This is a genomic window from Anaerosporobacter mobilis DSM 15930 (assembly GCF_900142955.1).
Lineage (GTDB): Bacteria > Bacillota > Clostridia > Lachnospirales > Lachnospiraceae > Anaerosporobacter > Anaerosporobacter mobilis.
The window spans coordinates 1-57671 of record NZ_FRCP01000012.1 but is presented as its reverse complement, the minus strand read 5'-3'; the positions used below and the strand labels follow the sequence as shown (position 1 = coordinate 57671).

General features: G+C 34.9%; 48 protein-coding genes (1 of these 48 running past the window's edge). 13 read left to right on the top strand and 35 right to left on the bottom strand.

What is annotated here, in order from left to right:
- Positions 1 to 653: the 5' portion of a GNAT family N-acetyltransferase gene (locus BUB90_RS23095; RefSeq protein WP_242952532.1), read on the bottom strand. 337 nt of this gene lie to the left of the window's left edge; the window shows 653 of its 990 coding nt (coding positions 1–653); its start codon is at positions 651 to 653; the stop codon falls past the left edge of the window.
- Positions 654 to 867: 214 nt separating this feature from the next.
- On the opposite strand from BUB90_RS23095, the gene BUB90_RS11920 reads away from it, so the two are divergent.
- Both BUB90_RS11920 and BUB90_RS11915 read left to right on the top strand, forming a co-directional pair.
- On the top strand, positions 868 to 1176 hold the full coding sequence (locus BUB90_RS11920) for a hypothetical protein (RefSeq protein WP_073287987.1): 309 nt from the start codon (positions 868 to 870) through the stop codon (positions 1174 to 1176).
- Positions 1177 to 1266: 90 nt separating this feature from the next.
- Positions 1267 to 1809: a C39 family peptidase gene (locus tag BUB90_RS11915; RefSeq protein WP_073287985.1), complete on the top strand. Its 543-nt coding sequence runs from the start codon at positions 1267 to 1269 to the stop codon at positions 1807 to 1809.
- Between the two features lie 143 nt (positions 1810 to 1952).
- On the opposite strand, the gene BUB90_RS11910 is transcribed toward BUB90_RS11915, so the two are convergent.
- Positions 1953 to 2897 (bottom strand): TIGR03943 family putative permease subunit, encoded by a 945-nt coding sequence (locus tag BUB90_RS11910; protein ID WP_073287982.1) that lies wholly within the window; start codon positions 2895 to 2897, stop codon positions 1953 to 1955.
- Positions 2898 to 3140: 243 nt separating this feature from the next.
- Entirely contained in the window at positions 3141 to 4385 is a 1245-nt protein-coding gene (locus tag BUB90_RS11905; RefSeq protein WP_073287980.1) for a CobW family GTP-binding protein, read from the bottom strand.
- Between the two features lie 225 nt (positions 4386 to 4610).
- Here BUB90_RS11905 and BUB90_RS11900 point away from each other — a divergent pair, with 225 nt between their 5' ends.
- Positions 4611 to 5282 carry a TIGR01906 family membrane protein gene (locus BUB90_RS11900; protein WP_073287978.1) on the top strand — a complete coding sequence of 224 codons (672 nt, stop codon included), beginning with the start codon at positions 4611 to 4613 and terminating at the stop codon, positions 5280 to 5282.
- A 152-nt stretch (positions 5283 to 5434) separates the two neighbouring features.
- On the opposite strand, the gene pnpS is transcribed toward BUB90_RS11900, so the two are convergent.
- From pnpS to BUB90_RS11865, 7 genes are all read right to left on the bottom strand, one after another.
- Complete coding sequence (gene pnpS, locus BUB90_RS11895; protein WP_073287976.1) at positions 5435 to 7162, bottom strand: two-component system histidine kinase PnpS; 1728 nt, start codon at positions 7160 to 7162, stop codon at positions 5435 to 5437.
- Between the two features lie 73 nt (positions 7163 to 7235).
- Positions 7236 to 7946 (bottom strand): response regulator transcription factor, encoded by a 711-nt coding sequence (locus BUB90_RS11890; RefSeq protein ID WP_073287974.1) that lies wholly within the window; start codon positions 7944 to 7946, stop codon positions 7236 to 7238.
- A 59-nt stretch (positions 7947 to 8005) separates the two neighbouring features.
- Entirely contained in the window at positions 8006 to 8659 is a 654-nt protein-coding gene (gene phoU, locus BUB90_RS11885; protein WP_073287972.1) for a phosphate signaling complex protein PhoU, read from the bottom strand.
- A 40-nt stretch (positions 8660 to 8699) separates the two neighbouring features.
- Positions 8700 to 9458 (bottom strand): phosphate ABC transporter ATP-binding protein PstB, encoded by a 759-nt coding sequence (pstB, locus tag BUB90_RS11880; protein ID WP_073287970.1) that lies wholly within the window; start codon positions 9456 to 9458, stop codon positions 8700 to 8702.
- Positions 9459 to 9498: 40 nt separating this feature from the next.
- Positions 9499 to 10656 carry a phosphate ABC transporter permease PstA gene (pstA, locus tag BUB90_RS11875; protein WP_073288241.1) on the bottom strand — a complete coding sequence of 386 codons (1158 nt, stop codon included), beginning with the start codon at positions 10654 to 10656 and terminating at the stop codon, positions 9499 to 9501.
- Positions 10657 to 10725: 69 nt separating this feature from the next.
- On the bottom strand, positions 10726 to 11604 hold the full coding sequence (pstC, locus tag BUB90_RS11870; protein ID WP_073287968.1) for a phosphate ABC transporter permease subunit PstC: 879 nt from the start codon (positions 11602 to 11604) through the stop codon (positions 10726 to 10728).
- A gap of 1 nt (position 11605) precedes the next feature.
- A complete protein-coding gene (locus tag BUB90_RS11865; RefSeq protein ID WP_073287966.1) occupies positions 11606 to 12529 on the bottom strand; it encodes a phosphate ABC transporter substrate-binding protein in 924 nt (307 codons plus the stop codon).
- Positions 12530 to 12934: 405 nt separating this feature from the next.
- Between BUB90_RS11865 and BUB90_RS11860 the strand changes: the two genes are divergently transcribed.
- Entirely contained in the window at positions 12935 to 13414 is a 480-nt protein-coding gene (locus tag BUB90_RS11860; protein ID WP_073287964.1) for a deoxycytidylate deaminase, read from the top strand.
- Between the two features lie 121 nt (positions 13415 to 13535).
- On the opposite strand, the gene BUB90_RS11855 is transcribed toward BUB90_RS11860, so the two are convergent.
- From BUB90_RS11855 to BUB90_RS11830, 6 genes are all read right to left on the bottom strand, one after another.
- Positions 13536 to 14258 (bottom strand): peptidoglycan recognition protein family protein, encoded by a 723-nt coding sequence (locus tag BUB90_RS11855; RefSeq protein WP_073287962.1) that lies wholly within the window; start codon positions 14256 to 14258, stop codon positions 13536 to 13538.
- Positions 14259 to 14566: 308 nt separating this feature from the next.
- Positions 14567 to 16021 carry an IMP dehydrogenase gene (guaB, locus tag BUB90_RS11850; RefSeq protein ID WP_073287960.1) on the bottom strand — a complete coding sequence of 485 codons (1455 nt, stop codon included), beginning with the start codon at positions 16019 to 16021 and terminating at the stop codon, positions 14567 to 14569.
- A gap of 344 nt (positions 16022 to 16365) precedes the next feature.
- Positions 16366 to 16869, bottom strand: a complete 504-nt coding sequence (locus tag BUB90_RS11845) for a DUF6106 family protein (protein WP_073287958.1) — start codon at positions 16867 to 16869, stop codon at positions 16366 to 16368.
- 259 nt (positions 16870 to 17128) lie between these two features.
- Complete coding sequence (gene groL, locus BUB90_RS11840; protein WP_073287956.1) at positions 17129 to 18754, bottom strand: chaperonin GroEL; 1626 nt, start codon at positions 18752 to 18754, stop codon at positions 17129 to 17131.
- A gap of 70 nt (positions 18755 to 18824) precedes the next feature.
- Positions 18825 to 19112, bottom strand: coding sequence for a co-chaperone GroES (locus BUB90_RS11835; RefSeq protein WP_073287954.1), 288 nt, complete (start codon positions 19110 to 19112; stop codon positions 18825 to 18827).
- A 232-nt stretch (positions 19113 to 19344) separates the two neighbouring features.
- Positions 19345 to 20217, bottom strand: coding sequence for a DNA-3-methyladenine glycosylase family protein (locus BUB90_RS11830; RefSeq protein ID WP_073287952.1), 873 nt, complete (start codon positions 20215 to 20217; stop codon positions 19345 to 19347).
- Positions 20218 to 20355: 138 nt separating this feature from the next.
- On the opposite strand from BUB90_RS11830, the gene BUB90_RS11825 reads away from it, so the two are divergent.
- A complete protein-coding gene (locus BUB90_RS11825) occupies positions 20356 to 21075 on the top strand; it encodes a DUF6062 family protein (RefSeq protein WP_073287950.1) in 720 nt (239 codons plus the stop codon).
- 87 nt (positions 21076 to 21162) lie between these two features.
- Here BUB90_RS11825 and BUB90_RS11820 read toward each other — a convergent pair whose 3' ends face one another.
- From BUB90_RS11820 to BUB90_RS11800, 5 genes are all read right to left on the bottom strand, one after another.
- Positions 21163 to 22011 (bottom strand): DUF2225 domain-containing protein, encoded by an 849-nt coding sequence (locus BUB90_RS11820; protein WP_073287948.1) that lies wholly within the window; start codon positions 22009 to 22011, stop codon positions 21163 to 21165.
- A gap of 12 nt (positions 22012 to 22023) precedes the next feature.
- Positions 22024 to 23700 carry a glutamine--tRNA ligase/YqeY domain fusion protein gene (locus tag BUB90_RS11815; RefSeq protein ID WP_073287946.1) on the bottom strand — a complete coding sequence of 559 codons (1677 nt, stop codon included), beginning with the start codon at positions 23698 to 23700 and terminating at the stop codon, positions 22024 to 22026.
- A gap of 328 nt (positions 23701 to 24028) precedes the next feature.
- The gene (locus BUB90_RS11810) at positions 24029 to 24871 is read right to left on the bottom strand and encodes a cell wall hydrolase (RefSeq protein WP_073287944.1); all 843 of its coding nucleotides are present in this window, start codon (positions 24869 to 24871) and stop codon (positions 24029 to 24031) included.
- Positions 24872 to 25362: 491 nt separating this feature from the next.
- Positions 25363 to 26319, bottom strand: a complete 957-nt coding sequence (locus BUB90_RS11805; protein WP_073287942.1) for a D-2-hydroxyacid dehydrogenase — start codon at positions 26317 to 26319, stop codon at positions 25363 to 25365.
- Positions 26320 to 26543: 224 nt separating this feature from the next.
- Complete coding sequence (locus BUB90_RS11800; protein ID WP_073287940.1) at positions 26544 to 26858, bottom strand: hypothetical protein; 315 nt, start codon at positions 26856 to 26858, stop codon at positions 26544 to 26546.
- A gap of 441 nt (positions 26859 to 27299) precedes the next feature.
- On the opposite strand from BUB90_RS11800, the gene BUB90_RS23515 reads away from it, so the two are divergent.
- Positions 27300 to 27455 carry a hypothetical protein gene (locus tag BUB90_RS23515; protein WP_170865485.1) on the top strand — a complete coding sequence of 52 codons (156 nt, stop codon included), beginning with the start codon at positions 27300 to 27302 and terminating at the stop codon, positions 27453 to 27455.
- Positions 27456 to 27559: 104 nt separating this feature from the next.
- Here BUB90_RS23515 and BUB90_RS11795 read toward each other — a convergent pair whose 3' ends face one another.
- A complete protein-coding gene (locus BUB90_RS11795; protein ID WP_073287938.1) occupies positions 27560 to 29254 on the bottom strand; it encodes a S8 family peptidase in 1695 nt (564 codons plus the stop codon).
- Positions 29255 to 29396: 142 nt separating this feature from the next.
- Positions 29397 to 31082, bottom strand: coding sequence for a S8 family peptidase (locus BUB90_RS11790; RefSeq protein WP_084139220.1), 1686 nt, complete (start codon positions 31080 to 31082; stop codon positions 29397 to 29399).
- A 201-nt stretch (positions 31083 to 31283) separates the two neighbouring features.
- Between BUB90_RS11790 and BUB90_RS11785 the strand changes: the two genes are divergently transcribed.
- Together BUB90_RS11785 and BUB90_RS11780 are read left to right on the top strand one after the other, a co-directional pair.
- Positions 31284 to 31655, top strand: coding sequence for a GntR family transcriptional regulator (locus BUB90_RS11785; protein WP_073287936.1), 372 nt, complete (start codon positions 31284 to 31286; stop codon positions 31653 to 31655).
- Positions 31656 to 31658: 3 nt separating this feature from the next.
- Positions 31659 to 33047: a DUF5808 domain-containing protein gene (locus BUB90_RS11780; RefSeq protein ID WP_073287934.1), complete on the top strand. Its 1389-nt coding sequence runs from the start codon at positions 31659 to 31661 to the stop codon at positions 33045 to 33047.
- A gap of 95 nt (positions 33048 to 33142) precedes the next feature.
- On the opposite strand, the gene BUB90_RS11775 is transcribed toward BUB90_RS11780, so the two are convergent.
- From BUB90_RS11775 to BUB90_RS11750, 6 genes are all read right to left on the bottom strand, one after another.
- Positions 33143 to 34588, bottom strand: coding sequence for a methyl-accepting chemotaxis protein (locus BUB90_RS11775; protein WP_073287932.1), 1446 nt, complete (start codon positions 34586 to 34588; stop codon positions 33143 to 33145).
- Positions 34589 to 34831: 243 nt separating this feature from the next.
- Complete coding sequence (locus tag BUB90_RS11770) at positions 34832 to 36874, bottom strand: methyl-accepting chemotaxis protein (RefSeq protein ID WP_170865484.1); 2043 nt, start codon at positions 36872 to 36874, stop codon at positions 34832 to 34834.
- 29 nt (positions 36875 to 36903) lie between these two features.
- On the bottom strand, positions 36904 to 38073 hold the full coding sequence (locus BUB90_RS11765; protein ID WP_073287928.1) for a glycoside hydrolase family 88 protein: 1170 nt from the start codon (positions 38071 to 38073) through the stop codon (positions 36904 to 36906).
- A gap of 305 nt (positions 38074 to 38378) precedes the next feature.
- Positions 38379 to 39215, bottom strand: coding sequence for a carbohydrate ABC transporter permease (locus BUB90_RS11760; protein ID WP_073287925.1), 837 nt, complete (start codon positions 39213 to 39215; stop codon positions 38379 to 38381).
- A 27-nt stretch (positions 39216 to 39242) separates the two neighbouring features.
- Positions 39243 to 40175, bottom strand: a complete 933-nt coding sequence (locus tag BUB90_RS11755; RefSeq protein WP_242952538.1) for a carbohydrate ABC transporter permease — start codon at positions 40173 to 40175, stop codon at positions 39243 to 39245.
- 478 nt (positions 40176 to 40653) lie between these two features.
- Entirely contained in the window at positions 40654 to 42006 is a 1353-nt protein-coding gene (locus BUB90_RS11750; RefSeq protein ID WP_073287922.1) for an extracellular solute-binding protein, read from the bottom strand.
- Between the two features lie 302 nt (positions 42007 to 42308).
- Here BUB90_RS11750 and BUB90_RS11745 point away from each other — a divergent pair, with 302 nt between their 5' ends.
- Genes BUB90_RS11745 through BUB90_RS11735 form a run of 3 tightly spaced genes read left to right on the top strand, consistent with a single transcriptional unit; the run spans position 42309 to position 47613 of the window.
- Positions 42309 to 44096, top strand: a complete 1788-nt coding sequence (locus BUB90_RS11745) for a sensor histidine kinase (RefSeq protein ID WP_073287920.1) — start codon at positions 42309 to 42311, stop codon at positions 44094 to 44096.
- 47 nt (positions 44097 to 44143) lie between these two features.
- Positions 44144 to 45760 carry a response regulator gene (locus BUB90_RS11740; RefSeq protein ID WP_073287918.1) on the top strand — a complete coding sequence of 539 codons (1617 nt, stop codon included), beginning with the start codon at positions 44144 to 44146 and terminating at the stop codon, positions 45758 to 45760.
- A gap of 17 nt (positions 45761 to 45777) precedes the next feature.
- Positions 45778 to 47613 carry a heparinase II/III domain-containing protein gene (locus BUB90_RS11735; RefSeq protein ID WP_073287916.1) on the top strand — a complete coding sequence of 612 codons (1836 nt, stop codon included), beginning with the start codon at positions 45778 to 45780 and terminating at the stop codon, positions 47611 to 47613.
- Between the two features lie 125 nt (positions 47614 to 47738).
- Here the strand turns inward: BUB90_RS11735 and ptsP are convergent, their stop codons facing one another.
- The 6 genes from ptsP to BUB90_RS11705 form a co-directional block, all read right to left on the bottom strand.
- A complete protein-coding gene (gene ptsP / locus BUB90_RS11730; protein WP_073287913.1) occupies positions 47739 to 49442 on the bottom strand; it encodes a phosphoenolpyruvate--protein phosphotransferase in 1704 nt (567 codons plus the stop codon).
- A 47-nt stretch (positions 49443 to 49489) separates the two neighbouring features.
- Positions 49490 to 49753, bottom strand: coding sequence for an HPr family phosphocarrier protein (locus BUB90_RS11725; protein WP_073287911.1), 264 nt, complete (start codon positions 49751 to 49753; stop codon positions 49490 to 49492).
- A gap of 142 nt (positions 49754 to 49895) precedes the next feature.
- On the bottom strand, positions 49896 to 51788 hold the full coding sequence (locus tag BUB90_RS11720) for a PTS fructose transporter subunit IIABC (RefSeq protein ID WP_073287909.1): 1893 nt from the start codon (positions 51786 to 51788) through the stop codon (positions 49896 to 49898).
- 91 nt (positions 51789 to 51879) lie between these two features.
- Complete coding sequence (pfkB, locus tag BUB90_RS11715) at positions 51880 to 52782, bottom strand: 1-phosphofructokinase (protein WP_073287907.1); 903 nt, start codon at positions 52780 to 52782, stop codon at positions 51880 to 51882.
- Positions 52779 to 53528 carry a DeoR/GlpR family DNA-binding transcription regulator gene (locus BUB90_RS11710; RefSeq protein ID WP_073287905.1) on the bottom strand — a complete coding sequence of 250 codons (750 nt, stop codon included), beginning with the start codon at positions 53526 to 53528 and terminating at the stop codon, positions 52779 to 52781. Before BUB90_RS11710 ends, pfkB begins: the two co-directional genes overlap by 4 nt.
- A 231-nt stretch (positions 53529 to 53759) precedes the next feature.
- Positions 53760 to 55106 (bottom strand): MATE family efflux transporter, encoded by a 1347-nt coding sequence (locus BUB90_RS11705; protein WP_073287903.1) that lies wholly within the window; start codon positions 55104 to 55106, stop codon positions 53760 to 53762.
- A 296-nt stretch (positions 55107 to 55402) separates the two neighbouring features.
- On the opposite strand from BUB90_RS11705, the gene brnQ reads away from it, so the two are divergent.
- Both brnQ and rbr read left to right on the top strand, forming a co-directional pair.
- Positions 55403 to 56716, top strand: a complete 1314-nt coding sequence (gene brnQ / locus BUB90_RS11700) for a branched-chain amino acid transport system II carrier protein (RefSeq protein ID WP_073287901.1) — start codon at positions 55403 to 55405, stop codon at positions 56714 to 56716.
- Between the two features lie 231 nt (positions 56717 to 56947).
- A complete protein-coding gene (gene rbr, locus BUB90_RS11695; RefSeq protein ID WP_073287899.1) occupies positions 56948 to 57568 on the top strand; it encodes a rubrerythrin in 621 nt (206 codons plus the stop codon).
- Positions 57569 to 57671 lie beyond the last annotated feature (103 nt).

The following is a 57671-nucleotide window of genomic DNA, read 5'->3' as shown; positions in this document are numbered from 1 at the left end:
AACACACTGATGGGACCAAAGCCAATTACCTCATGAACTCCTGCTTGATCATCAACAATCTTACCTTTACAATACACAATACTGCCAATAACTTTCCCTTTATATTCAGCAACATAATGTAATTCTGGCAAATAGGTCTCTTTTCTTCTTAATTCATGTAAGATAAAATGCTCATTACAACCAGGATTGTATACGTTCCAGAATGCCTCTCTAGTTAATTCTTCCGTTTGTTCAAAATCTCTTTCGTTTTCAAGGCGTATTATAACCTCTTCTAGGTTCTCTATCTGCCTTTTATTTGTCTTTCTATGATTGTTATCAAATCCGAATTGTTTCAGTAACTTGTTATCTATATCTACACTACATAAAATATTTTCATAAGTATATTGGTTGAATTTTAGGATATACCATAAAAAAACTTCTTCAGCTGCAAGTTCCGCAGTAACAAGGAAAGTTACGATTTCAAGACTATTTTCCTCCCTTTCTTTGGTTACTGCTATACCACACAATTCTGGATTATATAATCCAAAAATCTGTGATTTTTCTTTTGTTTGCTTTAATTCCTGTCCATGTTCTATGCAATAATTATTTGCCTCAATTAATAATTGCTCTATTGATGGTTGCTCCATTGTTTGTATTAACTGTATCTCTAACAAAATTATCCCTCCTTACACTCTATCCATGAATACTGACAAATCTATTGTCTTAGTCAAAAGTTATAGTTTAATTAATCTTCTACTGTGTCCCCTCCTAATTGACATAATTCCTCTCCCTTAATTACTATTTATTTACATCTTATTAAATGATATAATATATTATATAAAGCAAAATAACTAACCATGTTGTTATATAACTATACAGGAGGTATCTATGAATTCTACTAAACGAACAAAGACTACACTTATTACTATTCTTACTGCTCTATCTGTAGTCTTTTTATTAACGCTACATACTACTAATACTACTAAATTAATTTTTACTAACAGTTTGATTCCATCTACAGTACTTTGTGACAATTCAATTACTCCCCATTTGCCTAAGATGATCGAAGGACTTAACTCTACAACACAGACAACAGACTATCTTATTGAGGATGAATGTGGAATTGCTGACCCATTTATACAAAATCCTAATGTTGTACCTGAGGTCCTCCTACTTGTTGAAGATATCAATTCGTAATATCGTCCCCAATTCTTCATTTTATCCTTGCATATCTTAGGTAGCTTGTATCATATATTGGAGTAAACCAGTAATCCAATAAGGAGAGGTATGAAATCTTATATTATTCCTGTTCCAATTTGTAGACAAGCAACCTCGTACACCTGCGGTCCTGCCGCCTTACAATGTGTATTTGGCTATTATCTTGATGAATACCAAGAAGACTATCTGGCTAAAGAACTTCATTCTATTCCCGTATCTGGTACTGACTTTCGAGATATTCTAAGATTATGCAATTCATTATCCTATGAAGCTGAATTTCATGAGCACATAAACATCGAACAGCTGAAAGAACTCCTAACACAAGGCATCCCCGTAATTCTTATGATACAAGCTTGGGCGGACACATCTATTGATTATGAATACTCCTGGGATAATGGCCATTATGCAGTTGCTTGTGGATACAATGATACTTCCATTATCTTCATGGATCCTTCCACATTAGGCTACTATACTTATATACCTATACCCGATTTATTAAAACGTTGGCATCTAAAAGATAACTATGACTGCTACTATCAAGGCACAATTGTAATAAAAAGCACCAAGACATCGAACCGTTATCAGCAGACCTTGCTGAAATATATTGGTTAATTACATATATATTTGTTATACCCTCTTCCCTTTCTTTTAGCTCTATTTACTTATTCTTACACAAAACTAACAATAGTGCAACAAAAAGGTACTAGGATCATTACTATTATCCTAGTACCTTTTGTATTCCCAAACTGTTACGCTTAATTAAAGTAAACCAATTTCTCCTTTGGTTCACCAGTTAATACTATACTCTTAGCATAGAGTACTGGTCCTTCGCTCTTATACTCTTTTTGATATTCTTTACCAATCTTAGCAGTAACATTAACCCACTGTTTGCTTACGAAGTTTTCAGCACCTTCATATTTACAGATGAAACCAATGAAAGAAACATCATCTGCACAACATGTCATTGCGAATCTACCTGGTACTAATACTCCTTTTGGGAATCGATCTGATTTATATACATATCCACGAAACTTGATTGTCTTTCCAACATAATTATCTAGGTTATCCAGTGCATCCATGTACCATATTCCGAAATCTTCATCCTCCAAAGTTATAACAGGAGCATTAATATCAAAAGGTAATTCTTCTGGTTCTTCATCGATAGCATCACCGTTAAATCCTTCAAAATACACTTGTGCCCGACGATTTACTGCCTTCACACTTCTTCTACAGAAGGATTGGTTTGTCTTATCTGTAGATCGATTAAAGATTACCATATCTGTCACCTTGAATTGTTCTACCATAATAGAACGCATATTATTCATATACGATTCAAACGTTGTAGCATCTACCAATGTAATAATCTGAACAACCGTATATGGATTTGGAAGCACTTCATTAATCAAACGCTCTACTTTCCACATACCATTGTATTCAATTAAAACACGAGCAGGACGATATGTTTTCTGAAGCTCAAGCATTAATTCTTCTGTTAAATCTTCTTCCTCTTCAATTACAACTTTCTTTACATTCAGCTGTTCTAATTCTGTATCATCATACTCTTCTTCTCCTTCTTCACAAGCAATGAGTAGAGAGAGTCCTCCATCTAGAAAATCCTTATCCTGGATTGTTTCTGAAAGAAATGTAGTTTTTCCACTTTCTAGAAACCCAGAAATTACGTAAACTGGTATCTCAGCCATATTAATTAATAAGCTCCTTTCCATAGCCTTGAGATTTTGTACATAGCACGCATCTCCGATCGAAAACCTGCGTTTTCAACCTTTCTGTCTTACACATATTGAATTGTCTTCCCTTTTATTTGGGTAAACAAGAAACTCTTTGTAATGGGTGTCATATATCCATGTGTTTTATGGCTGCCATTACAATTCCCTTGTAATAGTGTTGCCTCACTCATAAGAGTCTCGTTATCGTCTACTTCCCTTTTAAGCAATATGGAATAGTTTTTCTATATCATCTGTCTTTAATTTTGCACCAATTACACACAATCTACCTGTATAATCAGCTGCTCCATGGCGTACTTCAAACTCACCTGGTACTAAATCGAAGTGTAACCATGTATTGTCAGTACTTGGTACGATTCCTTTAGCACGTAAAACCATACCATAGGCATCTGAATCAGAAAGCTTTTGAAGAATTTCTTTTAATTCGGATTCCTCATATTTATGTGGTGTTTCAACACCCCAACTTGTAAACACATCATCTGCATGGTGATGTCCATGATGGTCATGGTCTTCTCCATGATGATGTCCATGTCCGCAACACTCATGTTCGTGATCATCTTCGTGATGGTGTCCATGTCCGCAACACTCATGATCGTGATCTTCTCCGTGATCATGTCCATGTCCGCAACACTCATGTTCGTGATCTTCTCCGTGATCATGTCCATGTCCACAACACTCATGATCGTGATCTTCTTCGTGATGATGTCCATGTCCGCAACACTCGTGATCATGCTCTTCTTTATGATGGTGTCCGTGTCCTTCATGATCATGATGATGCTCCTCACCGTGATGGTGTCCACAAGTTGGGCAAATATCTTCATCTTCCAATAATTCTTTCACGAGGTCAGTCTTTCTTTCCATTGCTTTTAAGATTGTTTCACCAGTAATATCTTCCCATGGAGTTGTGATAATTACTGCGTTCTCATTATGTTCCTTTAACGCTTTTACACAAGCATCAAGTTTCTTTTCTGTTGTTGCTTGTGTACGGCTAAGAATGATCGTATTTGCATTTTCAACTTGATTATTGTAAAATTCACCGAAGTTTTTCATATACATACCGCATTTGTTCACATCGGCAACTGTTGTAAAACTATTTAATACGATGGAATCATTTTGGTCTTTTACTTTTTGTACCGCATTAATTACATCTGATAATTTACCTACTCCTGAAGGTTCGATAATAATTCTTTCTGGAGAGTATTTTGTAATTACTTCTTGAAGGGCTGTCCCAAAATCACCAACTAATGAGCAGCAGATACAACCTGAGTTCATCTCGGTAATTTCGATTCCTGCTTCTTTTAAGAAGCCACCATCAATGCCAATCTCACCAAATTCATTTTCAATTAAAACTAGCTTTTCACCTTTGAAAGCTTCTTCTATTAATTTCTTAATTAGAGTTGTTTTACCAGCTCCTAAAAATCCTGATATAATATCAATTTTAGTCATTTAACTAACCTGTCCTTTCCAAAGCTCGACTATATGCCTAGCAAAAATCTCTAGTTGAAAACCCATCGTTTTCCAACTTAAAACCATGTTACTAACTGTTACTATAGCACTTCTTTTTAAAATATGCAAATCTTAGCAAAGGTTGTCTATATTCCTTGACTTGAGTTTACCTACTATGATATCATCCCTATTATTCCATCTAATCGTCATGCAAAAGGAGCTTATATGAACATAAATAATAAAAAAAATGTATCGTTCAAGTTAACGAATATTTTAATCGGAATTCTATTCACGTTATTCTTCATATCCATCTCAGTAATTATTATATTGAACACAAGATCCCTTTACTATAATTCTATTAACCGTTTGGAGCTAGAACAATATTCTGGTCTAGATCGAGAAACAATTATTGAAAACTATGATGCATTAATAGACTACTGTTCTCCGTTTTATCAGGGTGAACTAAAATTCCCTTCGCTAGCTTCCTCTGAAAGTGGAACAAGTCATTTTGCAGAAACAAAAGTAATCTTCGTATCATTTTATTACATTGCAGCAATAACAGGTGTTTTACTCCTATTTATTATTCTGTACAAAAAAAAGCATCGTGATACCTCTTACTTACGTACCTCTGCAATTACCGTTATTGTATTACCTTCCATTATTGGTATTGCAACAGCTCTAAACTTTGAGAAAACCTTCCTACTCTTTCACAAACTTGTATTTCGTAATGATGATTGGTTATTCGATCCTACAACTGATCCAATAATCAACCTCCTTCCTGAGGAGTTTTTCATGTACTGCGCGATTGGAATCGTCAGCCTTGTTTTAATTGGAAGTATAATTTTATTCCTTATTGATTATTTCATTCGTAGAAAGCGATCTAAGAATTGCATATAAGCAACATATATCATTTTTCCACTTATTCTACAAGAATTTTATCTTAAACTGCTAGTTACGGAGAAACTTTCTCAGATAGAAACGTTGCAAAAGAGTTCTTCAATTATATAATATAGTTGAAGAACTCTTTTGTTATATCCTCTAAAAGAATACTAATACGGTAATTCAATTGTAAACTTTGTGCCTTTGTTTAACTTACTTTCTACTTTTATCTTCCCATTGTATCGTTCAACAATATGTTTAACTATTGATAACCCAAGTCCAGTTCCACCCGTTTTTCTTGCGCGTCCCTTATCAACTCGATAAAAACGTTCAAAAATCCGTCCAAGATGCTCTTCTTCCATTCCAATTCCAGTATCTTCAACACACAATACTAATTTATTCTTCCTCTTTTCACATTGGATTGTGATTGTACCAACCTCTGTGTATTTTACAGCATTATCTAGTAAGTTAATTAACAATTGCTTCATTCGATTTGCATTAGCCGGATAATAATCCATATCTGGTTTCGGACTATATACGATTACTACATTCTTATGAGCAATTTTCGGTTGTAGTAACTCAATTACATCTGTAATTACTGTATCCATATTACATGGAGCAACCACTTGTTCCTCTTTCGATTCTATCTCAGATAATAATAAGATGTCATTAATTAAACTTGATAGACGTTCTGATTCAATATCAATAATATCAATAAAACGAGCTGCTACTTGTTCCTCTTTAATTGCACCTGCTTTTAATGTATCTACAAATCCTCGAATAGAAGTTAACGGTGTCTTAAGTTCATGCGTAACGTTAGATACAAAATCTCGTCGCATATTCTCTAGTTTACGAATCTGCGTAATATCTTCAAGTATTAGTAAGATACCTAGATTCTTATTGTTATCTTTTAACAAAGGTGTTGCTGTTACGCGTACCATCTTTTCATCTGCTAAAGCAATTGTACCTTCACGCATAACAGTTTCTTTCGTATCACGTACTTCCGTAATAATTTGGAACAATACGGCATTTCGCATAAATGTATAAAATGGCTGCCTTTCAATCTTATCCTTGTTACATTCCACCATTTGGCTGAAAACATCGTTTGTAAACATAACGATATCATTATTATCAATAGCAATAACACCACTTGCCATACTCTTTAACATAGCTTCGAATTCAATATTCCTTCTCTTAAGCGCTCGAACACTTGTATTAAGGTTATCACTCATACGATTAAAAGCTTCTGCTAAACGGCCTAATTGTTGTGTATCATTGGTATAAATCTTAGTCTCATAATCTCCACAAGAGATTCCTTCTGCTGCCTTAGTGATATCATCAATCGGTTTCGATAGATTTCTTGTGAATAATGCTGCTAATAAGGTTGCTCCTAGCATACAAAGGATTACCGTCATCATAATCGTCCCAAATAGATTCTTGTACAAGGTTGTGAACTCCGATACTGGTAAAGAGATTCGCATTACACCATCAAAATCGTCCTTATGAATTGGCACTGCGCTATATGCATACCTCTTATCCATTGTTTGAGAATACCGTATCAAGGATACATGTTCCCCCTGAAGGGCGCGAATAACTTCCTCTCTCGTCGAATGGTTTTCTAATAGTTCTGTCGTTTCTGAATCAGCAACGACCGTACCATCTTTACCAATAATCGTAATTCGTACTCCATATTTTTGACTATAACTATCTGCAAAGGATTCAAACGATTCTAAGTCAGCTTCAGAGAATATATCCGCTAACATCTCTGCTTGCATCAAGTGATACCCTTCTCTTTGATATCCTATGTAATTATATCCTTTCGACCACGAGGCAAACATGGATATCCCTACAGCTGCAAGAATAATAATTAAATAAGAAAACATTAGCTTCTTCTGCATTATTTCTCTCTCCTTTGCACAATCAGTTACTTGTTAATACAGCCTCTCATAGCAACAAAGACGCATTTTCTTATTATCCAAATTTGTATCCAATTCCTCGAACTGTCTTTATATAAACAGGGGATGTATCATCTTTCTCAATTTTCTTTCGAATATTACGAACATGAACATCTACCGTTCTTGTCTCTCCAAGATAATCATAGCCCCAAATCTTCTCAAGTAGGTTCTCTCTTGTGAATACAATTCCTTTGTTTTTAGCGAGCAAATATAATAATTCATATTCTTTTAGAGCTAAGTCCACGCTCTTACCATCGACCTCAACCGTTCGTCTCGTTTTATTAATTACGAGGGAATCAATCTTAATAATCTCTTCTTGTTCACTCGAAGTAACTGGCTGCACACCACCACTTCTTCTCATAACGGCTTTCATTCTCGCTATTAATTCATGTACCCCAAACGGCTTGGATAGGTAATCATCAGCACCAATTTCTAATCCTACAACCTTACTAATTTCATCACTCTTAGCTGTAAGCATAATAATTGGTACATTTCTATATCTCTCATTCATACGAATCCGCTTCAAGACTTCGATCCCATCAATCCCTGGTAACATCCAATCAAGTAGTATTACTGCAAAATCATACGATTGATTTTCAATATAATTCATCGCATCCTCTCCAGTTTCTGCTTTGACTACCTCATATCCTGCACTTTCTAAATTGTATTGAAGAAGCTCTAATATATGTGGTTCATCATCAACTGCCAGAATTGTTTTCGTACTCATAAGTTTACTTCCTTTCTCCACCTTACTATTGGTATAAGTGATTAACTAATGAGAAATTATTAATTTCCCTCAATCATAGTTCCAGTAATGATGTATTCAATCCATTCCGCTATATTAGTTGCATGGTCAGCCATTCTCTCTAAGTATTTGATAATCATTAGATAACTAACACAAGCAGGAATCGCTTCTTTGTTTCCTTGCATAATTTCCGTTAATTCATTACTAATACTAGCAAAGTAATTATCTACAATATCATCTTTCGCAATTACTTGATTTGCTTTTGCACCGTCTACTTCTACAAAACTATCAATCGTCTCTATTACCATGCTTTTCATAACATTAACCATCTCTTTCAGATTCTTAGGTGCGATTACATTGCTTTGTTTCGTTAACACAATAATATATTCAGAGATGTCAGCACAATGATCTGCTATTCTTTCTACATCTGTAACAATCTTCATGATAGAAGTTACTTTACGCAAATCTGTTGCCAACGGTTGTTGTTTTGCAATCATTGCAATACATTCTCTCTCTATTTGATGTTCTAAATCATCAATCGCATCATCGTTTTTAATAATTTCAGTAGCAAGAGAAGCATCAAGCTTTTCTAGAGCTACAATTACATCATTAATGGATTTCTCTAATAAGCTACCCATACGAATTACGTTCTGATTTAATTCACGTAATTCTTGCATAAATAAATGTCTAGTCATACACGGTCTCCTTTAATCATAAATTAATTTTAAATAAAAATCAACCAAATCTACCTGTAATATAATCTTCTGTCTTTTGCTCTTTCGGATTATTAAAGATTTGACTCGTCTCACCATATTCTACCACTTCTCCATGTAAGAAGAAAGCAGTCTTATCAGAAATTCTACTCGCTTGTTGCATGTTATGCGTAACTATGATAATTGTATACTTATCTTTTAACTCTTCAGCCAAATCTTCGATTTTAAGAGTTGATATTGGATCAAGTGCAGATGTTGGTTCATCCATTAAGATAACTTCTGGACCTACTGCTAATGTTCTAGCAATACAGATTCTTTGTTGTTGTCCACCGGATACTGCTTGCGCATTCTTCTTTAACTTATCTTTAACCTCTTCCCAAATTGCTGCCTGTCTAAGGCTTTTCTCAACGATTTCATCTAATTGGCTTTTCTTTTTAATTCCATGAATTCTAGGACCGTAAGCAACATTGTCATAGATACTCATAGGAAATGGGTTAGGTTGTTGGAATACCATACCTACTCTAGAACGTAGATTAATTACATCAATATCTTTGTAGATATTAACCCCATCCATATGAATAGTTCCATCGATACGTACTCCTTCTATTAAATCGTTCATACGATTGATTGTTTTAAGAAATGTTGATTTGCCACAGCCAGATGGTCCAATGAATGCCGTAATCTGATTCTTCATAATATCCATATTTATCTTCTTTAATGCTTGGAAATCACCATAGTATAAATCCAAATCACGAACTTGAAATTTCACATTGTTCTCCATTTAAAAGCTCCTTTTCTATATTACGTAAAATTTTATATTCTTAATTTTTAACAGTAAATCGTCTTGTAATCCATTTTGATAATAGGTTTAACACCCAAATTAACACGATTATAACAACTGCAATGGAACAAGCAGAAGCAACATCCCCTTCTTCTTTTAACAATTGATATAATTTGGTAGTTAAAGTTGCAGCACTTGCTGTATTACCTGTTAATGAACTAGGAATCTGCGCAATTGTACCTGCAGTCCAGATTAAAGCAGCTGATTCACCAACAATACGTCCAATACTTAAGATAATTGCTACAAGTATACCCGGTAAAGCATTCGGTAGTACAATCTTAAAGTTCGTCTGTAACTTAGTAGCACCTAAACCAAGAGAAGATTCTCTGTATCCTTTTGGTATTGCTTTCAGCGCTTCCGATGTCGTTGATATAATCGTCGGTAATAATAAGATACTTAAGGTAAGTGCACCTGCTAATATTGAATACTGCATCTTTAACATCTGCACGAAAACCAACATACCAAACAAACCATAGATAATAGAAGGAATACCTGCTAACATCTGTATCGCAAATTGGATTACTACTAGGATTTTACCTCTTTTCGCATATTCAGTAAGAAAAAGTGCTGATAGGATACCTATCGGTGCAGCAATTGCTAACGATAATAATATGATATATAGAGTCGATACAACCATCGGCTTAATACCGCCACCTGGACGTGTCACTTTAAGCTTTAATGTTTCACCATTCATAGCAGCATCATTAAATTGTTTGTTTAACTCTTCTAACGTTATATTTTTTGTATCTGTAGCTAATACTTTCGTAATAACATCATCTACTTTAACTTCATATGCAGCACCTTTAAGATTCTTAGAATCTTTTAGGACTGAATCTTTTTCTAGTTTTGTTACTGCAATATAACCATCTTCATTTTGTTCTACATGTGCACCTAACGATGCAATATAAGAATCCGAAAGATTTGTGTCTTCGGTATTCTTTAACTCTACGTTAATAAAAGTAGTTTTGGCTTGCCATTGTCTTGTTAAGAAGTCAATGTTAATACCAGGTAATCCTTTTACGAATACGAAACCAATGATAACAACCAAAGTCATTACACTTAATGCAGAAGCTAGATATAGTAATATCTTACCTATTGTATCTTTAATTATTCTTGATTGATTGTTCTCTATCTTCATTCTTACACTCATACATATTGCAAGCTATCTTGCCATGTATGACTCCTTTCTCTACAATCTTGAATTTTATCAATTCTTTTCACCTGCTTTACGTGTAATACGCATTACTGTAATATTAACAAACATAATAAATACGAATAAAACAACACCTGTTGCAAATAACATCTCTTGATGTCTACCAGAAGCATACCCCATCTCCATAGATATATTAACAGTTAATGGACGTACTTTATCCCAGATGCTTGTTGGTATACCACCAATTGCATTACCAGCGATCATCATAACCGCCATTGTTTCACCAATTGCTCTACCAATGCCAAGTACTGTGGCAGATAAGATACCTGATTTTGCAGCTGGAACTACACTACAGAAAATTGTTTGCATCTTAGAAGCACCTAATCCTAGGGAAGCTTCACTATATGAATTGGGTACGGCACGTAGTGCACTTTCGGATAATGTTATAATAGTAGGCAAAATCATAATTGTTAAAACACAAATTACTGCTAATAATGATTGTCCTTGTGGTTGTGGTGATATTTTCTGAATAATAGGTAATATAATACCCATACCGAATGCTCCGTAAATAACAGATGGAATACCCGCAAGTAATTCGATTGCAGGTTTAATAATGTTCACTATGCTTTTTGGTGCAACTTCAGCAATAAATACTGCTGTTAATAATCCTATTGGAACCCCAACTAAAATCGCACCAGCTGTAGCGAATACAGATCCTGCTATCATATAGAATACACCATATTGGTTATTCTCTGGGTTCCAATGAACACCAGTGATGAAATCTGTAAAACTGTACGCATTTTCTCCAAAGAACGGTTTAAGTCCTTTGGAGAATACAAATGCTATTATTGCTACAACGCTGATAACGCTTATAAGGGCACATATTAGGAATAATGTTTCAATGATTTTTTCGCGTATCTTTGTCGTCTTCATATTAATCTATCTTAATGCCTCCGTGTGCTTCTACATAAGATTGGCCATCCTCGCTAAGTGCAAATTCAACGAATGCTTTTGTCTGTGCTGTATAGTTGTTTTCGTCATACACGAATAAGAAAGGTCTTGATAATGGGTATGAACCAGCTTTTGCATTTTCAGCAGTTGCCTCAACGCTTTCTACTGTAAGAGCCTTAACTGTATCATCAATGAATGAGAATGATACATAACCAATTGCATTTTCATTACCAGCTACTGAAGTTTGAACGTTACCGTTACCTTCTACTACCATTGCATCTTCTGTTAAGCCGCCTGCATCTTCTAATTTAATTAATTCTTCAAATGCACTTCTTGTACCTGAAGCTCCTTCTCTTGAAACGATTACGATAGGAGCATCGTTTCCACCAAGTTGATTCCAGTTAGTAATTTCACCGCTATAGATTTTTGCAAGGTTTTCTACTGAAATATCTGTAACTGTGTTTGCTGGGTTTGTAATTACAGCAATTCCATCATGAGCGAAAACTACTTCTTTTACGTTGTCTGCTTTTTCTTCATCTTTTAATTCTCTTGATGAAGCACCAAGATCATTGCTTCCTGCTATTGTATCTGCGATACCTGCTGAAGAACCAGTACCAGTGTAGTTGATTGTTACATCTGGGTTAATTGCTTGGAATTCATCAATCATATCATTTAAGATTTTATCTACTGAAGTCGAACCAGTAATAACTACTGTACCACTTAAGTTAGATGAATCCTCTGCAGGTTGCGCTGTTGTATCTGTTGATGTACTATCTTCTGTTTTATTTGTTGTTTCTGTTGTATTTCCGTTCGTTTTTGCATTGTTTTTTTCGTTCTTTGAACAACCAGCGAATGATAACGCCATTGCTCCAACCATACATAATGCTACTAATCGTTTTAATCTCATCTTAATTATCCTCCATTTTATAAATGTCGTTTATGTTGTAAGGTTAACCCGTAGCCCCTTTTGCTACGTTAGGTAACTCTCTGGAATACTTTACGTATTCTCTCTTTTTTTCATTACCTCTTCCTTACAGTACTTAATTTACACCTATAATGTTACCTTCATATTTTTTGAATGTTAAGTTTATGTAAAGTCCTATGTTTTTTTTTCACAAATTGAATCGACTTACATAAAATAGGGGATACTATTTCTATTTCGCTATATTTTATCTAGTATTTTATTTACATATGGTGTATTTCAATGTTAAAATATAACCACTGTAACTATGACTCTCAGATCTTGGTTACTAATAATAGAATGTACACTTTGTTTTCTATTATACTTAATTCCAAACAACGGAGGTGCTTTATGAAAAAACAAGACTATATTAATTGGGATGCTTATTTTATGGGAATCGCATTGTTATCTACAAATAGAAGTAAAGATCCTGGTACTAGTGTTGGTGCTTGTATCGTTAGTCAAGATAACAAGATTCTATCTGTTGGATATAACGGAATGCCATATGGCTGCTCCGATGACGAGTATCCATGGGAACGTGAAGGTGACCCCTTCGATACGAAATATTTCTATGTATGTCATGCGGAACTTAACGCAATACTTAATTATACAGGTACTGATATAAAAGGTTCTAAGGTATATGTAACACTTTTCCCATGTAACGAATGTACGAAAGCAATTATTCAAAAAGGAATTGCTGAAATTATCTATATGGATGATAAATACGCACATACACCAGCAGTACTTGCCTCCAAGAGAATGCTGACATCTGCAGGTGTTAAATTCACTAAATATACGCCAATCGGCAAGGATATCACACTTTCTTTATAATAAGAAAACCAAATCAAACTACAAGTTTTAATTTACTAACTGTGACATATAACAAGCAAAAGAGTCGCTACTTATAGAATGATCTATAAGAGCGACTCTCTTCTTATATATAGGTTTTGCATTATTTATTCTTTGCATTCTCTTCGATTACTTTAAACACATCTTCTTTGAATTGTTCCCAGTCCTCTTCATTCTCTACAAAATACTTCGGGCAAATCTTACCTGTAACATCGTAATGTCTTATAATATCCTCTTTCTTTAGATTATATTCCGAACAAATCCATGCGGTAAGTTTGACCAAGGATTTATATGATTTCTTTGTGAATTTTCCTGTCTCATCTGGATGGCACACTTCAATTGATATGGTATCTTCATTTCTACCATTTGATGCATATGCAACCTCATTCAAAGGGACGCACTGAATGATATTTCCTTTCAAACCTATAATAAAATTACTACTTGAGTAGATATAATTACCATTGGCATAAGTTTTACCTTCTTTAAGTCCCTCAAAGTAATTTCGATTTGCCTCTGCATCGGTTCCTGGATTAGCAGTATAATGAATTACCACACCCTTAACTTTCTTAAGTCCTGTCTTCGGCCTTGAATATTCATTCGGTGTAAGCAACATCTCTTCTATATTAAGACTATCATAGAATCCATCTATCATCTTTAGTGTCGGTTTACTCATTACTCCAAACAATCCACCTTGAAGAATCTTCGATATTCCTCCACCTAAGAGGCATACCCCTGTCACAAACATTAATACCAAACTACTAAGTATTAATAATCGTTTCATCTTTTTCTTTCTTCTATATTGTGCCTTAGTTAATCTTTTCCTCATTATATTAACTCCATCTGTCTTACTTCTGTACTCTCTTCTCCTATTATTCCACAATTTTTTCTATGTTTCAACCCATTAAGAAATTCTTAACTATTCTATGTAATAAATATTATGAAACATATGGGGTAAGTCACTTACTTTGAAGCATCGCGATTGCCAACGTTTGAGTTATATACACAATCAGATGCAACAAAAAAAAACAATCTTTCAACTGTTTTGTATATGAGGCACGGATTTGTAAATCCATGAATCCACATACAAAACATGAAGATTGTCTTATAAATTTGAGTTAATTTATATAAATCAATTTATTGTTCTACACTGTAGTTAGGAGCTTCTTTTGTGATATGAATATCATGTGGGTGACTTTCTTTTAATGAAGCAGCGGAAATCTTAACGAATTTTCCTCTTTCCTTTAACTCTTCAATTGTAGGGCATCCACAATAACCCATACCAGAACGAAGACCACCCATAAGTTGGAATACGGTATCTTCAACAGTTCCTTTATAAGCTACACGACCTTCAACACCTTCTGGAACTAATTTCTTAGCATCTGTTTGGAAGTAACGATCTTTACTTCCGTTTTCCATAGCTGCGATTGATCCCATACCACGGTATACTTTGTACTTTCTACCTTGGAATAATTCAAATGTTCCCGGACTTTCATCGCAACCAGCGAAGATACTACCCATCATACATACGTTAGCACCTGCTGCGATTGCTTTAGTCATATCTCCAGAATATTTGATACCACCATCAGCAATGATTGGTACGCCATATTCTTTTGCTACTGCATAAGAATCCATAATTGCAGAGATTTGAGGAACACCGATACCAGCAACAACACGAGTTGTACAGATAGAACCAGGTCCGATACCAACTTTAACTGCATCTGCTCCTGCTTCAATTAATGCTCTTGTTCCTTCGCCTGTAGCTACATTACCAGCAACAACTTGTAAGTCTGGATATTTTTCTTTTACCATCTTAATTGTATTAACTACGTTAAGGGAATGTCCGTGAGCTGAGTCGATAACAATTGCATCAACTTTAGCTTTCACTAAAGCATCTACACGAACTAAAATGTTGTTTGTAATACCTACAGCTGCTGCACATAATAATCTTCCTTGTCCATCTTTTGCTGATAATGGGTATTTAATTTGTTTTTCAATGTCTTTTATAGTAATAAGACCTTTTAGATTTCCGTCTTTGTCTACGATTGGTAATTTTTCTTTTCTTGCTTTAGCAAGGATTTCTTTTGCCTCAGATAATGTAATTCCTTCTGGTGCCGTAATCAATCCTTCTGTTGTCATACTATCTTTGATTTTCTTAGAATAATCTGTTTCAAACTTAAGATCACGGTTTGTAATAATACCTACTAATTTCTTGCCTTCTGTAATTGGAACACCAGAGATTCTAAATTTTGCCATCAAATTGTTGGCATCTTCTAATGTATGTTCTGGTGATAAATAAAATGGATCGGTAATAACGCCGTTTTCCGAACGTTTTACTTTGTCTACCTCTTCTGCTTGTGCTTCTACTGACATATTCTTGTGAATAACTCCGATGCCACCTTGTCTAGCCATAGCAATTGCCATTCTATGTTCTGTAACTGTATCCATTCCTGCACTCATCATAGGAATATTTAACTTAATCGTCTTTGTTAAGTTAGTAGCTAAGTCAACTTGATTTGCAATATGCTCTGAATATGCTGGTACGAGTAACACATCATCAAATGTAATTCCTTCACCGATAATTGTTCCCATTTCAAATATCCTCACTTTCTCATTGTAGTTTTGAATGACATTTTTTTAATAATGTCTTTCTGTCGTAGACAGTAATTTTCACAAGTATAACTAAAAAAAATAAACTTGTCAACCTATTAAATACAAAAAAAAGATTGTTTCTCACAATCTCTTTTTGATTTCAGTTATATTCTTAACTATTTAGCTCATTTTCTTACTTTATATAATTATTTCTTATAAACATATTAATAAAATGCAGCAAGTCATTGTAAACCCTGTTTCTTCCATATCTGTAAGCACACAAATTGAATATACTATATTCAATTTGGTGCCAGATAACTCGAAAAAGTTTTATGCAATGAATGTTATTGCATCATTACTTTACGAGGTGCTTTGTATCTCATACATTCAAGCATCTTCTCGCTTGGCTCAAATAAGATCTTGTATCTTGATTCTCCCGAAACAGAATAAATCGCATAGGTTTTTGCATCTTTTCTTAATGAACTAAAGTTCTTAAGAGTAAAACTCTTGTTATTACGATAAGAGTCAAGTGCATGTGAAGTCTCTGGTGCAACAATTTCCACTTGTTCCATATCGATACGTAACATTCTCTTTCTTTTTGCTTTTCCACTGATACGATCAAAATCAATTTGTCCATCACAGTACACATATTCATATTCAACATTAAGTCTAGGGAATATGAATGAAATTGCCACAATACAAACTAATACGAATGTAAATAAAGCAGGTGATACCGTTAGTGTTAAAATCACGGATGCGAATGTAAGTACAATTAATAAAAACTTAATAAGGTATGTTTTCGCAGTAGGTAATCTAGATACCCCTGCTTCTGCATAAGTTTCTCCCATATAAAACTTCCTCCTAATTACAATCATGCTACTAACTAATCTTAAGCAATTAAATACATTATACTAAAAAATGCACGGAAAAGAAAGTGGTATGTCATAAAATTTATATAAACTGCCATGAATCCTAATCATTTTCTCTAAAATAAAAAGGCAATTTCCATATGATACTATGTATTATCACATAGTATCACCGAAAATTGCCTTCTCTATCTATGATGCTATACTAGATGACTATTTTGCGAATGTATATTTGATTAAATTACATCATTCCCATTCCGCCGCCTGCACCTGCTGGCATAGCTGGTTCATCTTTTTTGATTGTAGCTACAACAGATTCTGTTGTTAGTAATGTAGATGCTACACTTGTAGCGTTTTGTAATGCACTTCTTGTAACCTTAGCTGGATCAAGGATACCATTCGCTACCATATCAACATATTCTTCTTTTAATGCATCGAATCCCATTCCTGGTTCTTGTTCTCTTACTTTACTAATAACAACAGCACCTTCTAAACCAGCGTTTGCTGAGATTGTGAATAATGGAGATTCAAGTGCTTTTAAGATAACGTTAGCACCAGTCTTTTCATCACCTTCAAGTGTATTCACTAATTTAGCAACTTCTTTTGAAGCGTGAATATAAGAAGATCCACCGCCTGCGATGATACCTTCTTCAACAGCTGCTCTTGTTGCTGCTAAGGCATCTTCCATACGTAACTTAGCTTCTTGCATTTCAGTTTCAGTAGCAGCACCTACACGGATAACAGCTACACCACCAGCAAGTTTAGCAAGTCTTTCTTGTAATTTTTCTTTATCGAAATCTGAAGTAGTTTCTTCGATTTGAGATCTGATTTGAGCAATTCTAGAAGCGATTTCTTCTTTATCGCCTTCACCATCAACGATGATTGTATTTTCTTTTTCTACTTTAACAGATTTTGCACGGCCAAGTTGATCCATTGTTGTTTCTTTTAAATCTAATCCAAGTTCATCAGAGATTACAGTACCACCAGTTAAGATAGCGATATCTTGTAACATAGCCTTTCTTCTATCACCATAACCAGGAGCTTTAACAGCTACTACTTGGAATGTACCTCTTAATTTATTAATAACTAATGTAGTTAATGCTTCACCTTCAACGTCTTCAGCGATAATTAATAATTTAGCGCCTGATTGAACGATTTGCTCAAGTACTGGTAAGATTTCTTGAATATTAGAGATTTTCTTATCAGTGATTAAGATATATGGATTGTCAAGGTTAGCAACCATCTTATCCATATCTGTTGCCATGTATGCTGATACATAACCACGGTCAAATTGCATACCTTCAACTAAATCAAGTTCTGTTTTCATAGTTTTCGATTCTTCAATAGTGATAACACCGTCGTTAGAAACTTTTTCCATAGCATCTGCAACTAATTGACCAACTTCTTCATCTCCTGCAGAGATTGCAGCAACTTTAGCAATTTGCTCTTTACCTGTAACATTTGAGCTCATCTTCTTAATCGCTTCTACTGCACATTCTGTTGCTTTCTTCATACCTTTTCTTAAGATAATAGGATTAGCGCCTGCTTCAAGGTTCTTCATACCTTCTACAACCATAGCTTGTGCTAATACAGTAGCTGTTGTCGTACCATCACCAGCAACATCGTTTGTTTTTGTTGCTACTTCTTTAACTAATTGAGCACCCATGTTTTCGAATGCATCTTCTAATTCAATTTCTTTCGCAATTGTAACACCATCGTTTGTGATTAATGGAGCACCGTAAGATTTGTCAAGAACAACGTTTCTTCCTTTTGGTCCTAAAGTTACTTTAACTGTATTTGCTAATTTATCTACACCTGCTCCAAGAGCTTTTCTTGCTTCTGCACCATATTTTATTTCTTTTGCCATAATGTATTGCCTCCTATTTTTTATAATATCGAGTGGTTATTACATCTATAACTATTCCGTTTCTTATGTCTTAATCTTCTACTATTGCAACAATATCATTTTGTTTTACAACAATGTATTCATCTTCACCAAGTTTTACTTCTGTTCCAGCATATTTCGAGTAGATTACTTTATCTCCTACTTTAACTTGCATAGTAACTTCTTTACCATCTACGATTCCGCCAGGTCCTACCGCAATGACTTCAGCTTGTTGTGGTTTCTCTTTCGCTTGACCAGGTAAAACAATTCCTGATTTTGTTGTTTCTTCTGCTTCTAATTGTTTTAATACAACTTTGTCTCCTAAAGGTACTAATTTCATATTAATATTCCTCCTTATTCTTGTTTACGGAAAGTGTATCCTTCACCCGTAGTCATTACTTATTTTTTTAGTTATTAGCACTCACTTTGAACGAGTGCTAAAAGTTATTTATATATTAGTAAATTTACCTTTTAAATGCAACTGAAAGTTTTTCGCAAACTTCGTGATTTTCGCTCCATACCTTTCGTTTTCTCTCGATTGCTCTCTTTTTCTCATTTTTACTATCTATTTCTTATTTTACACGATTATCTCTCGCATAGTAGAAGAGATATTGTTGAGCATAACCTCCATACTCACCAAAGTGTTCTTTCGCAAACGCTTGCATCTCATCTTTCTTAACAGGCTCATCAAAATATAGTCTTTCCAAAATTCGAATCATCCATACATCAATAGGAAATGCTTCTCTTCTTCCAAGACCAAATAACAAGATACAATTACCTACCTTCTCACCAATACCTTTTACAATCTGAATCTTCTCAAGGGCTTCCCCATAGTTCATCTGACGTAACTCGTTCTCACACAGTTCTTGACTCACAACTTTTTTACATGCATCCACTAAGTATTTGGCTCGAAATCCAGCCTTCATATCGAGAAAATCTTGTTCCGTCGCTTTACTTAGTACTTCAGGAGTTGGAAAGCTGTAATACTTCTTACCATTCCATTCCCCAATATATTCACCAAATCTTTCTGATATACGCTCAACAATCTGCATTATATGTGGAATTTGCTTATTCTGTGATATTATAAAGGTAATAAGCATCTCAAAAAATTCTTGGTTTAATATTCTGACACCTGACTTTTGCTCAATTGCTTCTCCTATCAGGTTATCTCTTTCATTCAACCATTTCTTAATTGTACCATAATCCCTATTCAAATCAAAATATGGACACCATATGGACTGTACCTCTTCCATAGTACTATTATAGAAGAACAGTATGTTATCTTCTTGTTTTATATGAAGCGTACGATTCTTAGCTATAACAAGGTATTCATTATCACTAATACATTCATACCGAAAGCATTGACCACATTCTAGTGTCTGCTTTAAATCAAAGTGTTCTATTTCTTCTATCACGATACACGTTTTGTCTGCTATTATTCTCATATTTATATGGCCCCTTTCATACTTGTTTATCAATACTCTAACAAATGAATACATTATAGCATAAACACTTGAATCTATGTTATAATAAAAATACTGGCAATTCATAAGATGCCTATACACATGATCGGAGGTTACACGATGAAAGAACAATTATATACAATACCCGTAATGGATGCCTATAGAGAAGATTGCGAATGTCCCGTTTGTTCCATGTATAATAGCTTGGAATTAAAAGCAATTGATTTCACTATGGGACCAAGTTATATGGAAGATGATATTCGTGCTGTTACTGATAAAATAGGTTTTTGTAACACTCATATCAAACAATTATATAATAACCAGAATCGACTTGGATTAGCTCTTATGCTTAAGACACATATGGATAAGACTATTGATGACTTAACGAAACTATCTGGTTCAGAAAAAATATCTGCACCTTCTTTGTTCAAGAAAAAAACAGAATCAAAAGGAGTTCCAGCTTACATAGAGGCCTTAAAACACTCTTGTTATGTATGTGACCGTATTGAAATGACCTATAAGCGTTATCTAATAACTGTTTTCTATCTATACAAAAAGGAATCCGAGTTTCGTGATTTGTTCCGCGCTTCCAAAGGTCTATGCACAAATCATTATGCAGATCTCTATCAAATGGCACCAGAACAATTAAGCGGCGATATGTTGCAATCCTTCCTCGCTGACCTCAATAAATTATATCTCGATAATATGAAGCGCGTACGTGATGATTTATCATGGTTTATTGACAAATTTGATTATCGTTACGTGAATGAACCTTGGAAAAATTCACAAGATGCATTACCAAGAACCATTCAAAAAACAAATAGCTTCCAAGTTGAATAAATAAAAAAGAAAAGACAATTTTAAATAAAAAACATGCCAATATGATTTTCTAGTCCATATTGACATGTTAATATTTAGGATTGTCTTTTAATTATCTCTTTTGTTTTGTACAATAAGCTCTTTCAAATCACGCGCTTTTGACTTAATACGTTCATTTGCATCTCTTGCAATAAGTACCCTAGAAATCCATCTTCCTGCTTCATCAAATTTGCCACAACGTCTTGCTAAGTCAGCTACTAGATATGTAACAGTATTCTCATCCATTCCACACATTGGGAACATCTCTTTTGAGAATGCTGTTGTAAATCCTTCGTAAGCATTATAGATAAACTCATCCTCTTCTGACTTTAATTTAGCAATTTCTTTGTCATAGTTATCCGTGTCTGCTGGTAACGTCTCTGCCTTACCTCTTAGTAACCATGCAATTTTCAAGCAAGTATAGGCTCTCTCACTATTCTTTGCCTTCTTAACTATTGTATTCACAAGAACTAACTTATGACGAGCAATTGCTTCGTCATAAGTATAGATTTCTCCTTCATTTTCAATACCACGAAAATTAATTGTAATTTGATCTTTAATTAATTTGGCTTGTGGTGCAGTCATGTAATTAAAGAAACGATTTAATGCACTATATCCACAACTCGGACAAACAATTGCATCATATTTTAATGAATCAACAAGTTGATACTTTGGACGTAAATCAGAATCAGCGCCAAGTAATTTCACCTTACCAGTTTTTACTGACTTTGATTTGAATTCGTTATCACAAACTGGACAAGTATGTGTCTTATCAAAGATAAAATCGTCTTCCGTGATCTTTGGTTTCTCTGCTTCTTTGTCCCCTTCTTTTTTGTCACCGTTACCTGTATTATACACATCTAGGCCTTGTAACTCGCCTAGTCCGAAATTCTCTAATCCCGAAAATAAGTTAGCCATTTTTCACCCTCCCTAAGCTGGTTTATAAGAACTTTTTAATGATACAATTCGGTTAAATACTAAATGATCTTCTGTTGAATCTTTGCAATCTACACAGAAATACCCTTGTCTTAAGAATTGGAAACTATCTAAAGATTTTGCTTCTTTGATTGCAGGCTCAATATAACATTCCTTAAGAACTGTTAATGAATCTGGATTTAAGTTAAGACTTCCATCTTCATTATACACCCCTTTTTCTTCGTCTACTATATTCTCATATAAACGTACTTCAGCTTTTACAGCAGTATTAGCTTCAACCCAATGAATTGTGCCTTTCACTTTTCTTCCTGTAAATCCAGTACCATTCTTAGTTTCAGGGTCATACGTACAGTGAACCTCTGTAACTTTACCATTCTCATCTGTTATATAATCCGTACACGTAACAAAGTATGCATTCATTAAACGTACTTCATTACCTGGGAATAATCTAAAGTATTTCTTTGGTGGCTCAATCATGAAATCTTCACGATCAATATATAATTCTCTTCCGAATGGTACTTTTCTTGTTCCCATCTCTGGATTTTCTTGATTGACAGAGGCATCAAGATACTCAATTTCACCTTCTGGATAATTCGTAATAACTAGTTTAATTGGATCTAGAACTGCCATCACTCTTGGTCTTTTAAGTTTAAGGTCTTCACGAATACAGTACTCTAACATAGCGTAGTCAACCGAACTGTTACTCTTAGACACACCACATAATTCCATGAATTTACGGATAGATTCTGGTGTAAAACCTCTTCTTCTTAATGCGCTAATAGATACTAATCTTGGATCATCCCAACCGTCTACAATGTTCTCTTCTACTAGTCTCTTAATGTATCTCTTACCTGTAATAACGTTTGTAAGATACATCTTAGCAAATTCTATTTGTTTTGGTGGATTCTCATATTCTAATTCTTTAACAACCCAGTCATATAAAGGTCTATGATCTTCAAATTCTAAGGTACAGATTGAATGAGAAATTCCTTCAATCGCATCTTCTATTGGGTGAGCAAAATCGTACATAGGATAGATGCACCATCTATCTCCTGTATTGTGGTGGTGCATACGAGCCACACGATATATAACTGGATCTCTCATATTGATGTTTGGAGATGACATATCAATCTTGGCACGTAATACTTTCGTACCGTCTTCGAATTCACCGTTCTTCATTCCTTCGAATAAAGCAAGGTTTTCTTCTACGCTTCTATCACGATATGGACTGTTTTTACCCGGCTCCGTTAATGTTCCTCTGTATTCTCTAATTTCGTCTGCTGTTAAATCACAAACGAAAGCTTTACCCTTTTTAATTAACTTAATAGCTGCTTCATACATTTGGTCAAAGTAATCCGATGCAAAGAATAGACGATCTTCAAATTCTCCCCCAATCCATTTTACATCCTCAATAATAGATTGAACGAATTCTGTCTTCTCTTTTGTTGGGTTTGTATCATCAAAACGAAGATTGAATTTACCATTATATTTTTTTGCTAAACCATCATTTAATAATATAGATTTTGCATGTCCAATATGAAGATATCCGTTTGGTTCCGGCGGGAATCTTGTAACAACTTGTTTGCAATGCCCTTCTTCAATATCTTTATCAATGATCTGCTCAATGAAGTTCTTAGATATAACTTCTTTTTCTGTTGAAACATTTTCCATGATTCTATGTCTCCTCCTAAGTTACTATTATATAATCATGTATATCGAACCATTTGTAGTCAAACAGATCTTCACAATCTGTTATTTCACTATCCATAAGCTCTAATACTTATAAAAGCCCAAAAATATTACTGGTTTCAATTACCAGTAGCAAGAAAGTAGATTACTTTCAACTTTATCATACCACACTTGCTCCATTTAGAAAAGTAGTATTAATAATATTTTCCTATATTGATACTTATATACTAGCAAAATAATTTAACACATGCCTTTGCTTGGTATATACAAAAAAAGCCGTTACACTTTAGTCGTGTAACAGCTATATATATTACTTAAATTGATGATCACCTAATGTGAATCTTGGATTTGATAATCTACCACTAAAACCATAGTATCCACTAAGATTTTTACTTAAAGATTTACCATTTTTCGTATATTTAATCGTTTTTACTCCACTCAATGCTGCTTTCGCTGCTTTGATACATTGTTTCTCTTGAGCGGAAGTAAACCTACCATTATCGTATTCGTTTAATGCTTTATTCAAAGAACCGTTTCTAACCGGACCGAATTGATGTTTTTGATATATAACGCCTTTTAATGAATTAGGGTATTTTTTTGAATCCATTCTATTTACTACAACAATACCTACTGCTAATTTTCCGGCATAAGACTGGTTTCCTGCTTCACAATAGATTAGTGTTGATAATAATCGTACCTCAGCACTTGAATAAGACGCAGCTTTCGTTGTCTTAGCTGATGTCTTTTTCTTAGTTATGCTAGTTTTCTTTTTCGTTGTTGTTGTTTTCTTTTTCGTTGCTTTTTCAGAATCTGTTTTTTTCTTAGAATCTGTTTCATCATTCTTACTATCTTTTGATGATTCTTTCGTTGTATCTTGTACTACTTCTTGGTTTGACTCATCATTCTCTGTCTTAGATGTATCTTCTGTTGTTGAAGTACCTTCGGTGATAGCAGAATCTTTTGTATTGGTAGAATCCCCTGTAGTAGTTTCCCCAGCTTGTGTATCTACATCAATCACTGATGTGTTCACAGCTTCTGAGTTTTGTATCTGTTCAACCGTATTCACTTCCGCTGCAAATGCGTTGATACTTACTGTATTCGCTACAATTAATGCTGTAGTAGTCATACAAAGCAAGAATTTTTTCATCTTCATATAAAATCTCCTTTTAATAACCTTCAAATTGGTTATCTTTGGTTACATAATAACAATTGTTATATTATTATGAATTTGAAATTGTAAGTGCTTGTTCAAACACTCACTTGCAGTGGGAAAGCAATTTTACCGCAATCCACTTATTACTTACTAATCTTCGTAATAGATCATAACAATTAAGAAACAAATCTGAAAAGCAAGTAACATTTTGTTAACAATTACTTAATAAGTATAACATAGTTGATAAATAAATCAAGTCTTAAACGTGGGTTTTTCATCCATAATAAACTACATATATTTACATTATGCATTTTTCATAGTATTTGTGCATAAAAAATAATGCAATCGGAAAAGTTATTTTATAACTTTTGCCAATTGCATTGATTAATCAATAGAAACATTTATTTAATATTCTAAAAATAATTTGGTATAATTGTTAAGTTTTACACTTTTCACAGCTCCATATATATCCATATTTTTCTATTATACTTCTATTTCACTATATTTCTTTCAACACCAGACAAATAAGCACTCATATTCAAACATACTTCTTCTACTACACGTCTTCTTGTTTCAACTGCTGCCCAAGCTATATGTGGTGTGATAATAAGTTTTGTACTATCTTGAATGCGTAACAATGGATTATCTGCTGCCATTGGTTCACTTGCCAATACATCAAGTGCTGCTGCCGCAATCTTATCATTCTCAAGTGCCTTGGCAAGATCAGCTTCATTAACAATTGAACCTCTTCCAAGATTCATTAATACCGCTGTATCTTTCATTTTGTTAAATTCAGCTGCACCAATCAAGTCTTTTGTTTGGTCGTTAAGTGGAGCATGAATGGATACGATATCCGATTGACTTAATAGTTCATCTAGTGTTACCCTCGTATATTCTGAATTATCATTCTTACCAGAAGTTGAATAATAGATTATGTTACAACCGAATGCTTCTGCAATCTTCGCAACTCCTCTTCCAATCTCACCAAGTCCAATAATTCCCCATGTCTTTCCTTTTAATTCGAAGAATTTCTTATCAAAATGGCTGAATATATCATTCTTAACATAAGCTCCTGATTTAACAAAATGATCATAGTAGCTTAAATTCTCATATACATAAAATAATAATGCAAAGGTATGTTGCACGACTGCCTCTGTTGAATATCCTTTTACATTCATTACCGTAATTCCTCTTGCATTGGTATATTCGGTATCAATGATATTCGTACCTGTCGCTGTTACGCAGATTACCTTTAGATTCTTTGCTTCTGATAAGGTACTCGCATTCATCGGCACTTTATTCACTACAATTACTTCTGCATCTTTTACACGTTCAGGGGTTTCCGAGGCTGTTGATAAACCATATACGGTTACCTCTCCGAATTCTTCAAGACATGTTAAATCCACGTCATCTCCCAAACAATTTGCTTCTAAACATACAATCTTCATACGTAACCTCCGCTGTCTAATATTATGACTTTAATTCTATCTGTTTTTATATAAGATTGCAAGTAACCACTTCCTTTGCTTTTTTTCTTTTACATTTTTTTCTTTACAGTCTATATATATTGCAATTAATACTTCTATAAATAAAAAGAGAACCACCATAAACTTAATTCAAATGATGTTTCTCTTTCTATTATTATAATTATTGGATTATATAATAAAATTATTTATTTTGCATAATTTGCATATTCCATAATGTTTTGATTAATTCCCTCACCTATAATCTCTACGATTTTCTCATAACAATCGTCTGTTTCGCTATTCATAACTTTAACATATAGCTCTGACATAGCAATTTGTGTATAAGCACTATTTACTCCTACTTTAATTTTAACATTTAAACATTCGTCTTCCACGGATATGTTCATATCCTCTGAATCTTTTGTTTCTGCACACAAACGCTCAATTGCTGTATTCACTTCATGAATCATTTGAAATGAAATTGTTGCTTTGTCAATAATACCTTCAATTGATTTGCTCACTACAAATTCCTCCTATAAGCTTTTTCTACATTATACTTGGTAATTTGATATTTTCCAATCAAATCTGGCTAATTTTACTTGAATTAGGTACAATTTCACATGCTTTTTACGTGTTTTTTTTTCATCGCTGGAGATACTATATTTCATAAGCGAAGTATCTATAACTTACAGTTACGTAACTCGATCAATTTTTCTAGTTGTTTCTGTATTGTTATTATACTATTATAATAAAACAATTGTAAACTCGCTTATAAAAAGTTGTTCTTCATCTAAACTCTCTCATGGGTTTCTACTATTATAATCATGTGTGAGATTATGCTAAATGGTGTTCACTTAAGTATTCTAATTTGGATAGCGACAAGTAATCCAGGCAGATGCATACTTGATTCAATATAACTCAACGACAAATTGTATAACCAGCACGGGAAGTGAGGTCACATTATGTCTTATATTGCTCCGCAGGTAAAACCAAAATTTGATACACTATCGGTTGGTCTACGTAACATCATTCTAGAGAAAGATGTTCAAATCAATACGATTCATGACTTGATTCGTGTTTTAGAGGAGATTGTCAAAGAAGGCGAAGAAGAAGGATAATTATTATATTAGGATAACTTCCTATAACCAAAAAAGCAACTTTTCATTAGTAGCACTAGTGAAAAGTTGCTTTCTCGTTATTATACATAAAAATGCGTCTTTTGCTATTCTCTATCTATTAAACTTTGAAAGGAATTATAAATATTAACCCTACCATAGCCCCATGAATTATTGGGATAAGCAATACCAGATTCTTGAACAGCCCCACGGATTAGTAATGTCTTAATCTCAGGCGTCGCCATGTTAGTAAAATTGCCTCGAACAATTCCCCATTCTAATAGCATCGCCGCTAGGCCTGTTACATGGGCTGCCGCTAACCCAGTACCTGTTCCAGTAGTATACGATTTTTCTAAATTAGGACCTAATATATTCACCCCAGGTGCACAAAAATCAGGCCTTAAAGTTCCTAATCTTGTTGGCCCTCTACTAGAATTCACATAGATACTATTATTTTCTGTATTATAAGCTCCCACTGTTATAAAATAGTCTGCATTTCCCGGAGATTGTACAATTGTATCTGGATTCGGTTTTAGAAATAAGGTATCCTCTGGGATAAATCCTTTCGATGGTAACCACATATGAAAGGCTGAGTCTATTGGCACTCTAGAAGTTATACGAAATCGCCAAACACCAGCAGACGGGTTTTGAAGTCGGAACAGTATAAGCTGATCTCCCGTCTGTGACTCCAAACTAATATTGTTTACCCATATTGTAGTGTTCTCAAAAAGAAAATCCTTTCTTCTTGTTTCTATTATTCTAGTAGGAGGAGAAATTAAGGACTCCCCTGTGGGTGAAATGATTTCAGCGGTTAGAGAACTAGGTACGGAACTCCATAATTCTAATGAAAAAGAAGGCCTTGTAACGCCGACATTTAACTCAGCAATAACCCCTGCACTATTTCTCTCTACCACACCATAAAAATGATGTCCGAGGTTAAGCTCATTTCCAGCAGAAGTGATGATACCAACTCCTGCATACTCTGAATATCTTGACACGATACTACTCAATACTCCTTTGTAATCATGCCCCCCTTGGTTTGTACCCAATCCAATACATATTGCTATTGGGCGTTTTATTCTAGATGCATATTCTAACAAATACCTCGCCGCTAATATAACATCTGTCTCCTGATAACATAAAGCGTCTTCTGGTATTAAAAAGAAACTCTTTGTAAAGGTTTTTGCTTCTTTTAGTTTCACCACTATTAAATCAGACTCCGGTACGACACCAGAAAACCCCTCCTTATTACTTTCTGTACCTGCAGCAACACCTGCTAGCATAGTACCATGCCCATTCGTATCTGTACTTGGGACAACATCTAAGGGGTTATTACTTTGTAACGCTAAATTAATCTGTTCTCTACTGTACTCCGTTCCATAATAAAAACCAGGAGGGTACGAATCTTCTGACTCAATTGTCTGATCCCATATAGAACTGATTCTAGTAGTTCCATCGGCATGTAAAAAAGCAGGATGCATATAATTAATACCTGTATCAATAATTCCAACTAAAACATTGTTTCCACGGAGTCCCAAATAGGGTACTTGTTGTACTCTAAGAACCCCCGAGGCCTCCAAATCAACAGTAGAAGCAAGATCAAGACATGACGGAAACCCCTCATATTCATACTTATTTATACTATCTTTACTCAGTTCGTCCACAGGAATATGTATAATAGCATATCTTTCATTTAAGATTGTCATGTTAGAGGGATCATATTGTCCCTTATATCTACTAAACTCTATAATAATATCTGCATAGTCGTTACTCGTAATTTTATATCGTTCCCTTTCATTCATATGAATATCCTCTCCAATTCTAATAGCTACTATGATTTGTATAACTAATTCTGACGCTTAGTTAACATATCTACGAGGGGTATTATAAAACCAAACTACTCACTTGGTACTTCGGTAACAAAATTATTCAATAAAAAATATCTTAAATATCAAATGTATTATAAATATTAACTGCTCCAAATCCCCAAATGTTATTAGGGTAATCTATAAACTGATTCCTATTAGCACTTTGTATTAAGTAGTTTTTTATATTGATTGTAGTCATTGTGAGTAAATTTCCATTGGTTATCCCCCACTCTAAAAATAACGCTGCAATTCCTGTTAGATACGCTGCCGATAATCCCGTCCCACTTCCATATACATACCTATGATTCAAAAATGGTGCCTTCAAATTAACCCCAGGTGCCGCACAGTCTGGTTTAATAATGTTGATTCTTGAGAATCCTCTACTAGAGTCATTATATATGTTACCGGATTGCAAATCATATGCACTTACTGTAATAGGCAAAATAGAATTCCCTGGTGATACTATGGTGATATTGGAGCTTGAATCTAAAAAATAAGTGTCAGATGATAGGAAATACCTAATTGGTAGCCATATATTGAAGTTCGATTGATAACTAGTATTCGTACTCACTTGAAATCTCCAAATCCCCTCTGTCGGTGTCCTAAACCGAAAAAGAATTAGCTCATCGTTAGTGTCTGGTTCTAATAAAATATTGTTTAACCATATGGTGGTATCATCTTCCGGAAAATCTAATCGCCTACTAACATAGTCATTAGGGCTACTTGTTGTGAACTCCTCACCCGAAGGTGAAATAACATGAATCATTGTCCCACTATTCGGAGAGCCCCAAACCTCCATGCAAAAGGATGGGCGACTTTTTCCAACCATTAGCTCAACTGTTGTATAACCACCAGATGGATTAACTCTTCCTTCATAATGATTTCTTCCATTTGCTTCATTGCCTCCCGCTATCACAATAGATACGCCTGGGTTTTGACTAAAGCTAGATAACATATCACTTAATTTCCCTACACCAGCATGCCCACCCTGATTAGTTCCTAATGCTATGCATATAGCAATAGGACGGTTAACCTCCTGTGCTACCGATATTAGATATTTCACCCCCAACATAATATCATTCTCTTGATAACATATTCTATCTTCAGGAATAAGAAAAAATTCTCTAATTGCTTCCTTCGCCGGTTTAAGTTTTACAACTACATATTCAGAATTTGTAGCAATACCACTAAACTTATTACCTAAATCACTACTACCACCTGCTACTCCTGCTAGTATAGTCCCTTGACCAATCGTATCCATCGTAGCTACATGTTGCAAAGGGTCAACACTTTTTAATGCCTCATTAATATCCTGTTTTGAATAGACGCACCCATAATGAAAGACGTTTACACATTCTTCTTCATTGATGGTTTGATCCCAAATACTAACTATTCTTGATGTTCCGTCCTCATTTAAAAATGCTGGATTCGTATAATCGATTCCTGTATCAACTATTCCAATTAAAACATTCTCCCCTTTTAATCCAAGACTCGGTAACGTTCTATTTTGCAAAATATTTATAGATTCATTCTCAATAGAAGCTGTAAGGGTATAACAAAAAGGAAACGAGTTATAACCATATTTATTAATACTATCTCTTTCAACTACTTGTAACGGTACATATACTACCGCATAGTTATCATCTATAATATTAATAGCCTCGATTTCCTCCTGTTGTAGCAAAGGATTAGATTTGTAATCTTTAATAATTAGGTCTGCATATTGCTCGCTAATAATTTTATGTTTATCGCTATGATTCACTACATTACTCCAATCGTCTTTTTACAAATTATGTATCTTTGTTTATATTTATGACTTATTATTAGCATCGATGGTATTCACAGTTTTTATAAATATTTCTTAACAAACATTAGCACAAGTTAACCTTGACACTTTGCATTATTTGCATTACTATAACTAATACAAAGAAACAGATAACCCCTATAGATAAGGAGGAATTACATGCTTCTGTCACTTGACTTTTCCAGTGATATTCCTATCTATCAGCAGATTAGGAATCAAATAATTATCGCTATCTCTGATGGGAAATTACTCCCTGGTGACCAATTACCAACGATACGAAATCTTGCAGATCAATCAGGAATTAATATGATGACGGTTAGTAAAGCCTATCAACTATTGAAGCAAGAAGGATATATAACCGCTGACCGGAGAAACGGAGCTAAAGTAGCACCTCGAAACGTTTCTTCCAGTGAAATACCTAGAGTTCTTCATAATGAACTTCAATTGCTAATATCTCAGTTTCACCTACAAGGAGTGAAGGAAGATCAATTCTTATCTCTATGTAAGGAGCTTTATAATAAGGAGGGTTAATCCATGTTCATGAAAATCATTCTGTTTGTTTTCTGTTATCCCATACTTCCAATTATGTACTTTATAATAAAGAACGAATTAGAACCACACAAGAATATTATTCTCGGAGTAACCTTACCATCCGATGAATTAAGGAATCCAAAGGTTAAGGAGATTATATCTAGGGCTAAGAAAAGTATGCGAAGAATAGCTATTGTTCTTGCACTCCTTCCTTTCACCTCACTCTTAACCAAGTACGATTCCATTGTATATGCCATATTCATCACTTGGATAACCGTACTTTGTTTTATCTTCTTCCTTCCATTCATGAAAGGTAATCTACAATTACATAAGCTAAAGAAAGAACAGAATTGGCATCTTGATGAAGAAGGTACAACAATTGTTGATCTTAAAGTTACTTTAGAAGAGCCAAATCCTTTGAGCAAGTATTGGTTTTTACCAGCTATCGTATTAACCTGTATACCAATCATTATTGATTTGTGTACAATTACAAGCAAAGATTCTAACCTGTTATCCCTTGCCACTACTACATTAGTTGGATTAGTAACCTTCCTATGCCCTTTCTTGTTTCACATTGCATATAAGACGAAACAAGAAATTGTTAGTCAAGATTCTTTACGTAATCAAACCCTTACAAGAATTCGTCGGTATAACTTTGGTAAATGCTTTATCGGTCTATCTTATACCAATGCTATATATACAATCTTATTTTGGCTGTATATTAATCATTATATCGATAGTATTATTCTCTTCTTAATTATTACCTTGCTCTATACTTTCTTTCTATTATGGTGGGTACTTCGTGCCGAGTTTAAGGTTCGTTTGGCACAACAACAATTCAGTATACAGTCAGAGGATTCTTTTACTGCAGATGAAGATAGTTACTGGATCTATGGTTTGCTTTATTACAATCCAAACGATAAGCATTTGATCGTCCCAAAAAGAGTAGGGCTAGGAACAGATATGAATTACGCCAAACCAGCAGGCAAAGTCTTCGGCGTTATCATTGCATTAATTATATTAGCTATGCCAATCTCTGCAATTGGACTAATTCAAAGTGAATTTTCTCCATTACTATTAACCATTGATGAAGAAAGCATCACAGCAAAGCATTTTCATACCACATATGGCATAGATTTTGATGATATTAAAACAGTTGAAACTTGGGATGAATTACCCAATATATCAAAAGACAATGGAACCGGATTCTCTACACTCTGTAAAGGTACCTATAGTATAGCCGGTAATGGTTCATGTACCGTATGTTTTAATCCTACCAATCACCTTTTCATTGTGATTACTAAGGAGAATGATAAAAAATATGTCTTCAGCGGTTCAACGGATAAAAAGACAGAAGAAGTCTATAACATACTTATTACTAAAATTCCTTAACCAAGGCAACCAAACAAAGCTGTTACAAAATGGCTTTCTTAACCATTTCGTAACAGCTTTGTTTTTCTTTCACATCTATCTAGAAAGCATGTTTTCTAGTTTTTTTCAGATACCTCTGTTAATTTATTCGTTATTTTATCAATTTTATCAATTTCAATGGAACAATTATTAATTGCTTTGTTATGGATAGTAATGTTCTCAGATATGCTCGTTATCATTGCATCGTTTTCTTCGGAACAGGCTACTAATGCCTCTATTTCACCATTAATCAATTCAAAATTCTGCTTTATCTCATGAATTAGTTGGTATTCTTCTTGTACCACATCTTCAGCAGCATTCGCATTACGATTAATGTTATATAGCAATTTCATTAATTCGTCCATCTTAGCAACGCCAATTCTAGCAGCCTCTGCTCCTTTTGTGGTCCTTTCTGAAACCAGTTCCACAGTACTTGATAATTTAACAATTATATTATGAATATTAGTGGAAGCTTTCGCACTCTCTTCTGATAAAGAACGTATCTCATCAGCTACCACAGCAAATCCTCTTCCATGTTCACCTGCTCTTGCTGCCTCAATGGAAGCGTTTAATGATAAAAGATTCGTCTGTGATGCAATGGAATTAATCTCGTCTAAAATACCTGTAATTCTACTCATCTCTTCTAGTAGTATTCCCGTGGCTTCTTGTGCAGACTGTACTGTATTCCCCATATCATCAAGCGACGTTTTCACATCGTTAGCCCCTTCATTACCTTCCTGCACAGCATTAGTTACTTCTTTGAAACGTTCATCTAGCTTGTTTGCCAGCTCATAATTCCTGTCTACAACTACAACTGCATCACCGATTTTCTCATTTACCGTCACTACTGCCTGTGTCATACTTCCTACAGCTTCTCTCATCTGTTCCGTAGATAATTGAATATGATTCGCTTCTCTAGCCATTGTATGTACTTCACCTGTGGTCTGCTCTAAAGAATTACTAAGACTCATTGCAACCTGAGCTGCTACTTTTTTATTCTCAGATAAATTCTGTAACATCAGCGCTGACTCTTTTACCATATCCTCTCCACGTTTTGTGGCTAGATAGATAACGTATCCAGTGAACGTAAACAAAAGTCCCTTAGATACAGCTCCTAATATTGTAGTCCCTTCAGATCCTTCAATTGCCTCTGGCATAATTATTCCTATTATCACTACTAATATTCCGACTGGAATAAAATATAGTTTCACTATCTTACAGCTAAAATAAGAAGCTGCCATAGCTAATGTTACATAAAGTGTTACAAATGCCGTTGAACTACCGCCGATAACAACCGAATAGGCAATGGCACAAACAGATATAATCCATAACATGCCAATTGCTTTTTGGTCCAATATAAGTCTACTATAATAAATTCCTATGGATACTATTAATCCTAACATCAGACATACAATAGATATCAATGTTTGGCTAGAAATACCATACTTTCCAACTGTCATCACAATAAGCAAAAGTACACTCACTACAACTATAATTAAGTTCCTGTAGAGTAATTTTTTCATCTGAGATCCTCCAATAACTATGTTTATATTAAGTTTACCAAATTATTATGATATTTCAACATATTATTAAATACTACACCATTCTTATTTTATATCTATTGTGATTGTGTTAATAAAAGTGTCTTTATAGAAGAGGGTATTTTAAGTTAAATCAAAGGCGTCAATTTGGACTTGCTTCAAATTGACGCCTTTGACTTAACTGATTTTTCCTCCTCTTCTAGTTCAATATATCCGTTAGCTAATCTAGATCTTAAATACACCTATTTCTTTTTCTAGGTTCTTTGCTTTTTCCTCCAGTGTAATAATTATCTTGTTTAAATTCTCTACACTTTCAAACTCATAATCAGTCTTATCACTTACTTCCCTTGTTGCTGCTGCCGTTTGTTGTGATACTGCTGAAATATTACTGATCGCGGCTAGGGTATCATTCTTAATATTCTCAATTGCATATACTTCTTCTTTAATCTTTTCGATCTGCTTCATCAATTCTTTCATCTGTGTACTGATGTCATTGTAACCTTCCATCGTCTTATTCAAAGCGATTGTCTGCTCCGAAACAGTCTCTTTAGCAATCAAAACGTTCTTTGACGTTTCTTTTGTTTGTTTTGATATGCCTTCCGCTATTACTTTCACCTCCCCGGCAGCCTCTAATGATTGTCCTGCTAACTTAGCAATTTCATGAGCAACAACTGCAAATCCTTTGCCAAAAACCCCTGCCCTTGCAGCTTCAATTGATGCATTAAGAGATAATAGATTCGATTGCTCCGATATATCTTCTATGGTGTCTATAATCTGTGTAATCGAACCAGATTGCATAGATAACGCATCCATATCAAGTACAATCTTAGCTGTAATATCAGAAGTACCTTGCGCTTTCTCATATAGTTCCTGTAATGCTTCATTACTTGACTCTATTATGTTATTGGTATGTTTCTCAAGAGAAACCATTGTTTCTGTACTTTCTGTTACTTCATTAATACTGTCAGATAATGTATTCATCTGATTCAAGCAACTATTGGCTGCATCTGCTTGTTCGACCATACCTTGTTCAATTTCGCCTACAGCACTAGATATTGCTGCCATTGAACTGGTAATAACCTCCGAAGATTTTGATACTTCTATCGTTGAATCCTTAACTTCCAAACTAACTATAGATGTATTGGTAATTAATTTTTTCATATTATGTCGCATATGATCTAGATTCTCTGTTAATGTTCCAAATTCATCTTTTCTCCGGGTATTAATGCTATATGTTAAATCGCCTTCTGCAACTTTTGAAATCCCTAGTACAGCTTTTTTAATTGCTTTACTTAAGTTTGATGCATAGATTGATGCTATAATTAATGCTAGAATACTTGTACTGATAATCATCATTACCGTGTTTTGCTTAATACCATCTGCACTTTGATAGATTACACTCTGTTCAATTAGGCTGCTTAACATAGTATTCGTCTCACCAATTTTACAGTATGTATATAGATACTTAGCTCCATTGAATGTTACATACTCTGATCCTGATTTTGACTCTGCTGTTAGACTTTTCTGATAGAATGTGGTATCCACCATACTTTCGTTAGCTCCATCGGAGAAAATCTCTCGTCCATCATCTGTTATGAATGCCATGGATTCACTCTTATCCGTAAGTTCATTCAACAAATCAACGATTACTGACTTATTAACATCAACAATGATAGCACCTTCCTTATCACTTATAAAACCATTAAGACTTCTTCCCATACTCAATCCATAGGAATTGGTAGTTGTACTAAGTACGGAATCTATGAATGGATGTGTCCCTATCCAACTAGTTGTATTTCCTGCGTTAAGTATCTTCTGCCCTTCTTTCGAGGCAACAAAGTCATCATAAAAAGTGCTCGCTATCTGAACTGGATTCGAAGTTAATACGGTATCATTTTTTACAATTAACATGATTCCATTAATATACTTGTCTGTGTTAACAATAGAAACGATTGTACTATCAATATTCTTCTTCGCACCTAAACGTACCTTTTTATCCGACGCATATACAGGAGAATAGAATCTTGTAACATTATCGTCAGTCATAATTCTAACAGCCTGTGTAGCTACATTCTCAAAAATTACTTCCATGTAATTTCCCGTGGCCATAAATGTTTGTTCTTTATCATTAACATATGTTTTGACGATTGCATCTCTTGCACGAGTATAGTTAAGAATCCCCATCCAAATCATCATAGCAATCAAAAGCAAAAACACACAAGTCATCTTGACTCTAACACCAAACCCTTTTTTTCTTGAATGTTTCATTATTACGCCTCCAATTTTACCAAAGCAACTTACCAATACTGATTCCATCCTTTGGTCATTCTAGTTAGAGCCTCCATGTAGAAATAGTCTCCCCATGAATTACACTCATCTACACCATAATGGTTACATGTATTATAAGGTGAATGATTCGAATACGTACTATGTAAGACTAATCCGTTGGATTCTTTGCTATCCTTAACTGCATAGGAATCAACTACTGATTTCATCATCTGCTTAGCTAATTTTGTATAATAAGCAGCATCTACTTCCTTCAGATATTTTGACATCTCAAGCATTCCACAAGCCGCAATCGAAGCACTTGATGAATCTCTTGGTTCTGTTGATCCTTCACCAAATTCTAAATCCCAATATGGTACCATATCTTTTGGCAGATGCTCTAGGTAATACTGTGTTACATTCTTAAATACTTCAACATATTCTTCTCTTTTTGTATAGCGGTATGCAAGAGCAGAACCATAGATTCCCCATGCTTGACCTCTCGCCCAAGCAGAACCATCACGATATCCCTGACAAGTAGCACCATGATCTGGCTCTCCTGTTTCCATATTAAAATAAAAGGTATGCCATGTGGAATAATCTTCTCGTATTACATTCTTGATTGCAGTGAGGATATGCTTATCAGCAATTTCACGGTATTTTTCTTCTTTCGTTTCTTCCGTTGCCCAATATAATAATGGAAGGTTTAACAAACAGTCAATAATGAGACGATAGTTATCTTGTTCATCCATTGCACCCCAAGCTTGAATGAAGCCTCCCACAGGATGAAAACGTGTTATTAATTGATCTGCTGCTTTAATAGCTGCTTCTCTCGCCTTTTCACTTCCCACTAACTTGTATGCTGCAACACAAGAGGGAGAATATAAGAATCCCATATCATGATGGTCTACCCCGATCTTCTGATCAATACGATTAAGGAAACTATCTACTTGTATTAATCCTGCTTCTTTAATTCTTTCATCTTTACAATGTTCATAAGCTAACCATATTTCACCTGTCCAAAATCCAGTTGTCCAATAATCGTTTTCAATTGGTTTATAGAAACCACCTTCACTATAGGCATTTTGAAACATATAAGTAAATTCAGGTAAATTGTTGATAATTTGATTGGACGCAAAATCTAAGGCTTGATTCATCTCATCTTGGTTAATAATAGGCATGTCTTTAAATAATTTTTTCATATATATTCTCCTTACCTTGTTTATATTTTTGTATCAGCCTAAAACAAAATAGGAGGTGCAGTGGCAGTCCCCCCCTACACCTCTGATTTTTATATTTTTTTACTCAAGCTTCGTACACAAAAAACTTCATTTAGAGTAAGTAATTGCTATATTCATATGAAAAACTATCTGAACACGTCAGTACTTGATTTCGCAACGCGAGATCTTAGTACTGCTACGTGTGAAGCTAAGCGAGCGCGGATTTTTTCGTTGAATATAGCAATTAACTACTCTTCGAAATCTTCAAGTTCGAAGTTTGAGTTTTATTATCCTTTAATTCCTGTTGCAGCTACACCTTCTACAAAGTACTTTTGTAAGCATAGGAATACAATTAATACAGGGATTAATGATATTACAGAAGCAGCCATGATTAATCCATATTCAGATGAATATTGTCCAATAAACATACGCAAACCAATCTGTAATGTCTTCTTACTTTCCGTTGTAAGATAAATACTTGGTCCAAGGAAGTCATTCCATGTTGCAACGAATGTGAATATTGTCAAGGTTGATAATGCTGGTTTTGATAATGGAAGCATAATCTTCGTATAAATCTTATACTCGCTCATACCATCAATTCTAGCCGCTTCACATAAGGAATCCGGAACCCCTTGGTAAAATTGTCTCATCATGAAAACACCAAATGCTGAGAATGCTTGTAAGCATATAATTGCTAAATGTGTATCATTTAAACCGATTGAACGCATCATGATAAATTGAGGAACCATATATACTTGCCAAGGCACTGCAATGGTTGCTATGTAACCAAGGAATAAGGCATTCTTACTTTTGAATCTTAATTTTGCAAAAGCATATGCAGCAAAACTACTTGTTAATAATTGAAGGACTGTAACAATTAATGTAATCTTCGAAGTATTTAATACGAACTTCATAAGAGGAATCTTAGTCCATATAACTTTATAATTATTCCATTTTGGATTTTCAGGAATCCATTTTATTGGTACTGTGAATACATCTTTATCGAATTTAAGTGACGCAGACACCATCCATAAGAACGGAACCAACATTACTACTGTAATTGTAATGAGTACTACATATAATAGTATTTTATTAAGTTTACGCTTACTATTTTTATTTAACATTATGCCACCTCCTGTATCTCAATATCTTTAGTCATTTGCATAGTTCTTCTCTCCTCTGAACTGAACCACTGTTACTAATAATACCAGTGCGAACAGTACCATTGAAATTGCGCTTGCATAACCATAATCAGATGAAGTAACAAATGCAGTTTGATAGATGTGATATACAAGAACTAATGTTGATGTACCTGGTCCACCTTGCGTTATCATATAAACTTGATCGTATACTTTGAAACAGTTAATCGTAAGCATAATGATTACAAAGAATGTAGTTGGTTTTAATTGTGGCCATGTAATATTCCTGAATTTTTGCAATGCATTTGCACCATCTAAGCTCGCTGCTTCGTATAATTCTCCTGAGATACCTTGTAATCCAGCGAGGTAGATAACCATGTAATACCCCATAGACTTCCAAACACTGAATGCTACAACGGTGAACATCGCCCAGTCTGCATCAGCAGCCCAACCCGGTAAGTTTTGTTTTGCTACACCTAGATTAGTAAGCATTACGTTAACAAGACCAGCACCAGGACTGAATAAATTATTCCATACTGTTGCTACTGCAATTAAAGAAGCTACATATGGGAAGAATCCGATTGCTCTAAAGATTGCTCTTCCTTTTATCTTCTTATTCAATAAGATTGCTAAGCCAAGAGCCGCTGCCAATGTAAATGGCACAGTTGCAATACAGTATACAATTGTATTCTTAATTGCTGCCAAGAAGCGTGTATCCTCAGCTAAGCGTTTGAAGTTCGCTAGACCAACAAACTGAATTGGATTATTACCATCCCATGACATGAATGCCAATATGAATGCAAAAATAACAGGAAGTAAAGTAAATATTGCAAAACCTATAAAGTTTGGTGCGATAAATGAATATGCCACTAGACTACGTTTAGCGTCTCGGCTAAGTAATTTTCCTGTCTTTAATTTTTCAATGGTCCTCTGCGTTTTTTGCATTTCTCTAAGAAGTTTATCTTTTTCTTTAATTTTGTCTTTATCCTTCTTACTATCAAGCCCCCAAGTATTGAATTCTGTCATCAATCTCTCTTGAAGCTGCTTCATCTTCGCATTAAGCTCATTTAGTTTTTTTTGCTTTTCTTCTGCTTCTTGTAAAGATAATTCTCTATTTTTCATATGATCATAAGCCAATAATGGCCTACCTCCTCCTTATCGTATTTGTTATATAACACCATAACATTTAGGGCATAATATTAGTTCGGGTATCAAAAGTCATGTACCTTTAATAATCGATAATATATATTTTCATAGCTTGATTATTTGGCTTTTGACACCCGAACTAACATTTTTACATGTATTAGCATAGTGTTGTCTCAACTTGTTGCCCTGTAACTAAATAGTTACCCTATTTTTTTGTCAGGTGGTTATTTTTAGAACCACCTGACTTTGCCAATAACATATTGCTTTTTTCTATTGATTATTTATTAATAATTTTATCTATTTCTTTATTCATATAAGCGATACCTTCATCAATTGTCATTGTTTCCGTCATGATATAATCATGTCCGTCATTTAAAACAACTTCGATTTCAGCACTCTTATCATAAACTGGCATTTCAAGGTAAGTATTAGCAGTTCTTAATGCTTCCGCACTGTTAGCATCAGTAGGGAATCCTTCCATGCCTGAGATAGCATCAACTACGCTGTCCGTCTTGATTGCTGGAAAAGTACCTGTTGATGCAATGATCTCAGCACCTTCAGCTCCACATACAAAGTTCATGAAATCAGTTGCAATTTCTTTGTTCTTAGAAGCACTTGTTACTGCTAATGAAGTAATAGTTGCTAAAGTTGATCCCGGTTCAACACCTTCTGCATGAGGATATTTTACAAGTCCCCAGTTTGAGAGTTCTGTATATTCGCCAATTTTAATTTTTTCGATTAATGTTGGAATAAACCATGACCCCATATTCATCATAGCTACGTTACCTTGAGCAAATGCTCCAGAGTAATGTAAACTACTTGTCTTAAGTGTTGCATAGTCTTGGCAAACGCCATCTTTTTGCTCATTTAGAACCATCTCATAGTATGGTTTTAAGAAATCATAGTTTCCATCGATGATTGAACTTTTACCATCAAGAATACCGAATAACTGAACTGCTGATCTCCAAGTATGGTAATGAGCACCATATACTTCATTACCTAAATCAGTCTTAGTAACTTGACGAGCTAAATCATCATATTGTTCAAAAGTCATATCGTTTGTTGGGTAATCAACACCAGCTGCATCAAAGATGTCTTTGTTGTAGAATACAACCCAGAAATCACTTCTATATGGTAATGCATAGATTTGATCGTTAATTTCGATTTGTTCAGTAATACCACCATATACAGATAAGTCAAGTGCACTTGTGTCAACTTTTTCTAAAACGTTCTTAGAAACTAAGTTTGTATATCCTGGAATATCTTTTACGGTAACTACATCTAAGTTTGTATCGTTTCCTGCTAATTGTGTTGCCAATGCAGTCATGTAATCTTGTGAACCAAGATCTACTAATTCGATTTCTACATTAGGATTCTTTGCTACATATGCATCGATAACTGGTTGATAATATGTAGTTGCTGCTACGTCCCATACAGCCCATCTGATTTTAGTCTTTTCAGCTGTCGAATCTGTTGTATCCGTAGCTGAATCTGTTGTCGTATCAGTCGCTACATCTTCTTGTTTTGTTTCTTCTTTGCTGTTGTTTTTCTTAGTACCACAACCAGTAAACATTGTTAATACTAATGCACAACTTAGTACTAAACTAATAACTTTCTTTCCTTTTCTCATAAAATACCCTCCTAAAAAGTTTTGTAACAGTTGTATGTATTCCTCAACCATGAACTTATTATATAGTTTTGAGCTTATTTATAAAATGTAATATTTTTATTATAATATTCATTATTTCAATCTTTTCAGCGACTTTTTAGTTTTTATTCTCAAAACATATATTATTTATTTAAAAACATGTAAAATATTATAATTGTCAGTAATTTGCCTTATTTTCTCATGAATATAGCCTCAATTTTATTGACATTAAACAATTACTTGTATATCATGAATATATCTTATCGGTAAAGTAGGTGCAAAAGATGAAATATTACAAGTCACGCAGTATAAAAGTCACAATCATTAAAATGACCATGGTATTTACCTTGATTTTATCTGTTTCAATCTCTTCTATTTGCTTTATTTCTTTCGAATCTCTACTAAAAAACAGCTTACAGCTCTCTACTTCGTCGAATCTAAAATTAATAATGAACTCATTTACGTCGAATATGACAGATGTACAGACATTAGCCAGATGGTGTAGTATGAACTACACTTTAGCTAATTATCTTACCAATGAAGATGATGACAAAAAGATATCACTAGAAGCGTGGAACCGGTTGTCAGAAGAATATCGCAACAATCTTGCCTATTACTATATAGAAAGGGTTGTTGTTAGTAACTTCGAAGGTAAGTATCTACAAGCAACCAGTCGAAGTACCACGAAAGCTACTAAGATATCAGAGCATATACAGGAATCCTCCTATTTTGATGAGCTCTATAATGATTTTACATTCAAGTGGGTTGGATTGTTGCCCAATGATATCGGTGATAACACAAAAGATTTGATTATTCCTATTATTCGTCCTATCTACAATAAAAGTTCACCTGATAAGATAGGCTGGGTATACATAAGTGTAACTTCTAATATCTTAACCGATGCACTAAAATTGTATTCGATTCCTAGTGATAGCAAAGTGTATCTTACAATCGAAGATAAGACATATCTAATTGATAATGGCAAGTTCTCGTTAACAAATGATTTAGATGATGTTGTTTCATTAAACAAAAAGACTGCCAAATCAACTATACGTACCATTCGAACGGAATCAGGTAAGAAAGAAACACTGGTTACTTATACTAGTAATCTGAGTGGTTGGTCACTCTCTCAAACAATCTCTGCTAGTGTCTTTAATAAGCAGAAATCTATGTACATATTTATTATTTTATTAATCATTGGAATCGTAATGCTACTTGGCGTACTTTTGTTAATCGACCTTAATAGGAAGATTAATCGACCAATTTATAAAATCAAGAAAAAACTTGAGTGTGTTGCCAAAGGAGACTTTAGTATCGATAAAGAGATTGAATGGGATAACGAACTTGGCACAATTGGAATTGGTATTAACAAACTATCCGGAGATATTGCGGAATTAATTAATGACAAAATCCAGGATGAAAAGGAACGACAATCACTAGAATATCAGATGTTACTGAGCCAGATTAACCCACATTTTCTCTATAATACTCTAAACTCAATAAAATGGATGGCCACAATCCAGAATGCTACAGGTATAGCAGAGATGACTACTTCTCTATCAAGGCTGATGAAATCCGTATCGAAGGACACCAATCAAATCATCTCTATACAACAGGAATTAGATTTACTTAATAATTATTTCATTATTCAAAAATATCGTTATGGTGGAACGATTCGATTAGACATTCACGTAATTGACGAAGACTTATACCAATGCCAGATTCCAAAATTCACATTACAACCAATGGTTGAAAACGCAATCTTTCATGGCATCGAGCCAAAAGGTTCTGTTGGTAAAATCATTATTACAATCGACTCTCTTGATGATCAGACGATTCAAATAACCATCGAAGATAATGGAATTGGACTATCAGAAGAACAAATATCTTCCATCTTAGCAACTAACGATAATTCTAGTTCTGGTTTATTTAAGAAGATTGGTATTAATAATGTAAACCAACGAATTAGATATGCTTTTGGCGATAACTACGGACTACAATTTCATAGTAAGGAAGGTGAGTACACAATAATTACGATTTTATTACCAAAGTTAATTACACCACCAGCTTAATCGCTGAGCTATGAAAGGAATTAGAATCTGGAAGGAGTAAGATTTAGATGTATAAATTACTAATTGTTGATGATGAGCCTCTTGTGCAGATAGGAATTAAATCAATCTTGAACTGGAACGAATTCGGTATTGAGGTATGTGGTACTGCAATGAATGGAAAACAAGCTTTCGAATATATTGGAGAGTTTATGCCGGAGATTGTTATCACTGATATACGAATGCCCCTTATGAACGGTTTAGAACTAATCAAAAATTGCAGAGAACTCTACGGAAAGTTACCACTATTTATTATTCTTACTAGTTATGAGGACTTTAGTTTTATTAAAGAAGCTATTAAATATGGCATTATCGATTACCTTGTAAAGCTGGAATTAACTGCAGAATCTTTACGTGAAGTGCTTCAAAAAGCACTTCAAATACTAAAGGAACAGAATACTGCTGCTTCAATACCTAAGACGGAAACAGCCTTTAAAGCTTTCCATGATAAGTTCTTCATCTCACTCCTTCATAATTTATTTAAATCCAACGATGAATTCCATGAAGAGGCAAAGGCACTCTCCATTGATTTTATAGCTAAAAGTTACGCAGTAAGTCTATGCAATATAATACCTGAACAAGTAGAGAAATTAAATCCACAAAAAGCAATGGATTTGTACTTTAGTGCTATGGAGATGATGCAAAACATAGTGAGCAAGTACGTAACTTGCTATTGCACTTCATTAGACACTAAACACTTTTGTATTATATTTCTATTACCGAATACCAATGTAGAGGAATGTAATGCTTTGATTGAAGAAGCACTTACCTCTGCAAGCAATATGATTCATAATTACTTTAATGTTTGGATATTATCAAGTGTTGGTAGACAATATGAAGAACCACTTCAAATTGCGGATTCGTATGAGAATGCACGCCAAATTAACACCTATGTTACATTAGAAAAAAAATTACTTATGTATGATACATTAATACAGAGTTCACACAAAATTGATTCGAATATCTTCAATTTAAGTCTATTCAAAGCGTCAATTCGAAAAGCTTTTGAGGAATATGATGCTGTTGCTTTCTCCGATACAATATCAGAGATTATTGAGTTGTTTCGAATGCATCCAACAAAATATATCCAAGCACTGGATGCAGCCTGTAATATCCTATATCTATCCGTTTCGCTCCTTACTGATGGAGAAACTATTATAAATAATATCTTCTCCTCTTACCCAGATGGATATCATTCTATCTATCTGCAAACTACGATGGATCAATTATTATCTTGGTTAGAATTTTTCAAGGTTAATTTATGCAAGCATCTACAAAGTCACCATAAATCTTCCAAAGAGGAGTTGGTTGACAACATTATCGACTATATTAATTCTCATATTGACGAAAAATTAACCTTGAATGAAACGGCATCTGAATTTGGTATTACTCCGAATTATCTTAGCCTGATATTCAAAAAGGAATCCAACATAGGGTTTTCCGAATACATAACCAATCGGAAGATTTCAAAAGCCAAACTCATGATGGCTTCCGGTAACTATAAAATCTATGAAATTGCTGACCAATTAGGATTTGAGAATGCATTTTACTTTAGTAAAGTTTTCAAAAAAGTTGAAGGTTGTTCACCGAGAGACTATCTGCAAGCCAATAATTCACCTATTACCTAAAAGAAAGGATAGCGACTATGTTTTATGAAATAGCTAAAGATTTTGACGGTATACTAACTAATTTCCTACCTTACGCTACTGCTACACAAAGAAAAGAATGGAATTGTCTTGATCCTATATGGAAAGAATCTACCATCGAAGCGGGACGTTCTTTCAGATCCTTTTCCTTTGATCCCCTACCAGCAACCCTCTTTCTAGATTTTACACGAATCGGAAATCGTTCCAATTATGAAGATATTTACTTTACTAAACGACGTGCGCTTAATGCATTAGTTCTAGCTGAATGCGCATCAAATTCCGGTGAATTCATAGATGACATAATTAACGGCATCTTCTCTATATGCGAAGAATCTGCATGGCAACTACCAGCACATAACTCCTATATTAGAGATACCCCTTGCTTATCGTTACCGGATGCGACCGATCCCGTTCTTGATCTATTCTCGTGCGAAACAGGGGCGCTTTTAGCGACGATTCACTATTTATTAGAAGATAAGCTCAACGCTATAAGCCCATTCATAACCAAAAGAATACGGAATGAATTACAGCAACGAATATACACGCCTTATCTATCTAAACACTTCTGGTGGATGGGCAATGGAGATGAACCAATGTGTAACTGGACGATCTGGTGTACACAGAACATACTATTATCTGTTTTCTTACTACCTAATTACCCCGATTTTATGAAGCAAGTCTTCCTAAAGGCGTGTGAGAGTACAGACTATTTCCTGAAAGATTATGGACAAGATGGTTGTTGCGATGAAGGGGCCCAGTATTACCGACATTCCGGACTATGTCTTTTTAATACAATTGAGATTTTGAATGCTATTACCAACAACTTCTTTATTAATGTCTATAAAGATGAAAAAATAAGAAACATGGCTACTTACATAATGAATGTACATATTCATGACAAGTATTATACCAATTTCGCTGATTGCTCCCCTGTTGCTGGTCGGGCAGGTGTTAGAGAATACCTCTTTGCTAAGCGAATTAATACTCCTGCAATGATGCAATTTGCAGCACAAGATTTCCACGCCTCTAATGATCTTATACTTGCAAGCGAAATTAATCTATATTACCGCTTGCAAAATGCATTCACGGTTACTGAAATCAAAAACTACCTAACGGAAGAAGAACTGATTCACCCTGACATCTATTATTCAAGTGTTGGACTTTTCATTGCCAGAGATTCTAAGTATTGTCTAGCTGTTAAAGCTGGTGATAACGGTGACAGCCACAATCATAATGATACAGGAAGTTTTACCATATACAAAGATGGCAATCCATTCATAATCGATGTTGGTGTTGAGACATACTGTCAGAAAACATTCTCGCCTAGAAGATATGAAATCTGGACTATGCAATCAGCGTATCACAATCTTCCAACAATTAACGGAATTATGCAAGACCCAGGAACTAGTTACTGTGCTACTAATGTTGATGTTTCGTTATCAGATGATGACTGTCATATTCGTATGGATATCGCTTCTGCCTATCCAAAAGAAGCTGGTGTTCAAACGTATCAACGTCTTGTAACCTTTAATAAAGAATCTTCTATTACAATTGATGACTCCTTTACGTTAGATTCTAATGAAGACGGTCAAGTCGTAATAAGCTTAATGACCTATGAAAAGCCTCGCGTTATCCACTGCGGTAATTCAACTGCTTGTATAACAATGATTCAAATCGGTAACCTGGGGACCATATCCATTCTTACAGAAATCGACCTTACTATTGAAGAAATCGGGATAACAGATGCAAGATTACAAACTGCCTGGGAACACGAGATTTATCGTATGCTAATCATACCAAAAGAGAGTTTATTTAAATTGCAAATTAATGAATAGCACTATTATCCGACGTCATAGAAATGCTGGGCACACTACAAAAAAGGACAATTCCCAAGAGAAATGTCCTTTTTTGCATAGTATGCACATCTATATTAATTGTTTGATTGGGGAATATACTAATACTATTGCATGTTCTGAGAAAGATACTCAAATACTTCTCGTTCTGTAGTAAGTTGCAATGCTTTCTCAGCAATTTCTTTTGCTTTATCCAGTGAAATCTCAGAAATAGCCTTTCTTGTTGCCAGAATAGCTGAGGAACTCACACTGAATTCATCCAAGCCAAATGCAAGAAGTAATGGTATTAATCTTCTATCACTGGCAGCCTCTCCACACATTCCTACCATAATACCTTCTGCTTTTGCAGCTTGAATGATGGTTCGAATGCTACGCAAAACCGCCGGTTGATAGGTAGAATACAATGCTGCAACCTTAGCATTACCACGGTCAACTGCCATCGTATACTGTGTTAAATCGTTAGTTCCAATACTAAAGAAATCCACTTCCTTCGCTAATAAATCTGCTATTATCGACGCAGCTGGTGTCTCAATCATTACACCAATTTGGATATTCGGATTATATGCAATACCTTCCGCGTCTAATTCCTGCATATACTTTTTAAGTAATTCCTTCACGCTACGGATTTCTTCCATACAAGTTACTAGTGGCACCATGATTCGAATATCACCAAATGCACTAGCACGAAGTAATGCACGTAATTGAGCTCGGTAAATCTCAGGACGATCCAGACAATAGCGAATTGCTCGGTATCCTAGGAAAGGATTATCTTCTTTTTGAATCTCAAGATAAGGAATCTCTTTATCTCCCCCGATATCAAGTGTACGAATGATAATTGGTTTTCCATTCATAGCTATAACAGCTTCTTTGTATGATTCAAATTGTTCTTCTTCAGAAGGTAGTGAGGACTTGTCCATGAATAAAAATTCTGTACGGAATAACCCTACTCCTTCACCGCCAGATTCAACAACCGTCTGTGCTTCCTTTGGTGTTCCAATATTACCGAATAATTCAACTTCTATCCCATCGGCTGTTTTGGTTTTCATACCTTGGAATGCTAATAGATCTTTTTTCTCTTGTTGATGCTTCTTGTATCTTTCTTCATATTCTTCCACTTGTTCTCTCGAAGGATTGGTAATTACAATGCCCTTATCTCCATCCACGATGGCTTCTTCTGAATCTTGTAAGCTAGTTGTACAGTTCTCTATACTTAAGACCGCAGGTATTTCTAACGCTCTTGCTAGGATTGCAGAATGTGAAGTTACACCACCAACTTCCGTTATGATACCAACTACATTCTCTTTCACAATTCCTGCAGTCATAGACGGAGTCAAATCGCGTGCTACTAGAATCGTTCCAGCTGGTACTTTACTTATATCTACATCATGAATTCCAATTAATTGTTTTAAGAAACGTGTCTTGATATCATGGATGTCACTTGCACGCTGTCTCATCATCTCATCTTCAATAGCTGAGAACATCTGAATGAATGTGTCACAAACTTCTTCCATCGCTTGTTCAGCGCATTTGCCTGATTTGATTGCTGCTTCTACTTCTGTTTTCAAGGTTGGATCAGATATAATCATAACTTGTCCTTCAATAATTTCGGCTTCCTTATCTCCAATCCGCTCTCTTACATCTTCTGCAACTTGCATTGTATTCGTAGTGAATACTTCCAATTCTTTCTTGAACCGTTCTAATTCTGCTTCTACGTCAACTGATTTGTCCTTATCATATTCAATTACTGCTTCTCTTAGTAAAACAATATGTCCGATACCAACTCCAGCAGACGCTGCAATGCCATGATACATAGCAATACCTCCTATCTACCTATGTCGACGCACCATCAACCTAGGAATTATTCACCAAATCCATTGTTGTATAATTCATCAAACTTTGCTAATGCTGCTTCCTCATCTGCTCCATTACACTGTACTTCAATCTCTGTACCACATTTTATACAAGCTGCCATTACGTTCATAATACTTTTTGCATTAATTGTTGCTCCATTAACTGCAAAACTTACATCTGAATTAAATTTCATCATTTCCTTTGTTACTAAACCAGCTGGTCTCATATGAAGTCCTTGTTCATTTTTGATTGTGTATTTTTTACTTACCATGTTTTTATCTCCTTTATGTCTTAATAGTATAGTTAATTACAAGTTTTTACAAATCATATAGATATATCAAAAGTCTTTCATTTTATTTCATTCAGTTATTATATCTCTATTTATCATTCTTATGCTTTAGTGAATCTCATGTTTAATTACTAATTGGTTTCTTCCAGAAAGATAGAATTAACATACCAGTTACAGAACCTACTACTAACGCTATAATGTAACCTAACACATTACCCACTACAGGAAATACGAAGATTCCTCCATGAGGCGCTCGAAGTGTACAGCCCATTGCCATTGAAATTCCACCAGCGACTGCAGATCCGATAATACAAGAAGGAATTACACGTAGTGGATCTGCTGCTGCGTAAGGAATAGCTCCTTCTGAGATGAAACATAATCCCATAATATAATTTACAAGACCTGATTTTCTATCCTTTTCCGTCCATCTATTCTTAAAGAATGTTGTAGATAATGCAATTGCTAATGGAGGAATCATACCTCCAATCATAACTGCTGCCATGATATCATAATTGCCACTGGCAATCGCTGCTGTTCCGAATACATAGGCTGCTTTGTTGAATGGTCCACCCATATCAATTGACATCATTCCTGCTACAACACAGCCAAGTAGTACTTTACTTCCGCTACCCATCGCATTCAATCCATCAGTTAATGCTGTATTGATTCCTGCTACTGCAGGGTTAATGGCACACATAATCAAACCAATTAGTAGAATACCAAGGAGAGGATATAACAATACTGGTTTAATTCCTTCTAAACTATCAGGTAACTTGTCACATAGTTTCTTTAACCCAACTACAAGGTAACCACCAATGAAACCTGCTAATAATGCACCTAAAAATCCGGCAGGAATACCTGTCTCTGCTGTTAATGTCATACCTGTTGCTGCAATGGATCCACCAACAAAACCAACAGCTAACCCTGGTCGGTCTGCAATACTCATAGCGATATAACCTGCCAGTATTGGTAACATGAATCCAAATGCGGTACCACCAATATGTTTAAAGAATGCAGCAATTGGCGTATTCGTACCGAAGTTAGCAGGGTCGATTGAATAATCATCTAATAAGAAAGCCAAGGCAATTAGAATACCACCACCAATAACAAATGGTAACATATGGGATACACCATTCATTAAATGTTTATATAATTGTCTACCAAAGCTTTCATTTTCTTCATTCCCATCACCCGAATCCTCTCCAGAGTGATGATAGATTGGTACTTCTTTATTAATAATCTTATCGATTAATTCCTGTGGTTTATGAATTCCATCAGCAACTTTAACCTTAAGTACTGGTTTTCCATTGAATCTTGCCATCTCAACATTCTTATCTGCTGCCACGATAATACCATCTGCTGCTTCAATCTCTTCTTTCGTTAAGACATTCTTTGCCCCACCTGATCCATTGGTTTCAGCCTTTAAGGTATATCCTAACTGATTTGCTTTCAACTCTAAGCTTTCAGCTGCCATGAAAGTATGTGCAATTCCTGTCGGACACGCTGTTACTGCTAAGATCCGATAACCTTTCATTTCTTCTTTCTCAGGTTCTCCGAATTTCTCAATCTCTTTCTCATTAATAACTGCTAGGAACTCTTCTGAAGTCTTCGCCTCTAATAAACGTTGTCTGAATACAGGATCCATTAACATAACGTTAAGATTAGCTAATACTTCTAGATGTACATCTCCACCATGTTCTGGTGCTGCTATCATAAAGAATAGGTTACTAGGTGCTCCATCCATTGAATCACAATCCACACCCTCTGGCACTGTCATTGCTGCAAGTCCAGGTTTTAAAACTGCTTTATTCTTTGCATGTGGAATTGCTAAGCCTTCTCCAATTGCGGTGGTTCCTAACTCTTCTCTAGCAAGAATACCAGCTTTGTACTCTTCCTTATCTTTAATATTACCAGCGCTTGCATGTAAATCGATCAAAATCTGTAATGCTTCACTTTTTGAATTTGGTGTCTCATTTAATGCGATTGCTTCCTTTTTAAGAAGATCTGTTATTCTCATTCTACTACCTCCTATCATTCCTATGCTTTGTTATAAACTCTATTAATTGGACCACTATCTACTAAATAGCTGCCATATTTCACTCTAGCTTCTATAACTTTTGTAACAAAGTTTCAATCAGTTCTTTACTTCCTAGTCCTGGCGAGAATGCTGTCGCACTCCCTGAAGCCGTCCCCAATCGTAATGCTTCACTATATTCACCGGTTTTCATATAACCGGCTAAAAATCCCGCAACCATAGAGTCCCCTGCACCTACTGAGTTAACAACCTTACCACTTGGAACTCCCATACGATGTACCATGTTATTCTCATCTATTAAAATCGCACCCTCTGAAGCCATAGAGATTAGTACGTTACGTGCACCCATATTTTGTAATTCATAAGCGTATCGAATAATATCGTCTTCTGTTTCTAGCGTAACACCAAACATCTCTCCAAGTTCATGGTTGTTTGGTTTAATTAAGAACGGTTTGTATTTAAGGACATTTTTTAATAAGTCATTCGTAGCGTCCACTACAAATCGAATATCTTTCTTATATAAGCGCTCCATAATCTGCTCATATATATTATCTGGTAAGGTGCTAGGTATACTTCCTGCCAAGACTAAAGTATCACCCGCTACTAATTTGTCTAACTTTTCAAACAGATCCGTAATTGCAGATTCCGTAATAGAAGGACCGTTCGCATTAATCTCTGTTTCACTTTCAGATTTAATCTTAAGATTGATACGACTTATACCTTCTGGTAATCGTATAAAATCTGTCTGAATTCCTTGTGCTTTGACGCCCTTTTCAATCTCTTCTCCTGTAAATCCAGCTATAAACCCAAGCGCAACACTATCTAATCCCAGTGTTTGTAATAACACTGACACATTGATTCCCTTACCACCATAGTAGATTTCTTCACTAGTTGTTCTGTTTACATGCCCTGTTATTAATTGCTCTACTCTTACTACATAATCAAGTGCTGGATTAAATGTTACTGTATAAATCATTGCTTACATACCTCCTTTACAATGGCTACTTCTTTATATTTATCATCTGGTGCATAGTCAGTTATGATACAAACTTTATCAAGTGACGCAAAAGTTACAGAAGAAACCTTACCAAACTTCGAATGATCAGCTAATATGTATGTCATATAGCTACGTGTTACGGCTTCTTTTTTCATAAGACCTTCTTCGATTTCAGGTGTTGTCATTCCTTGATTAATACTAATACCATTCGTTCCTAGAAATCCTTTTGTAAAGTTATACTTTCTAAGATTATGAATACCTTCCGCTCCTACTAACGCTTCTGTTGCTAACTTAAGTTCTCCACCAATTACATAAGCCCTACAACCTTTTTGTACTAGCTTCTTAGCGTGTGCAAAACCATTGGTCACATAGACAGCTTTCTTATTCGTTATATAGTCAACAAGCTTTAGTGTTGTTGTTCCTGCATCAATATAGACAAAATCGTCATCTTTTATTAAGGAGGCTGCATAACGTCCTATTTCATTCTTCTCATCAATATTCAACGATGATTTTGTTTCTACATCTGCTTCAAACGATGTTATATCTTCTAATACCGTTGCTCCACCATGTACTTTGTTTACTTTTCCCATCTCATGTAGTGTAATGAGATCTCTTCGTATTGTCGATTCCGATGCATCTAATTCTTTTGTAAGTTCTGTTACAGTTACAGCCTTTCTTTCTTGTAATACTTGAAGTATTAGATTGTGTCTCTCCTGTGTTAGCATATTTATTTCCCCCTCGAATTCTCATTACTAGTATAGTCATATACTATCATTATTTTCTTTCAAAGTCAATCATTTTCTTTCATTTAAATTCATTATCATTCATTTCCAATCATATAGAATCATTTCAAACTTCGTTTTCTCCATTTTCATTCATATTCATTCAACACTACGTAAAAAGTGGTTATCGTGTATAGTAACACAATAACCACTTTTACTTATATTCTATCAAAATTATATGCAATTATTCGTTATCTCTTTTTCTTTTAAAACTGGATTTTTCTTAATCTTAATAATTAATGGAATAACCATTAGTATCCACACAATTGGTTCAGCTAGAATTATCCCCATATAATCAAGATGAGGAACGAGTATAATCACAATTAATACTTTCCCCACAAGTTCTATCATACTAGATATAATCGGTGTGGTATGGTCCCCTATTCCTTGCATAGAATTACGTAACACGGTAATCATTGCGGGTACAAAATAAAATACGGTATTGATCTTTAAGTATAAAGTTGCTGTTTGTACAATCTCAGAATCACTAGTACCAGTTACCATATGTACTAACCATGGTGCAATTGTATAACTAGCAATCATCATAATTGCTGACCATATCCATGTAATTACTATAACGCTACGGATTCCTTCTTTTATACGAGAGATCTGACCTGATCCAAGATTCTGACCACAATAAGTAGTCATCGTTGTGCCACAGACACCAAACATCAGCATATAGATTTCTGTAATCTTTCTTGCTGCTGTATGAGCTACAATTGTTTTCGTTCCGAATGTATTGATTGCACTTTGTAATGCTACAGTTCCAAGTGAAACTAATGATAACATAAATCCCATCGATAATCCCGACAGATACATCTGCTTGACATAGGACCACGTCACCTTAAAGTCCTCTCTTTTTAGATGTAACATCGGATACTTCTTCCATATATATGTAAAACACATTACTACCGAACATATTTGTGATATTACAGTTGCATAAGCAGCACCTTCCACTCCCATATGAAAGCCTTTAATAAATAAATAGTCCAATCCAACATTCAGTAAAGCTGCTAACATTAAGAAGATAAGAGGAGTTATTGTATCTCCAATTGCACGCAACACACTTGCACAGATGTTATATAATAATGTAACAATCATACCAAGAAAAATTATTCGAATGAATGTGTGCGATTGGTGTATTACTTCTTCTGGTGTATTTAAAACCCGAAGTAGAGGCATTAAGAAGGTCACACTTATGACCGTAAGTACCAAGGTCGTTACTATACCTAAGGTCACCGTCATGGCTGTTGCTTTACGTAATGCTTTTTCATCTTTTGCACCAAAACTTTTCGCGACGTTAATTGCAAAACCATTGGTTAACCCTATTAAAAAACCTATTATTAATGAATTAATTGAATTTGTTGCTCCCACAGCTGCTAATGACTGCTCTCCTAACGTCTCCCCAACGATTCTAGTATCAATCAAATTATATAATAATTGAAATATGTTACCGACTAATACGGGTAATGCAAATTGAAAAATTAATTTGATTGGCTTTCCTTTTGTTAAATCTTTCATACTATGTACCACAACTTTCTCATTATATTGCTCCGATAACTACTATAAATCCATAATTACAGACCAATTGCCACTATATCATATTGATAGCAACTATGCAATAATGCAGAATAACAAAAAAACTAAGGCAGAATACTATGCGTACTTGTAAAAAGATTTTCATAATGATAAAATTTTTCTAATAAATACTCTAGAAGAGTTGAATCAAGTGCTAAGAAGAGATCCATAAGTTTGCGGGGAAGAAACCCGCGCTTTTCCTACTTCGAGTGATAAAATGAGTTATGAGAGGAACTAATATGATTGAAAAATTTAATTTCAAAACTAAACTATTGATGGGTTTTACCTTATTCTCCATGTTTTTTGGAGCCGGAAATCTGATTTTTCCACCCTATTTGGGTGCACAGGCAGGAAGTCACACATGGACAGCCTTTTTGGGATTTGCAGCCAGTGCGGTAGGACTTCCGGTACTGGGGGTGGTTGCTGTGACCCTTTCCGGGGGGCTGAACGAGTTGGCGTCAAGGGTACATAAAAAATTTGCTTTTGTGTATATTTTAGTACTCTATCTTGCTATCGGCCCCTGTCTTGCGATTCCCAGAACCGCCAGTACTTCATTTTCTATTGTATTGAAACCCTTTATGCCGGAGGGAATATCTCTGGGACCGATACAGCTTGTTTATTCTCTTTTATTTTTTACAATAGCAGCTTTGGTAGCCATGCACCCAGAACGACTCACAGAATACTTAGGAAAGTGGCTGACACCTATTCTTTTATTCTTGATTGTGTTTATATTTGTGGGAACACTGATGAAACCTGAGGGAGGGGCGGCTGTACCTTCCGAGAGTTATCTGAAAATGGCTTCGGTGCAGGGATTTTTAGACGGTTATCAGACTATGGACACGCTTGCAGCTCTGAATTTTGGAATCATTGTTGCTATGAATATTCAAGCAAGAGGAATCAAAAAAGAAAAATCTGTGATGAACGAGACAATTTGGGCAGGTTGGATTGCGGGAATTGTACTTCTGATAGTTTATGCTATGCTAACCTTTGTGGGAATGAATTCGGGAAAGAACTTTCCAGAAACGACGAATGGAACGGAGGTACTGATGAAAATGTCTGAATTTTTATTTGGACGGATGGGAATGATTATTCTGGCAGCCAGCTTTTTGATTGCCTGTTTTAATACTTGCGTGGGCCTATTTAGCTGCTGTGGAAAATATTTTAACGGAATTTTTCCGAGAATCAGTCACAAGGTATGGGTATGGAGTTTTGCGGCAGTATCCGTGGTAATTGCTAATATTGGGTTAAACGCTATTTTAAAATTCTCTGTCCCTGTACTGAACGCTATCTATCCTCTTGCGATTTTGCTGATTGTTCTGGCTTTTACTCATCGTTTGTTTAAGCGTTTTGAATACGTTTATCCATGCTCCGCAGCTTTTTGTGGAATTAGCAGTATGCTTCTAGTTTTGGAACAGCAGAAGCTTCTCTTTCCGGGAATCTCTAAATTTCTTCGTATGATTCCAGGTCATGCGATTGGCTTTGGTTGGCTGATTCCTACTCTGGCGGGAATCGTTCTGGGGGTGGTATTTAGTAGAAAAAAGGGAAGCATTTAGAAACGGTATCATGTTGACACTACGTTAACAGTTCAATCACGGTAGATTCGTGGTAAAAAAGATTTATTCGAGATTACAATGATAATAATTAATTATAGAAAGTATAGTTTTCCATAATGTACAGATACTATGCTTGTTTATGTATCGTTAGTCAAATGCAAACTCTTCTCAATTACAAAGCGTTTACAATTGCCTATTACGTCTCATTAATATAAGAAAAGAGGGAACTATATGCCTGTTGATTTTAAAACAAGTGAAACTAGAGAAAATCTAATGCGTGCTTTTGCTGGTGAAAGCCAAGCCCGTAACCGTTATACTTTCGCTGCTGAAATAGCTCAAAGACAAAAGCAAAAAATGGTAGAAGAATTATTTACCTTCACTGCCAACCAAGAACGTGCTCATGCTAAGATATTCTATGATCACCTTCAAGAATTCACTGGAGAGAATATCGAGATCTCCCAAGCTGCATATCCAATTAATGTTTCAGAGAATCTTGAGGATTTATTAAACTTTGCTAAGCATAACGAATATGAGGAAGCCAACGATGTGTATCTCAAATTCAGTCAGAAAGCACAAGAAGAAGGATTTGTTAAAATCGCTCATTCCTTTTCTGAAATTGCTAAAGTTGAACAAGTTCATTGTGATCGATTCGAGAAATTAGCCGAATTAATAAAGAATAGCCAATTATATACTGCATCCTCCCCATCCGTTTGGGTTTGTGTGAATTGCGGTTATATCTTCGAAGGTACCCAAGCTCCTTTGAAGTGCCCAGTTTGTCTATATGAACAAGGTTATTTCTTACCTGTTGATTTACTTAGTTGTAAAGATTTCTTAAAAGGAAAAAATAATTAATAATCTGTAAAAGGGGCTGTAAAAAAACTCCCCTAAAGAAAAAACGCTGTCGTTCATAGAACGTACAGCGTTTTTCTGATATAATTAGTTATGCGATTAACTA

Bases quoted from the DNA above. Each gene is read 5' to 3' on its own strand.
- BUB90_RS11920 (WP_073287987.1), top strand. From the start codon at position 868: ATGAATTCTACTAAACGAACAAAGACTACACTTATTACTATTCTTACT.
- BUB90_RS11915 (WP_073287985.1), top strand. From the start codon at position 1,267: ATGAAATCTTATATTATTCCTGTTCCAATTTGTAGACAAGCAACCTCG.
- BUB90_RS11910 (WP_073287982.1), bottom strand. From the start codon at position 2,897: ATGGCTGAGATACCAGTTTACGTAATTTCTGGGTTTCTAGAAAGTGGA.
- BUB90_RS11905 (WP_073287980.1), bottom strand. From the start codon at position 4,385: ATGACTAAAATTGATATTATATCAGGATTTTTAGGAGCTGGTAAAACA.
- BUB90_RS11900 (WP_073287978.1), top strand. From the start codon at position 4,611: ATGAACATAAATAATAAAAAAAATGTATCGTTCAAGTTAACGAATATT.
- pnpS (WP_073287976.1), bottom strand. From the start codon at position 7,162: ATGCAGAAGAAGCTAATGTTTTCTTATTTAATTATTATTCTTGCAGCT.
- BUB90_RS11890 (WP_073287974.1), bottom strand. From the start codon at position 7,946: ATGAGTACGAAAACAATTCTGGCAGTTGATGATGAACCACATATATTA.
- phoU (WP_073287972.1), bottom strand. From the start codon at position 8,659: ATGACTAGACATTTATTTATGCAAGAATTACGTGAATTAAATCAGAAC.
- pstB (WP_073287970.1), bottom strand. From the start codon at position 9,458: ATGGAGAACAATGTGAAATTTCAAGTTCGTGATTTGGATTTATACTAT.
- pstA (WP_073288241.1), bottom strand. From the start codon at position 10,656: ATGAAGATAGAGAACAATCAATCAAGAATAATTAAAGATACAATAGGT.
- pstC (WP_073287968.1), bottom strand. From the start codon at position 11,604: ATGAAGACGACAAAGATACGCGAAAAAATCATTGAAACATTATTCCTA.
- BUB90_RS11865 (WP_073287966.1), bottom strand. From the start codon at position 12,529: ATGAGATTAAAACGATTAGTAGCATTATGTATGGTTGGAGCAATGGCG.
- BUB90_RS11860 (WP_073287964.1), top strand. From the start codon at position 12,935: ATGAAAAAACAAGACTATATTAATTGGGATGCTTATTTTATGGGAATC.
- BUB90_RS11855 (WP_073287962.1), bottom strand. From the start codon at position 14,258: ATGAGGAAAAGATTAACTAAGGCACAATATAGAAGAAAGAAAAAGATG.
- guaB (WP_073287960.1), bottom strand. From the start codon at position 16,021: ATGGGAACAATTATCGGTGAAGGAATTACATTTGATGATGTGTTACTC.
- BUB90_RS11845 (WP_073287958.1), bottom strand. From the start codon at position 16,869: ATGGGAGAAACTTATGCAGAAGCAGGGGTATCTAGATTACCTACTGCG.
- groL (WP_073287956.1), bottom strand. From the start codon at position 18,754: ATGGCAAAAGAAATAAAATATGGTGCAGAAGCAAGAAAAGCTCTTGGA.
- BUB90_RS11835 (WP_073287954.1), bottom strand. From the start codon at position 19,112: ATGAAATTAGTACCTTTAGGAGACAAAGTTGTATTAAAACAATTAGAA.
- BUB90_RS11830 (WP_073287952.1), bottom strand. From the start codon at position 20,217: ATGAGAATAATAGCAGACAAAACGTGTATCGTGATAGAAGAAATAGAA.
- BUB90_RS11825 (WP_073287950.1), top strand. From the start codon at position 20,356: ATGAAAGAACAATTATATACAATACCCGTAATGGATGCCTATAGAGAA.
- BUB90_RS11820 (WP_073287948.1), bottom strand. From the start codon at position 22,011: ATGGCTAACTTATTTTCGGGATTAGAGAATTTCGGACTAGGCGAGTTA.
- BUB90_RS11815 (WP_073287946.1), bottom strand. From the start codon at position 23,700: ATGGAAAATGTTTCAACAGAAAAAGAAGTTATATCTAAGAACTTCATT.
- BUB90_RS11810 (WP_073287944.1), bottom strand. From the start codon at position 24,871: ATGAAGATGAAAAAATTCTTGCTTTGTATGACTACTACAGCATTAATT.
- BUB90_RS11805 (WP_073287942.1), bottom strand. From the start codon at position 26,319: ATGAAGATTGTATGTTTAGAAGCAAATTGTTTGGGAGATGACGTGGAT.
- BUB90_RS23515 (WP_170865485.1), top strand. From the start codon at position 27,300: ATGTCTTATATTGCTCCGCAGGTAAAACCAAAATTTGATACACTATCG.
- BUB90_RS11795 (WP_073287938.1), bottom strand. From the start codon at position 29,254: ATGAATGAAAGGGAACGATATAAAATTACGAGTAACGACTATGCAGAT.
- BUB90_RS11785 (WP_073287936.1), top strand. From the start codon at position 31,284: ATGCTTCTGTCACTTGACTTTTCCAGTGATATTCCTATCTATCAGCAG.
- BUB90_RS11780 (WP_073287934.1), top strand. From the start codon at position 31,659: ATGTTCATGAAAATCATTCTGTTTGTTTTCTGTTATCCCATACTTCCA.
- BUB90_RS11775 (WP_073287932.1), bottom strand. From the start codon at position 34,588: ATGAAAAAATTACTCTACAGGAACTTAATTATAGTTGTAGTGAGTGTA.
- BUB90_RS11770 (WP_170865484.1), bottom strand. From the start codon at position 36,874: ATGAAACATTCAAGAAAAAAAGGGTTTGGTGTTAGAGTCAAGATGACT.
- BUB90_RS11765 (WP_073287928.1), bottom strand. From the start codon at position 38,073: ATGAAAAAATTATTTAAAGACATGCCTATTATTAACCAAGATGAGATG.
- BUB90_RS11760 (WP_073287925.1), bottom strand. From the start codon at position 39,215: ATGTTAAATAAAAATAGTAAGCGTAAACTTAATAAAATACTATTATAT.
- BUB90_RS11755 (WP_242952538.1), bottom strand. From the start codon at position 40,175: ATGCAAAAAACGCAGAGGACCATTGAAAAATTAAAGACAGGAAAATTA.
- BUB90_RS11750 (WP_073287922.1), bottom strand. From the start codon at position 42,006: ATGAGAAAAGGAAAGAAAGTTATTAGTTTAGTACTAAGTTGTGCATTA.
- BUB90_RS11745 (WP_073287920.1), top strand. From the start codon at position 42,309: ATGAAATATTACAAGTCACGCAGTATAAAAGTCACAATCATTAAAATG.
- BUB90_RS11740 (WP_073287918.1), top strand. From the start codon at position 44,144: ATGTATAAATTACTAATTGTTGATGATGAGCCTCTTGTGCAGATAGGA.
- BUB90_RS11735 (WP_073287916.1), top strand. From the start codon at position 45,778: ATGTTTTATGAAATAGCTAAAGATTTTGACGGTATACTAACTAATTTC.
- ptsP (WP_073287913.1), bottom strand. From the start codon at position 49,442: ATGTATCATGGCATTGCAGCGTCTGCTGGAGTTGGTATCGGACATATT.
- BUB90_RS11725 (WP_073287911.1), bottom strand. From the start codon at position 49,753: ATGGTAAGTAAAAAATACACAATCAAAAATGAACAAGGACTTCATATG.
- BUB90_RS11720 (WP_073287909.1), bottom strand. From the start codon at position 51,788: ATGAGAATAACAGATCTTCTTAAAAAGGAAGCAATCGCATTAAATGAG.
- pfkB (WP_073287907.1), bottom strand. From the start codon at position 52,782: ATGATTTATACAGTAACATTTAATCCAGCACTTGATTATGTAGTAAGA.
- BUB90_RS11710 (WP_073287905.1), bottom strand. From the start codon at position 53,528: ATGCTAACACAGGAGAGACACAATCTAATACTTCAAGTATTACAAGAA.
- BUB90_RS11705 (WP_073287903.1), bottom strand. From the start codon at position 55,106: ATGAAAGATTTAACAAAAGGAAAGCCAATCAAATTAATTTTTCAATTT.
- brnQ (WP_073287901.1), top strand. From the start codon at position 55,403: ATGATTGAAAAATTTAATTTCAAAACTAAACTATTGATGGGTTTTACC.
- rbr (WP_073287899.1), top strand. From the start codon at position 56,948: ATGCCTGTTGATTTTAAAACAAGTGAAACTAGAGAAAATCTAATGCGT.